Here is a 42707-nt window from a genome sequence, read left to right on the forward strand (position 1 = left end):
CCGCGACGGCTGGCCGGCGTGCGACCCCCACCCTCGCCACCCTCCGCGAAGCCGGCCGCTTCCCGCTGTCCGACTACACCTACTCGTAGCCGGCGCCCCTCGGACCGCGCCTCACCGTCCACGCCCGCACCGGCCCGGACGGTGGGGCCCGGCGTCACCGCCGCGTGTACGCGAGACCCTTCGCACCATCCGTCTCCTCCCGTGCCCGTTGTGGGCACGGCTTTGTCCGCCGCCGGAAACACGTATCCCGCTGGGCCGTTACGGGCATACTGTTCGTGCCGCCCGAGCTGACGGGATGTGGCCTGCCGATCAGACGGCACGTGGCAGGGCGCGCAATCGCACCACTCGATTGTCCGACGCTCCGTTCATCCCGGAGGGGATGCGTTCCCATGGTGCACTCAACGGCCGAGTTATCAGGCACCGCCATCACCCAGGCCATCGACCGGGCGCACACCTGCCTGCGACGGTCCTTCCGGTCCGTCGAGGACGCGGCCGGCTGGTACCACTACCTGGACGATCCGCACCCGGGGGTCACGGCGTCGGCCGTCGGGCTGTTCACCTTCAGCCTCACCGGAGCGACGTTCGAGCGCACCCCGGACGTGCTGCGGTACCTGCTGAGCCAGCAGAAGCGGTCGGCCGACCCCCGCGACGGGGGCTGGTCGGTGCGGACGACCAATGGCTTCCCCATCACGGAGGCCACCGCCTGGGTCGTGCGGGCGATGAGCCGTCCGCGGCTGGGCGCGCTCGGCAGCGACGGATGGGGCGCGGGGTCATGTGGCTCAAGGCCAACCAGAACGTGGACTTCGGGTGGGGGTCGCACGCCGGCCAGCCGTCGCGGGTCTTCCTCACGGCCATCAGCATGCTCGCCCTCCAGGAGTGCTACGGGGACAAGGAGGCGGTCACCAACGCCCAGCGGTGGCTGATCGACGCGCAGAGCCCGCAGCTGCCCGCCTGGGGGCCGCTCCCCGGGGCCGAGCCGACCGTGCTGCACACGAGTGCCGCGCTCATGGCGCTGTCGCGGATCCCCGGCGCGCTGAGCGTCAACACCATGAAGAACACCGCCGAATGGCTGCTGGAGAACATCGAGCCGGGCGTCCACGTCGAACGCAGCACGACGGTCGAGGAATACGACGTCCCGTACGACGACGGCCATTCCACGTTCGTCTTCCAGAATTCTCTGCCGCATTTCGCAGGGCCGATGGCCCTCACTGCCATCCTCTATTCGGGCGTGCGTGATCCGCTCGACAAGAAGATATTCGAGGCGATCGACGGAATCGTGGAGACGCAGCTCGACGGCGGGCACTGGGAGCTTCCGCGCAGCCCGACGCGACCCTCGGTGTGGGCCATCTGGCCGTTCGTCTCCGCCCTGTCCCTGGCCCGCAGAGCGATTCTCTCCTCGCCCCGTTCCAGAGCCACCCTGCTCTTTCCCGGATGCGCGATCATGCAGGACGCCGGGGCCGGGCGGAATGTCACCAGGAGCCTGCTGATCAGGAACGCCGTCACGGACTGGGCCAGGACCCGGTGGGTCGCCCTGGTGCTGTGGCTGATCTCGCTCGTCACCGCAGGCATTCCGGGCGCCTTCCTGATCACGGGCCATCTTTCCGTGATCGAATTCCTGATGGCACTGATCATTCCCGTACTGCTCATGCTCTTCCAGTACCTGTGGGACCGGAAATCTGCTACAACACCCGGAGGGGGGTCTCCATGACGGCGGACATCATGTCCAGGGATGTCCCGTGCGAATTGTGCGAGGAGGTGGATTCCCACGGATATGCGATCACGGGTTCCGGCAGTCCGGCGCCGGGCACGGCACCGGGCGAGGCCTTCTCCCGGCTCATCCTGCGCACCTCGGTCGCGGATGTGCTGGCCGGTCTGGGAGCGCTCACTCCCGGATATGCCCTCGTCATTCCGCACGAGCATGTCGCCAGCCTCGGCGAACTCGGTCCCCGCGACATGTCCCGCGTCTTCGATCTCGCCTGGCGCGTCGCCGAGCGCGTGCGACGGAGGCTGGGGCTCGCGTCCGTGCTCGTGGAGCACGGCTCGTCCGGAGTCGCGTCAGGGCGGCGCGGCTCCTGCATCGTCCACGCGCACGTCCATGTGTTTCCCCTCCCCCGCACGGCCGCTCAAGCCTCATTCACCCCGCCGGGCAGCAGGAGGATCACCTCGCTGACCTCCTTGAGGGAGCTCGCCCGGCGGCACCGGAACTACTACCTGAGCGCCACGGCGCCCCAGGAGGGATTCATCGTGGCTGACCCCCAACTGCCGTCACAGTACGCACGCCGTCAGTGGGCGGCCGAGCTGGGCGAACCGGACCTGTGGGACTGGGGAGCCTTCCCCTTCATCGAGAACGCCCGCGCCACGGCCGAGGTGCTGCGGGTCGACGACGAGGAGGAGGACGAGTGTCTCATCCGCGAGACGGTGCTCGCCTACAGCGGAGCCAGCGCGGTCTACGCGGCCCGCACCCGTGACTTCCCCCTGGTCTCGACCCTTCCCGTGGAGATCAAGGAGCTGTCCCGCGCCACCCGGGGAACGATCCTGGACGCCGGGGCCGGCGCGGGGCGCGACGCGGCCTCGTTCGCCGCCGGCGGCCGGGAGGTCATCGCGCTCGACGCCTGCCTGCCGCTGCTCCGGGCGGCGCCCCCGCGGGCCGGGGTACGCAGGGTCGCGGGCGATGTCCGGGACCTGCCGCTCGCCGACGCGTCCGTCGGCGCGATCTGGTGCTCGGCCGTGCTCCTGCACCTGCCGCCGCACCAGCTGATCCGCGCGCTGGGAGAGTTCGCCCGGGTCCTCACCGACGACGGGCTGGCCCAGGTCTCGGTCAAGGAGGGCAGCGGCCGGTCGGCCGAACCCTTCGCTGGCGGGCTGCCGTTCCGCCGCCACTTCTTCTACTACCAGCGCGACGAACTCCTCGACCACACCCGCCGGGCCGGGGTCGACGTCGTACGGACCTGGGCCGAGGACGCGCCCGATTCGGGGGACAGGCAGCAGCGCTGGCTCAAGCTCCTGCTACGGAAGCGGGTATGACACCACGCGCCCGCCTCCCCCGCCTTCCTCATCTCCACCTCCACCTGGAGCCGGAGCAGCGCAAGCGACGACTGCTCGGCGTGCCCGGGCGAGCGCCGCGGTCGAAGGAGGAGTTCTTCGCGGCACACCGGGTGGGCGGCGGCGACCGCCTCGCGGTGACGCCGGCCGATGTGCGGCGCTTCCTGCTCGACCTGCACGCCGAGCAGCGCGCCGAGGGCGCCGACTACGTCGAGGTCCGCGTCTCCCCGCGGCGCCTCCTGACGGACGGCGCGTCCTGGGCGGACGTCTGCCGCACCGTCCACGCGACGCTGGCCGGACTCGAACGGCCCGCGGTCCGGGCGATTCTGCTGATCAACCGGGACAGTCCCCAGGACTTCACCGAGGAGTTCGCCGACGCCGCCCGCGCGCTGCCGCCGGCATTCGTCGGCCTGGACCTGGCCGGTGACGAGCTGACCCATCCCGATGTCGCCCCCTTCAAGGCGCTGTTCGCCGCGGCCGGGGCGGCCGGGCTGCCCGCGTCCGTCCACGCCGGTGAGTTCGGCACGGCCGACGACGTCTGGCGCGCGCTGGACGATCTGGGCGCCCGCCGCATCGGGCACGGCCTGGCCGCCGTGACCAGCCGCGCCCTGACGGCCCGCCTGGCGGCGGAGGGCGTCCTGGTGGAGGTGTCGCTCACCTCCAACCTGGCCCTGGGCGCGGTGGACTCGCTCGCCGCCCACCCCGTGCGCGAGCTGGTGGAGCGCGGCGTGCCGGTGTCGTTCAACACCGATGTCCCCCTGCACACCGGCGGCACGCTCCCCGGCGAGCTGGCGCGGGCCGCGACCCTGCTGGGCGAGGACACGGTCCGGGCTCTCCAGTCCCGCGCCGCGGCCTTCCGCTTCGGCTGAGCGCCCGCCCGGGGGCCCGGGGCCTGTGCCGATCGTGGCACCATGGACAACACGGGTCCGGGGCGCGGTCGTTGCGTCGCGGGCCCGCGTCCGGCAGCCGGTTCCACGAAGGAGACGTGATGAGCGGTCCCAACAAGGGCCTCGCCAAGACCACCGTGTCGCTCAAGTGGGATGCCAGCCCGATCGGCGAGCCGGACCACGACCTGGACATCATCGCCGCGACCTACCTGGCGGACGCCCCGCACGGCGACCCCGCCTATCTGGTGTACTTCGACAGCCGCTCCCCGGACGGCACGATCACCCTCAGCCGGGACAGCCACACCGGCCAGGGCCTCGGCTTCGACGAGGTGATGGTCTTCGAGTTCCAGCGGCTGGACCCGCGCTACGCGCGCGTGGTCGTGGGCGTGGCCATCCAGCAGCGCGACGGGCACAAGACGTTCGGGCAGATCCCGCGCACGCTGGTGCGGATCGCGGAGGGCTACGACGAGCTGGGCCAGGACGACTTCGCGTCCGTGTCCTGGGCGACGGCGGCGACCGTCGCGGAGTTCACCCGCGACGAGACGGGCGCGTGGACGTTCCGGAAGTCGGTGCGCGGCTTCGACGACGCCGACCCCCGGACGTTCGCCGCGCTGATGGGACGCCCCGCCGCCTGACGTTTACGTGCCAGTAATCTGTCGGCATGGCTGAGGACCGCGCGTATGACATCGTCCTGTTCGGGGCCACCGGCTTCACCGGTGGGCTCACCGCCGAGTATCTGGCGCGGCACGCGCCGGCCGGGGCCCGCTGGGCGCTCGCCGGGCGGAACGCGGAGAAGCTGGCCGCCGTCCGGGCGCGGCTGGCCGCCGCCGATCCGGCGCTGGGCGAGCTGGACCTGCTGACGGCGGACGTCACCGATCCGGCGTCGCTGCGGGCGGTCGCGGAGTCCGCGCGGGTGGTGGTCACCACGGTCGGCCCGTACCTGGTCCACGGCGACCCGCTGGTGGCGGCGTGCGCGGCGGCCGGGACGGACTACGTGGACCTGACCGGGGAGCCGGAGTTCGTCGACCGGACCTATCTGCGCCACCACGCGACGGCGGTGGCCAGCGGCGCGCGGCTGGTGCACGCCTGCGGGTTCGACTCGATTCCCTACGACCTGGGCGTGCTGTACACGGTCAACCGGCTCCCGGCGGCGGTGCCGCTGACCGTGGAGGGCTTCGTCCGGGCGTCCGGCACGTTCTCCGCGGGCACCTACCACTCGGCGATCACCGCGTTCTCGCGGCTGCGGCAGAGCGCGCGGACCGCGCGGGAGCGCCGGGCGGCCGAGGTCAGGCCCGAGGGGCGTGTGGTGCGGGGGCTGCCCGGCAAGCCGCGCTTCGACCGGCGGGTCGGCGCCTGGGCGCTGCCGGCGCCGACGATCGACCCGCAGGTGGTGCTGCGCTCGGCCCGCGCGCTGGAGCGGTACGGCCCGGAGTTCTCCTACGGGCACAACATCGCGGTCCGCACGCTGCCGGTGGCGCTGGGTCTCGTGGGCGGGACGCTGGGGCTGGTGGGGCTGTCCCAGCTGCCGCCCGCCCGCGACTGGCTGCTGGGCCTGAAGGCGTCCGGCGAGGGCCCGACGGAGCGGCAGCGGGCGAAGGCGTGGTTCAAGGTGTTCCTGCTCGGCGAGGGCGGCGGCCGGCGCGTGATCACCGAGGTGTCGGGCGGTGACCCGGGGTACGGCGAGACCGCCAAGATGCTGGCGGAGTCGGCGCTGTGCCTGGCCTTCGACGACCTGCCCGCGACCGCCGGACAGGTCACCACGGCCGCCGCCATGGGCGACGCCCTGACGTGGCGGCTGATGGCGGCGGGCATCACGTTCCGCGTCCGCGAGAACGCCGCCGCCTGACCCGCACGCGACGGGGCCGGCCCCGGTGCGGGGCCGGCCCCAGGGCTCGCGGAACGAACCGTGGATCGGGGGGACTAGGCGGACTCGGAGGCGAGCAGTTCCTGCAGCTCACCGACCGCCGTGCGCAACTGCTCGGCGAAGGTGAACATCTGCTCGGCCACCGGCAGCGGCGTGCTGAGGTAGAGGTTGAACCGGTCGGGCAGCAGCACGTACGCGACGCCGATGCACTTGCTGCTGGTCGAACCGAAGCCGAAATACTGGATGTTGACGGACGGCGCCGAGCTGGTGCTCAGGTAGTCGTCGCGCATGACGGTCCAGCCGGGGGTGTCGTAGAGCGCGAGCGGCTCGGTGACGCCCAGTTCGGCGCCGCGCCGCTTCTGGATGAGCTGGAGCTCCCACAGGTGCTGCTCGGGCGCCTCGCCGGCCTGGCACTCCTTGGCGCGCGCCACGTGCTTCTCGGCGGCGGCGCGGAACGCGGCCCGCCGCGCGGCGGTGTCCGCCGCCGGGTCCTCCATGGCGGCCACGAAGTCCAGCACCTCGGGCGTGACGACGCGCATGGCCTCGGTGCGCCCGCGCCGCCAGTGGCGGGTGGCGATGGACTCGTAGGTGGCGCCGGTGATGCCCTTGGCCCGCTTGTGGGCCAACTGGTAGGCCATCTGCACGAAGGCGTCCGGCGATATCTTCAGCTGCTTGGCCCGCGCCTGTCCGAAGTCCTCGAACGACACGGTGGCGGTGGCGGTCGCGGCGCCGTAGGCGGCGAACGCGTCGGCGGCGCCCTGGATGTCCGCGCGCAGCGCGTCGTCCAGGACGAACTCGATGGGCTCGACGGCGGGCAGGCCCTGGGACCGGGCGCCGGAGGCCCGGGACTGCTCCTCGGCGGGCGTGCCCAGCAGGGCGTCCACGAAGCTGAGGATGGTGGTGCCGTCGAGGCCGCAGTGCTCGATGTTGATGCCGGCCCGGCCGTCCTCGAAGACGATCAGGGACACGGCCTTGTCGAACCACCGGTTGCCGCTGTCGCCGTGCAGCAGGTGGTCGCACGCCTCCAGGGTGTCCTGCGGCGCGAAGTCCTCCAGGCAGACGCAGAACAGCGCGGTCTCGACGTCGTCCAGCCGGGCCGCGTTGGCCGGGTCGGCGGCGAGCAGCGCCTGCCGGCTGGCCGCCCATTCGGCGCGGGCCTTGGTGGTCAGGTGCCCGACGGAGGTGTCGGTCGCGGCGCGCTCGGCACCGGACTTGACGACGGCGCGCAGGCCCGCGGTGAGGTCCTCCAGCGAGTGGGGGACGCCGTCCGGGCCGAGCACGTCCAGGCGGAACATGTTCCCCCGGAAGAAGACGACGATGTGGCGGGCCTGCGACGGGCCGGGCCACTCGTCGGTGTAGGGCACGCGGACGGTGTCCTGCTCGGCGCCGGGGATGCGGGTGGCCGAGAACAGGTACTTGTTCTGCTCCATGGACAGGGGCTGGCCGCGCTGCACGAGGGGCGGGACGCGCTCCTCGTCCAGCTGGAGCTTGAAGTGGACGGCCGCCGCCACGAGGCCGGCCGCCCGGTCGATCTGCCCCTGGTCGGAGTCCTTGAAGAGGAAGAAGAAGTTGGCGTTGAGCGCGATGCGGTCGCGGCGGCCGAGGTAGCGGGACGGCCAGAAGGTGTCCAGCCAGCTGTGCACGCCCTCGGTGGCGTCGTACCGCTCCAGCGCGGCCTGCAGGGTGCGCGCCGGGCTGTCGGGCCGGAGGAACGAGGCGACCGCGCTCTCGGTCTCCGCCAGCTCGTCCGGGGTCAGCAGCGGCGAGCACCATTCGATGAACCGCTCACAGCTTTCCTCCAGCGTCGGCAGGGGCACCCGCGGCAGACTGTCCTCATTGCCGAAGGTGCGGGCGGACGGCTCTTGACTACTGTTCAATTTCAGCCTCGTTGTGGGTGGTGTGAGGGACCTGGTCGATCGCTCGGCGGCGGCGAGGTCGAAGACCTCGTTACCGTTCGTGCCCCGTGGCCGGGAGATGTAGAGCTGAGCGTAGAGCCAGCCGTCGGTTTCCAGTTCCCGGGGATCGACTCCGACGGTCGACAGCGTGTCCAGGACGAGCGCCTGCTCGTCGGGGGAGGCGAACCTCCGCTGTTTGAATACGCGTTCGAGCCGTACGGTCTCGTATCCGGCCTCGGCCAGGGTCTCGCCGATCGGTTCGAATGGGAACATCCGCAGGACGAAGTGCGCCATCCAGGGCTTGCGCTCGCCCTGGGCGCTGACGATCCGGGAGATGGTCTTGTCGGTGACATAGCCGATGCAGCCGGTGGAGAGGATGAGATCGGCCTCGGCGAACTGTTCGCGCTGGCGGTCGGTCGGCTCGTCCGCTTCGAGGTCGGCGTGGACGGCGGCGTCGAGGAAACCGGCGGACAGCGCGTAGGACAGGGCGGGGAGCGAGGTGTCCAGGCCCGTGAACCGGGCGTACGCGGGGCGTTCGCGGGTCCTGATCAGCTCCAGGTCACGGCCGAGCAGCGCGCTGCGGGTGCGCTCGGCGGCCTCGGGGGTGCCGTAGCGCTCGTAGAGCTCGTCCATGGTGGCGTCGCATTTCAGCAGCGCCGCGTTGATGCCGTAGGAACAGCCGACGTCCAGGACGGCGGGGGTCGTCACTCCCGTGGATTCCCGGTAGCGTTCGATGAGATCCGAGAAATACGGCTTGGCGAGCTGGGGAATGCAATAGTCGAGCGTCTTCAGGGTCGAGAAGTAGGCGCGGGGGTCGGGCTGCGTGTAGATGTGGTCGAGCTGTATTTTTCCGGTCGCGTCGAAATCCACGGGTCGTGCTCCTCCTGGAACAGAGAGTGGGGGGTCGAGGGCGGCCTTTCAGGGGGTCGCCCGATCGGTTCTCTAATCCAGTAGCTGATCGACTCGTACGGCCTTTTTCTCGGCGGCGAGGTGTTCGGGGAGAACGCGGCCGAAAAGCTGTTTGGTGCGCGCGACGCTGCCGATGACGCCGGGGCGCTCGCTGTACGCGAAAATGGCGGTGTGCCGGGCCCGTTCGCCTTTCACCGTGCTGACGCGGTGGAGCGCGTAACGGCCCTTGAAGAGCTGGAGGTCCCCCGGGCGCAGCGTGAGGCGGCGGACGAGGTGGTCGCCGGCGCCGGTGAGGACGGCGCGGACGTCGTCGAAGTTCTCCGCGTGGGCGGACCGGATGTTCGGACAGTACTCGAAGACCCCGCCGTCCTCCGGTTCCTGGGTGAGCATGCTCACCGTGAACTCGTTGGTGTCGAAGTGCCACGGGTGTTCCATGCCGGGCCGGACGACGTTGAGGACCAGGCCGGACAGGGGGTCGGCCAGCTCGTGGAGGGCGGGCAGCTCGAAGCAGTCGGCGATGAAGCGCTTGAACAGGGCGCTGGTGTAGAGCTGGTGGATGATCGCGTCGGCCGGGACGCGGTCGCGGGCGACGAAGGCGTTGCCGCGCCGGGTGGTGAGGCGGCCGGGGTGGTCCTCGGGGAGCGGGGTGTCGATGTCGATGTTGTAGGCGTTGACCGTTTCGACATCGTCATGTGCGTCGGGGGCGATTTCCGCACATTCCCGCCGCAATGCCTCCTGGCGGGCGGGGCGAATGAAGTCGGGCAGAACGCTGCATCCGGAGCTTCGCAGTTCGTGCCGGGCGCGGGAAACCACGGACTTCCACTCGGCGCTTTCCGGCTCGGACAGGGGATATCGGTCGGTGTCGACCGCCAGTTCCGCCGTCCGGGCTTCCGCTGTGCTCATCAGGATCCTCTCCACGTGCCGGCTCACCGGACCGGGCCGGGGCGTCCCAGCCGACTCGGCGATCCCAGTCTTCCGCGCCGATGCGGGGCAAGCGGCGAAGCTGAAAGGGATTTAGCACATTTATGGCCCTCATCTCAGCGCCGTTAAGCCATTTGTGACACACGCCACTGAGGGGCACACGCGGATGCCGAGGACCCCGGCCGGGTCAGGGCGGGACCGGCCGGGGAGTCTTCTCGGTCAGGCCACGCGCTCGGGAACGCACACGTTGCTCAGCTCCCCGATGCCCTCGACGACGGTGCGGAGGGTCTGGCCGGGCTTCAGGTAGACCTTGGGGTCGCGGCCGTCGCCGACGCCGCCGGGGGTGCCGGTGCAGACGAGGTCGCCGGGGCGCAGGGTGATGATGTCGCTGACGTAGGAGAGGATGTCCGCGATCCCGAACAGCAGGTCGGAGGTGCGGGATCGCTGCATCACCTCGCCGTCGACCTCGCAGCGGATCTCCAGGTCCGGCTCTCCGGGGCCGAGTTCGTCGGGGGTGACCAGGACCGGGCCGACCGGGGTGGTGGCCTCGAAGGTCTTGCCGGAGAGGAACTCCCGGGTCCGGCGCTGGTAGTCGCGGACCGTCACGTCGTTGACGACGGTGTAGCCGGCGACGTGGTCGAGGGCCTCCTCCTTGGGCACGTGGCGGGCCGGGCGGCCGACGACGAAGCCCAGCTCGGCCTCCCAGTCCACGCGGTCGCTGACCACGGGCAGGGCGATCGGGTCGGTCGCGCCGATCAGCGAGCCGTCGTACTTGGCGAACAGCGTCGGGTACCGCGGGGTGTCGCGGCCCATCTCCTTGATGTGGGACGCGTAGTTGAGCCCGAGGCAGATGATCTTGTTCGGGTGCGGGACCAGGGTCGCGTGCACGGCCTCGCCCACCGGGACGGGCCGCGCGCCCTGCGCCGGCGCCACCGTCCGCCATCCCTCCCCCACGGCCAGCAGGGCGCCCAGGTCGCGGTACGGCAGCGGCACGTACTCCTCCCCCTCCAGACGCGCCGCACAGGTACCGCCCGGGACGCGCAGCGTCGCAAGTCGCATGGAACACGCACCTCTTCTCTCATGGCCGCCCGCTCATTGACTGCTGTCGCGGCCGATCGTACCCTTGTGTCGTTATACAGGATAGACGTCCTGCTTATCGAGACACAACCGAGCCGCCAAGGAGAGCCACATGGCGATCACCGGACTGGGCCACACCGGCCTGTGGGTGTACGACCTGCCGACGATGAGGGACTTCTACGAGCGCCTCCTCGGCCTGACGGTCACCGACGAGGACGAGGAGCTGGGCATCGTCTTCTTCAGCGCCCGCCCGGAGGAGGAGCACCACGAGTTCGTGCTCCAGAAGGGCCGCACGGCCGCGATCGGTGACAAGCAGCAGCACCAGATCTCCTGGCGGGTGGCCTCGCTGGACGACCTCCGCGCCTTCCACCGGACGTTCGAGGAGGAGGGCGTGAAGGTCCAGCAGGAGGTCACCCACGGCAACGCCTTCGGCATCTACTTCTTCGACCCCGAGGGCAACCGCAACGAGGTCTATCTGCGCGTCGAGCGGGACGTGCGCCAGCCCTTCCGCAAGTCCCTCGACTTCGGCAAGTCCCCCGAGGAGATCTACGCCGAGGCCGAGCGCCTGCTCACCGACGGCGGCTCCGCCTACCAGCCCGTTCAGTAGTCCCGGCACGGGCCGGGAGCGACGCCCGCACCCCTGGTATCTTTCTCGCATGTCAGGAGCGACAGCCCGGTATTCGGGAACGAACCAGGGGTATCGCGGGCGCAACTCCACCGCCGACCGCGCCCTGGACATCCTCCTGCTCTTCGCCGACGACCGGCCGGTGCTCACCGCCACCGAGGTCGCCGCGCACCTCGGCGTCGCCCGCTCCACGACCTACCGCTATCTCCAGAGCCTCACCGTGGGCGGCTTCCTGACGGAGAACGAGGACGGCGCGCCCGGCTTCCGGCTCGGCCCGCGCGTTCTCGACCTCGCCCGCCTCGCCCGCAAGGGCGTCGGCCTCTCCGCACCCGCCCGGCCCGTCATGCGCGACCTCGTGCGGCGCACCGGGCATCCCGTGCTGCTCACCCGCCGCGCCGGGCCCGACATCGTGTGCCTGGAGCGCGAGGAGGCCGGCCACACCCTGCGCCTGAGCTACGAGCGCGGCCAGGTGCTGCCCGTCAACGCCGGTGCCGCCGCCCTCGTCCTGCTGGCCTGGGCCCCCGCCGGTGAACTGGACGCGTTGCTCGCCGGGCCGCTCCCCCGCTTCACCGGCGCCACCCTCACCGACCCCGGCGAGCTGCGGGAGCGGCTGGCCGGCATCCGCGAGCAGGGCCACGCGGTCGGCCGCGGCGAGCTGGACCCCGACGTCATCGGCGTCGCGGCGCCGGTGCGCGGCGAGGAGGGCCGCGTCGTCGCCGCGCTCAGCGTCGCCGCCCTCGCCCACCGGGTCCCCGACGAGGAGCTGCCCGGCTTCGTGACCGCGGTGCGCGAGGCGGCGGCCGAGCTGTCGGAGCGGCTGCGCGACGCCGCCCGCGCGGCCGGCTGAGCCCGTCCCCGGCCGCACGGGAGCACCGTCAGTCCCGGGTCAGCCGGGCCCGCAGGGCGGCGCCCACCGTCGCGAGTTCGTCCGGGCCCATGACGGCGGCGATGTAGCGGTCGGGCTTGACGAGGACGAACCGGTTCCTGGCGGCGCCCAGTGCCTCCTCCAGCCTGCCGTCCGCGTCGGCCACGGCGTGCCGGCCGGCGGCGGGGCGGGGCAGCCGGTCCCCGAGGCACACGTCGACCTTGCGGATCGGCCAGGTCGCGTCGCGCCAGGGGTCCGCGCCGAGCCGCCGCCACGCCGCGTCCGGGACGTCGACGCCGAGCAGCACCAGCCCGTGGCCGAGCACGTCGTCCAGCCGCCGGGGCCGCAGGCTGGGCGGCACCAGGACGCGCGGCTGCGGGAGCTGCGTGCCCGTCAGGGGGTGGTCGCCGAAGACCAGTCCGGCCGTGTGCCGGGCGTGCGGCCGGAACCGCATCTCCGTGAGGTAGCGGCGGCCCGGCGGGGTCAGGAGCAGGGCGCGGGCGGCCAGGTCACGGGCCAGGGCCCGGTGCCGCCTAGTCGTCATCACGATGTCCCCGAGCCGCTCGGAGAAGCGGACCATGGCGGTGGCGTGCGGACGGCGCTCGGCCTCGTAGGTGTCCAGGAGCCGGTCCCCGGCGCGGCCGTGCCACACCTCGTCGATCTTCCAGGCGAGGTTCGCGGCGTCCCGGACACCGGAGTTGAGTCCCTGCCCGGCGAACGGCGGCATCATGTGGGCGGCGTCGCCCAGCAGCAGGCAGCGCCCGTCGCGCCAGCGGTCCGCGATCACCGCGTTGAACGTGTAGGTGGTGCAGCGCTCGATCTGCTCCTCGGTGAGGGACCGGTAGGGCGCCACCAGGCGGCGGACGGTCTCGAAGCCGGGCCGGACGCCCTTCTCGCCCTCGCCGGGGTGCAGCAGGAACTCGTACCGGCAGCGGCCACCCCGGCCCGGCACGATGACCGTGGGCCGGTCGGGGGTGCCGCGGTGCATGCCGTAGCGCTCGTCGTGGTGGTCGCCGGTGGTGTCCGCGACCAGCCACACCACCTGGTGGCTGGTACCGGTCATGTCTATGCCGCGCAGCTCGCGGACGGTGGAGCGGCCCCCGTCGCAGGCCAGCACCCACGAGACGCGCAGCTCCTCGACCGTGTCGCCGCCGGTGGGGCGCAGCCCGGCGGTCGCGCCGTCGCCGTCCTCGGCGACCGAGACCAGCTCGGTGGAGAAGCGGACATCGGCCCCGGGCCGTGACTTCAGCGAGTCCAGCAGGACCCGCTCCAGCTCCGGCTGGGCGAACTGGTTCTTGAACGGGTAGCCCAGCCGGTACGGTTCGGGGCCCTGGGCGTGGAAGAGGACCCGGCCGCGCCGGTCGTAGTAGCGGGTGCCGGTGCCGGGGACGACGATCTCCAGCACCTTGTCCGCGAGGTCGGCGGCCTGGAGGGTGCGCAGCGACTCGTCGTCCAGGCTGATGGCCTTGGCCTCGTCGCTGGTGGCGGCATTGCGCTCCACGAGGACGACCCGCACGCCCCGCGCGGCCAGCAGGTTGGCGACGGTCAGCCCGACCGGGCCGCCGCCCACCACGAGCACCGGCTCGGCGGCCCCGGTTCTGCCGGTCATGGGTTCACCACCGCCATCCAGATGGGCTCGGTGCGGCTCTGCATCGCGGCCACGGCCCGGTCGGCGGCGGCCAGCGGGAAGCGGTGGGTGATCAGCTCGTCCACGGCGAGCGCGCCGCGCTCCAGCAGGCTCAGGACCTCCAGCGCGTCGGTGCGGGTGCAGCAGCGGGTGCCCACCACCCGCCAGCAGTTGACCATCAGGGCGATCAGCGGGAACGGCAGCGGCGCCCGGTTGCCGCCCATGTGGACCAGCGTGCCGCCGGTGGCGAGCGCGGCCATCGCCTGGTAGGTGGCGGGCCCGTCCGGCACGAAGTCCAGGACGGCGTCCGCCCCTTCGGGAACGAACCGGCGCAGCGCCCGCGTCAGGCCCTGGTCCTGTTCCCAGCCGGTGGGCAGCTCCTCCAGGGCGACGGTCTCGGTGGGCACGTCCCCGGCCAGGTGCCGCACGGCGGCCAGGCGTTCGGCGCTGCGTCCGACGAGAATCAGCCGGGCGACGCCGTAGTGGGCGGCCAGCTTGGCGGTGGCGGTGCCCATGGTGCCGGTGGCGGCGGTGACGATCAGGGTCGAACCCAGCGGCAGCTCCGCGCACTTCAGCGCCCGGACCGCGTTCGCCAGGTCGTGGACCTTGGCGCCCACGTCGAAGCCGACGTTCGCCGGGAGCGGGTCGATCAGCCAGTGCGGGACGCGCACGTACTCGGCCAGCCCGCCGTCGTGGTAGGCGTCGTAGAGCGGCATCGCCACGTCGCTGAACGCGGCGTGGCCCATCATCGCCTGCTGCGCGCACATCATCTCGCGGTCGGTGCGGCAGTAACGGCAGGACCGGCAGGTGAGGTTGGGGTGCACCCGTACCCGGTCGCCGACGGCGAGGCCGGTCACGCCCGAGCCGACCGCGGTGACGGTGCCGGCGGCCTCGTGGCCGAGCGTGGTGGGCAGGTGCTTGAAGGCGCCCTGGGCGAGGAGCCGCATCATGCCGGGCGCGAGTCCGGCGGACGCGACCTTGACCAGCACGTCCAGGGGTCCCGGCTCGGGCACCGGAATTTTCGTCAAGTGCAGCTCGGCGGAGCCGTGTTCGGCTCGGGCGGCCAGCATGGCGGTCATAGGGCGTCGCCTTCTCGTGTCGGAACGCTTCGAAAGGTGGTGGTACGGCTCGGGGTCAGCCGCGCAGGGCGGCGAGCAGCCGCGGCGTGCACGGCTCGGCGGTGCGGGAGGTCTGCGCGACCTGCGGCAGCTCGCGGTCGGACAGCAGCACGATGTGCTCGCTCTCCTCCGCGCAGACGCTGGTGTGGGCCAGGCCGAGCGGGACGCGGACGAAGTCGCCGGGCTCCAGCCGGACGGCGCCGCGCTGCGAGACGAGGGTGCGGCTGCCGCTGACCTGGTACTGGATCTCGTCCGCGTCCAGGGTGCGGCGGTAGACGCGGCCGTCGGACGCGGCCAGCCGCACGGTGCCCAGCCGCAGCGCGCCGGAGCGGTACAGCCAGGTGGTGCCGGGCGCGCTCCCGCCGCGCAGCACCCGCAGCCGCTCCTTCCCGGCGTGCGCCCGCTCCAGCAGGCGGCGCTCGTCGACCGGGAAGACGGTGATGTCGTGGCCGGGGGTGCCCATGCACTGGGTCACCGCCTCGTTGACCGGGCCGGGCTCCCAGCCGGGGAAGGGCGGGAGGACGGGCTCGGACAGCCGCTCCGGCTCGCGCTCCTCGGCCACCGGGGCGGGGGTGTAGAAGAGGAGGTGGCTCTCCCGCCGCCCGTAGTTGTCGTGCGCGACGCCGCGCGGCAGGCGGGAGAACTCGCCGGGCCGGTGCTCCACGACGCCGAGTTCGGTCATCAGGGTGCGCTCGCCGGCGACCTGGTAGGAGATCTCGTCCACGTCGCTGTTGCGGTGGTAGAACGGCTGCCGGTTGTCCATGGTCTGCCACTCGACGCGGACCCGGTCGTTCTCGTACACACCGCGCGGCGGGGCGAACGGCCGGGCCTCGAACCGCTGGGAGAAGTGCACGACGGTGAGCGGCTCGTGGTCGCGCCAGAGCCTGACGGGGAACGGGCTGGGGTGCGGCGCGGCGAGCAGCAGGTCCTCGTCCCGTTCGACGGTGTGCAGGGGCTGGTCGGCGCCCATCACCGCGATGACTTCGGAGACGGTGCCCATGGGAACTCCCTTCAGGCGGCGGCGGGCAGGTGGCGGTCGAGGAACGCCCACGTGCGCTGCCAGGCCGTCCTCGCCTGCTCCTCGCGGTACATGTGGGGGCGGGCGTCGCAGGCGAACGCGTGCCCGGCCCCGGCGTACACGTGCTGCTCGAAGTCGGCACCGGCACCGGTCAGCGCGGCGTCGATCGCCTCGACCTGCTCGCCGGGGATGGTCGGGTCGTCGGCGCCGACGTGCAGCAGGACGGGCGCGTCGAGGGACTTGGCCCGGTCCAGCACGGCGTGCGGTCCGGCCGCGATGCCGGGGCCGTAGAAGACCACGGTGGCGGCGAGGCCGGGGAGGGCGGTGGCGGCGGTGAACGCGGCCCGGCCGCCGAAGCAGAAGCCGGTGATCGCGGTGCGCCCCGCCCCGATGCCCTCGGCGGCGGCCAGGTGGTCGAGGACGGCGCGGACGTCGGTGACGATGGCGTCGGGCCCGATGGCGCCGATCAGCGGCATGGCCTCGGCGTGCTGCTCGTAGCCGAGGGTCCCGACGCCGTTGCGGTGGAACAGGTCGGGCGCCAGGGCCAGGTAGCCGCGGCCGGCGAAGCGGCGGGCGATGTCCTGGATGTGGTCGTTGACCCCGAACGCCTCCTGGAGGACGATCACGGCCCGGTCCGCGGTGCCCCGGGGCCGGGCGGCGTAGACGCGCATCGGCCCGTCGGCGGTGGGGACAGTGACCCAGTCGGCCGAAGGGGCGGCAGTCTGCTGGTCGTTCATCTCGGTGTCTTCCTCGTCTTCCTCATCGGTCCTCATCGGTCCTCATCGCTGGTGCGGGGTGCGGGCGGCGGCGCGCCGGACCAGGTAGTGCCAGCCCGCCTCGAGCTGGCTCTCGGGCCAGCACTCGGCACGCTTGGCGCGGGCCTCGGCGGCGCCGGACCACACCCGTGCCGGCCCGGCGGCCAGGGTGGTGAGCTGGGTGCGGCAGGCCCGGTCCAGCAGCACGGCGTGCATGACGGCGGCGGGGACGCTCGCCCCGGCGGCGACCAGGCCGTGCTTGGGCATCAGGGCGGCCGGGGCGTCGCCGAGCGCGCCGGCCAGGGCGCGGCCGAGGGCGGGGGTGCTGACCAGGGCGCCGGTGTCGCGGAAGCGCGGCACGTCCTCGCCGCCGAAGAGCGCGCCCTCGTGGGAGAGCGGCAGCAGGGTGGTGTCGAGGGCGGCGAACGCCACGGCGGCCTGGGCGTGGGTGTGCGCGGAGCACACCAGCCCGGGCCGGGCGCGCAGGATCTCCAGGTGGATGTGGCACTCCTTGTGGGGCGTGCCCTCCCCGGCCAGGACGGTGGCGTCGAAGGAGACGAGCTGGAGCCGGTCCTCGGTGACCTCCTCCAGTCCCCAGCCGGGCGCCTTGATCCAGATGCCGCGCCCCTCGGGGTCGCGGACCGCGACGTGCCCCCACACCATGTCCCCCTGGCCGGCGGCGGCCAGGGCGTGGGACGCGCTGACGGCCAGCGACCTGGCCTCCGCCGCGTTCACGGCCGCGGGAGGGCGTCGTAGTAGCGGGCCGCGCCGGGATGCAGCGGGACGGGGGCGCGGCCCATCGTCACCGGGTCCAGCGGGTAGGTGACCGGGCTGCGCCCGGCCGGGATGTGCCGGTACTGGCGCTCCAGCACGTCCCGGGTCTCGCCCAGCACCCAGGCGATCGCGTAGGCCACGTCGTCGGCCAGGTCGGCACGGGTGAGGACCAGGAAGTCGGAGAAGTCCAGCGTGCGGAACGCGGGGGCGCCGGGGAAGTGTCCCTCGGCCACGTCGGCGGCCGGCCAGGAGAAGTCCCGCCACAGGCCGTCCAGCACCTCCGGCTCGACGGGCAGGAAGTGCAGGTCGCCGCCGAACTCCTGCCAGGCGGGCAGCATGTACGCCTCGTGGACCACGGCGTCCGCGCGGCCCGCCCGCATGTGGTCGAAGGTCTCGAAGGGCCGCTCGTCCTCCAGCAGTTCGCCGCCCCAGCCGAGGACGTCGACGCCGGAGCGGGTGAGGATCTCGTGGGCGGCGAGCCCCACGTAGTTCTCCCCGTCGTGGACCGAGGTGGCCAGCCGCAGGGCGGGCTTGGCGTCCCGCAGCTCCGCGAAGGTGGTGATGCCGAACGTCTTGCGCACCCCCACCACGAGGCGGTCGCGCTGCGGCACGACGCCCAGCGCGCGCAGCTCGGGGAAGCTCTCGCCCGCGAAGACGCCCCGCCCGTCGAGGGCGGCGGTGGTGAACGCGGCGGGGGTGGTCATGGCGACGTGCACCTCGCCCCGGCCCACGGCGCGGACGGCGTCCGAGAACCCCCGGCTGTTCCAGATGGCGACCCGGGTGTGCGGGCCGCAGCGGTCGGTCAGCTCCTGGGAGATCCAGCCGCAGACGCGATGCAGGTTGGCCGAGCCCCAGTCGCCCCGCAGATGCAGGGTGAGCGACCGCTCGATCCTCGGCTCCGGCGGACGGTGCGTCATCGCGCCTCCTCGTGACGTCCTGCTGATGTCTTGCCATGCCCCGACCGGCGCCCTTGTCCTGAAATAAAGGACGCATGTCTTGTTATATGAAACAGCCTAGGTGTCGAGCGCCGCCCGCGCAAGCGCCGGCGGCCCGCGCCTAGGCCAGGTGGCCCGCCTCGCGGTAGTACGCCTCGGCGCCCGGGTGGAGCGGGACCGGGACGTCGGCCGCCGCGCGGCGCATGTCCAGGGGGCTGGTCATCGCCGGGGTGGGGCCGGTGAAGCGGCCGGAGATCGTCTCCCGCTGCTCCTCGATGGCGCGCACGGTGAGGTACGCCAGCTCGTCCGGCATGGACTCCGCGCAGTACAGGACCCACCCGGAGAAGTCGATCGTCGGCACGTCGGCGTCGATGCCGCGCAGCCGCCCCCGCTCCAGGACGCCCGGCGGCATGCCCAGGGCCGCGCAGTGCGCGAGCACGTCGGGATCCAGCGGCAGGAAGCGCATGGCGTACTCGGTGGTGATCCGCCGCCAGCGCATCGTCATGACCGCCTCGTCGAACACGGCGTCGAACGTCGGGTCGACCGGCACTCCGCCCGGCGCGTTCTGGTTGCGGGGCCGGTCCCTCAGCACCGCGCCGCCCCAGCCCTCGACGTCCTCGGGCAGGAAGCCGTACCGGGCGAGGATCTCGTCCAGCACCCAGGTGACCGGATGGCCCTGCTCGCGCGGCGGCACGGACAGCCGCAGCGGCAGCTTCCGTTCCGCGATGTCGCGCAGGCTCTCGACGCCGGTCTCCCGGCGCACGGCGAACGCGAGCCGGTCGTCGTGGGGGAACACGGCCAGGGCCCGCAGCGGCAGCGGCTCGGCGTAGGGGCCCCTGCCCTCGCGGGCCATGGTCAGGTTCCACGCCGGGGTGGTGATCGCCATGTCGTACCAGCCGTCCGCGACCAGGCGCGGGCCGTCCATGCCGAGCGCGGCGGGCGGGCAGCCGGTGACGGCCGCCACCGTGGAGCCCTCCGGCAGGCGGCTGTAGTAGCCGTTGAGCCCGTTGGCGATCAGGCTGCCGATCGCCATCCAGTTCTGGCCGGGGCAGAGGATGCGCACATCGATCGGGTCGGTGAGCATGCGTCTCTCGTCTCTCGTCTCTGGTGCGTGGGGGCGCGGGCTCAGTCCCGGCCGGGGATGAGGGACAGGGACTCGGCCGGCAGCTCCAGCCACGCCCGGTCGCCGGTGGCGGCGGCCAGATGGGCCTCCTGCCGGGTGACCCACACGTCGTCCCCGACCCGGACGTGGCAGTCGACGCGCTCGCCGACGAACATGACCTGCTCGACCTCGCCGGTGATGACGTTGGCCGCCGGGCCCGGCTCGGACAGGTGGAGCCGGACGGCCTCGGGCCGCACGGCCAGCAGCACCTCGTCGCCCGGGTTCGCGCCGTGCCCGCCGGGCCCGACCAGCTCGCCGACAGCCGTCCCGATGCGGGTGCCGTCGCCCCCGGCGCGGGCGACCGTGCCCGCCAGGAAGTTGGTGGTGCCGACGAAGTCGGCCACGAAGCGGGTGGCCGGCCGCTGGTAGATGTCGCGCGGGGCGCCCTCCTGGACGATCCGCCCGGCGGACATCACGGCGATGCGGCTGGACATGCTCAGCGCCTCGTCCTGGTCGTGGGTGACGTAGAGGGTGGTGATGCCGAGCTGCCGCTGCAGCGCGGACAGCTCCGCGCGCATCGCCTGCCGCAGCTTGGCGTCCAGGTTGGACAGCGGCTCGTCCAGCAGCAGCAGCTTGGGGCGGCGCACCAGGGCGCGGGCCAGTGCCAGCCGCTGCTGCTGGCCGCCGGAGAGCTGGGTGGCCATCCGCCCGGCGAACCTGTCGAGCTGCACCGCGGCCAGCGCGCTGCCGACCCGCTCGGCCATCTCCCGCTTGGACGTCTTGGTCCTGGCCACCTGGAGCGGGAACGCGGCGTTGTCGAAGACGGTCATGTGCGGCCAGATGCCGTAGCTCTGGAAGACCATGCCGATGCCGCGCTTGTTGGGCGGGACGAACGTGCCTGCGGCGGGGTCCGCGACGACGGCGCCGTCGATGACGACGCGCCCGCCGTCCGGCCGTTCCAGCCCGGCGACCGAGCGCAGGGTCGAGGTCTTGCCGCAGCCGGAGGGCCCGAGCAGCGTGTAGAGCTCGCCCTCCTTCAGCTCGAAGCTGACGTCGTCCACGGCCATGACCGTGGTGTCCCGGTCGGCGAAACCCTTGCGCAGTCCCTCGACGGCGAGGGGGCGGCTAGCGGTGCCGGTCATGAGTGGTCCTCCTTTTCGAGGGGGGCGGCTGGCTGGGACGGAAGAGACGTGGCCCCGGCACCCGACCGCCCGCGCGTGAGGACGAGGAACAGCACGACGACCGGGGTCATGAAGAGGATCATCAGCAGCGTGACCGCCGAGGAGGCGCCGACCTGGCCGGTGTTGTAGAGCATCCAGGAGGCCACGGAGAGGGTGAGGGTGTCCTGCGAGCCGAGCAGGGTCGGCACCGTCAGGTCGCGCAGGGTCAGCAGCGCCAGCCACAGCCAGGTGTAGGTGGCCACCGGCCGCAGCAGCGGCAGGGTGACGCGGCGCACGGTGGCCCAGGTGGAGGCGCCGGACATGGCCGCCGCCTCCTCCAGCTCGGTGTGGATCTGCACCAGGCCGGCGTTGAACATGCGGGTGCCGAAGGCGACCTGGATCAGGGCCATGACGATGACGAGGATCGCCAGCGTGCCGTAGAGGCCGTACCAGCCGTCCGTCCAGTACAGCGCGGCGATCATGGCGCTGAAGGCGAAGATGGTGTGCGGCACGGCCTGCGGCAGGAACGCGGTGAAGTCGTACAGGTAGCGGAAGCGCAGGCGCGAGCGGACCACGATCCAGGAGAAGGCCAGGCTCAGCAGCACGGCCAGGGTGGGCGCGAGCAGCATCAGCTTGCCGGTGGTCTCCAGGCCCCGCAGGACGTAGTCCCAGTCGAGGTTCCGGTAGTTGTCCAGGGAGACGTGCTCCAGCGCCTCGGCGGACGGCTTCTGCACGTAGGGCAGCAGCGAGGTCCACACCACCATCAGGAACGGCAGGACCGCGGACCACAGGAAGTAGCCGCCGACGAACAGCCGGGCCGCCCAGCGCCAGCGGCCCAGCGGCAGGCGCGCCGGCCGGTAGCCCTTGCCGGTGACCACCTGGTACTTGCGGGCCGACTTCAGCGTGCGCAGGTACCAGAGGCTGAAGCCGATGGCGAGCAGGATCATCACGCCGCTGAACGCCGCCGGGACGCCGTACTCGGTGACGCCGACCGACGGGTTGGTCGCCACGTACAGGTAGCTGCTGAAGACGTGGATGCCGTTGGACAGGCCCATGATCAGCGGGATGTCCAGCGAGGAGATGGCGATGGTGGCCGTGAAGATGCCGGCGCCGAGCATGCTGGGGTAGATCAGCGGCAGTGTCACCCGGCGCAGCACCTGCCAGGGGCCGGCGCCCGAGGCGCGGGCGGCCTCCTCCAGCGAGCCGTCGACCGTGCGCAGGCTGCTGGAGACCATGACGAAGACCAGGGCGGACAGGCCGAGGCCCTCGACGAAGCCCATGCCGACGAGCGAGGTGATGTTGACCGGCCCCTCGGACAGGCCGAACCACTCCATCAGCCACTGGTTGACGGCCCCGACGCGCGGGTGGAACAGGAAGATCCAGCCCATCGCGGTGAAGAAGCCGGGGATGAGGATGCGCAGCACCATCGCGGTGTTGATGGTGCGCTCCCAGCCGAAGTCGGTGCGCTCCACCAGCAGCGCGAGCGCGGTGCCGAGGAGAAGCGCGACGACCTGGGTGACGGCGACGTAGAGCAGGGTGTTGAGCACCACCTGCCACACCTCGGAGTCGCCGAAGAGGGAGGTGTAGTTGTCGAGGGTGAGGGCGCCGTCGGGCGATCCGTTCTCCCGGAAGCCCAGGTAGGTCACGAGGATCAGCAGGGCGACGACGCACAGGGCGGGCACGGCGATGAGGGCCGCGAGGACGCCGGTGGCGGTGGGCCGCCGGCGGCGGCGCGGGCCGCGGCGGGGCGCGGGCGGGGCGGCCCGGCCGGCCGGGGGCGGTACCGCCCCCGTGCCGGCCCGGTTCTCCCGGGTGTTCTGGAGGTCCTGGATGCTGGTCATTTGGTCGTCAGCAGCCCGATCAGCTCGTCCTTGAACTCGGTGTTGTACAGCTCGGGGTGGGAGGCGGTGAACTCGTAGTCGACCTCGGTGAACGTCACGCCGTCCGCCTCGTACGCGGCGATCTCCTCGGCGGTCCTGCTGCCCTCGACCCGGCGGTTGTCGGCGAACTCGTGCTCGTAGAGCATCTCCTGCGCCTCCGGGGTGACCAGCCAGGTGGCGAACAGCGTCGCGGCGCTGGGGTGCTGGGCGTTCGCGGGGATGCCCATGTACCAGCTCGACACGCTGGCGGCGTCCTGGAGCACGGCCGTCTCCAGCGGGGCGCCCTCGGCGGCGACGACCTCCGCGAGGTTCTTGCCACAGGAGATCCACAGGGCGGCGAACTCGCCGGACGCGACGCGGTTCAGCTCCCCGCAGCCGAAGTAGCCCTCGGGCTCGAACGCGCGGACGTAGTCCCGCACGCCGTCCACGCCCATCGCCTCCTCGGCGCCGAGCACGTTGAACTGCGCGGCGTACGGGGTGCTGGCGATGGCCTCGTCCATCTCCAGCACGTCCGCGGCGGTGCGCGGCACGTCCTCCTCGCTGAGCAGGGTGGTGTTGTAGGTGAAGCCGGGGATCTGGTCCAGCAGGCTGAGCGCCATGTTGTCGTCGCTGGCCAGGCCCTCGGTCCAGGGCGCGACCGCCGCCCAGTCGGTCTCGGCGAGGGCGCCCGCCTGGGCCGCGTTGCGGATCAGCTCGGGGTTGCCGAGGAGCGCGTCGGTGGAGGACGGGGAGCCCGCGTTGTGCTCCTGGATGAGCTTGGCGGTGTTGCCCGGCATGTTCTGGTCGGGTGTGAGGGTGACGTCCAGGTCCAGGCCGTAGGCCGCCTGGAACGCGTCGACCAGGGAGTCCAGCGCGCCCTGGCCGTGCAGGCCCCAGTTGAGGTTGAGGGCGCCCTCCTCCTCGGCGGCGGCGACCAGGTCGGCCAGCGCGGGGTTGTCCGCGAGGCGCTGCTGCGCGGCGTCGGCGGCCGAGGGGCCGTCGTCCGCGCCGGAGGAGTCGCCGGAGTCGGAACCGCAGCCGGCGGTCAGGGCGATCGCCACGGTGGCGGCGGTCGCGGCGGTGGCGTATCTCCAGTGGTGGTGCGAACGGCGTCTCATGGTTCTCTCTCTTCTGTCGCGGCTCACATCGGGCATGACATATGCGATTTCATTCGAATTGGCGTTCGACAACAGGGGGTGCCGGAGCCGGGCCGGGGCCCGGGGACGGCGCCCGCACGGTGGCGGGACCGGGGAAACCGGGGAAGGGGAATGAAGGGGGGAGAAGGAAGGTCAGGGGTCAGGCGTCAGGGGGTCATGGGGTGACGACCCCCATCCACATGGGCTCGTGGCGGCCGAGCATCAGGGCGACGGCCTCGTTCACCTCGTGGAGCCCGAAGCGGTGGGTGATCAGCTCGTCGGCGCGCAGGGCGCCGGAGCCCAGGAGGTCGAGGACGGCGGCGGTGTCGACCCGGGTGCAGGCACGGGTGCCGATGAAGCGCCAGCAGGCGTGCATGATGTCGCGCGGCGGGAACGGGAACGGCGCGCGGTTGCCGCCCATGTGCACCAGCGTCCCGCCGGTCGCCAGCGCGGCGGCGGTCTGCCCGGTGCCCGCGCCGTCCGGCAGGAAGTCGACCGCCGCGTCCGCGCCCCGGGGCACCAGCTCGTGCAGCCGCCGGGTCAGCGCCCCGGTGGTCTCCCAGTCCTCGCCCAGGTCGGCGAGGGCGACGGTGTCGGCGGGCAGGTCACCGGCGAGGGCCCGGACATCGGCCAGCCGTTCCGCCGAGCGGCCCACCAGGATCAGCCGGGCGGCGCCGAAGAGGCGGGCCAGCTTGATGGTGGCGGCGCCCATGGTGCCGGTGGCGGCGGTGACGACGAGGGTGCCGCCGAGCGGCAGCGCGGCGCACTTCAGCGCGCGGACCGCGTTGGCCAGGTCGTGCACCTTGGCGCCGACCTCGAAGCCGACGGCGTCGGGCAGCGGGTCGACCAGCCAGTCCGGCACCCGGACGTACTCGGCGAGCCCGCCGTCGTGGTATTCGGCGTACAGCCGCAGCGGGCCGGTACCGAAGGCGGCGTGCCCGATCATCGCGGTCTCGGCGCACATCTGCTCGCGGTCGGTGCGGCAGTAGACGCACGACCGGCACGACAGCATCGGGTGCACCCGGACCCGGCGGCCGACCAGTGAGCCGTCGGCCGCGGCGCCCGCCTCCACGACGGTGCCGGCGATCTCGTGGCCCGGCGTGGTCGGCAGGTGCGTGAACGCGCCGCGTGCCAGCAGCTTCATCATGCTCGGCGCCAGGCCGGCGGCGGCGACCTTGACGAGCACGTCCCCGGGACCCGGCGCGGGCACCGGGATCTTCTCCAGCCGCAGCTCCCTCTCGCCCCGGTGGGCGCGGACGGCGGTCATGAGGGTCATGGCGCGGCTCCTTCCCGGCTCACGCGTCAGGCCGCGCGGAGGCGGTCGACATCGGCCGCGGTGATCGGCTCGCCCTTCTTGCTGCCGTCGGCGACCTGCGGCACCTCACGGGCGGAGAGAAGCGCGATGTGGGCGCTGGGCCCGGCGTGGACGCTGGTGAACGCGACACCGACGGGGACCCGGACGAAGTCGCCCGGTTCGAGGTCGAGGGCGCCACGCTGGGTCACGAGCGTACGCCTGCCGCTGATCTGGTACTGGATCTCCGTGGCGTTGCGGTGCCGGACGTACGCGCGGCCGTCCGAGGCGGGCACGACGGTGCGGCCGATGTGCACGTCCGCCGAGCGGTAGAGCCAGGTGGTGCCGGGCGCGTCGTCGTCGGGGCGCTGGATCCGGATGCGGTCCTGCACGGTCCTGGCGTGCCCGAGCAGCAGGCGCTCGTCGGTGGGGTACATCGCGATGTCGTGGCCGGGCCCGCCGAGGCACTCGGTGATCAGCTCGTTGACGGTGGCCGGCTCCCAGCCGGGGAACGGCACGTCCAGCGCCTCGGCGGTGCGGGCGGCGGGCTGGGCCTCCTCGACCGGAGCGGGGATGTAGAAGAGCAGGTGGATGTCCTCGCGCCCGTAGTTGTCGTGCGCGACGGCGACGGGGATGCGGGAGAAGTCGCCGCGCCGCAGCTCGACCGTGCCCAGCTCGGTCATCAGGGTCCGCTCGCCCCACACCTGGTAGGACATCTCGTCCACGTCGCAGTTGCGGTGGTAGAAGGGCTGGCGGTTGTTCATCGTCTGCCACTCGACCCGCAGGTGGTCGCTCTCGTAGACACCGCGCGGGTGCCCGAACTCGACGGGCACGTACGCGGGCGTGAAGTGCACCGCCTCGACGGGGGCCTGGTCCCGGAGCTGCTTCCGGCTGGGCAGCGGCTCGGAGAGCAGCAGCTCCTCGTCGCGCGCGAGGCGGATGGGCCCTTTGTCGAACGGGAACGCGTCGATGACTTCGTGCACGAGGCCCATGGTCGATCCTCCTTGATCGGCGCCGGTGCGTCAGGCGGGGCGACCGGCGTCGATGGCCTCGACCCTCCGGCGGCTTGTCCTGCTATTTAGGATCACTGTCCTTCGAAACGGGACCCTGCCACAGGCTGTGGGCGCGGTCAATACACCTGCGGAGAAGATCAAAAACTTGCGGCGCTAGTTTCCACCCCGGACGGCCGGGCGTGATCCGCCGACGGCCCCCGTGGCCGGCCGCCCGGAACCGGGCGGGCCCGGTCGCCCCGCTCTGCCCGGACACCGCGGAGTGCCCGATCGCCGCCGACGGCGTGGTCGTACCCGGGCACCCGCCGCTCAGGCCCGGCGGGGCCGCCTGGCCCCTGCGCGGCAGCGGGACGGAGCTGCTCCCCCGCCACGCGGCTCCACCGGAGCCGCGGGCGTCTCCGTGGTCACCCCGGGACCGGGCGTGCCCGGGACCGAGGGCGCCCGGAGAACCGCGCGGCCACCGCCGGTCCGGAGCCCACGTACGCCGGCCGTGTCACCGGCGTCTTCCCCACCGGCGGCACGACCGGACGGCCCACGGCGCGGTGCTCAGCCGCATCGGCCTGACGAACGCCTCCGGCGCGTCGAGGTCCGGTCGACGGAAGGCATCGCGCTGGGCGCGCTGCCGCTCTGCCGGGCCGGCGGGCGGGGGTGCGGCCGGTCCTGCTGTCCCGGTCAGGCTCATGACCACCCAGGGCGTCACCACCTTCACGGCGTGCCGACGACGCGCCGCGGGCTCACCGAGGCCGCCCGGGCCGGGCCGTGTCCGGGTTCCGCCCGGCCTGCTCCGGGCCCGGGGAGCGTCGCGGGGCGGGTCGGCCGCCTCGGGACGGCGCCACAGCGCGTCGCGGAAGCCGGGAGAGGCACCCTTCCGGCGGTTCCGCGACGCGCTTCAGGTGCCGACGTCCAGGTCGAGCCGGGCCAGGCGGCGGGAGACCTCGTCGGCGGCCTCGCGGATCGCCTCCGTCGTGGGCGGGATCTCCTCGTCCGGGACCCGGTGGGCGAGCGCGGCGACGCTGAGGGCGGCGACCACGCCGCCGCCCGAGGCGCGCACGGGGGCGGCGATGCCCAGCACGTCGGGGTCGATCTCGCCGCGCGTCAGCGCGTAGCCCTGGTCCCGGATCGTCGCCAGCCGCTTCCGCAGCTCGGCCGGGTCGGTGATGGTGGACTCGGTGAAGCGCTCCAGCGGCTGGGCGAGGATCCGGTCCAGTTCCTCGTCCGGCGCCCAGGCGAGCAGCGCGAGGGCGGCGGCGCCCGCGTTGACCGGCAGGACCTGGCCGCGCTCGTAGGACAGCCGCAGCGACTGGCCGGCCTCCACGCGCTCCAGGCAGACCACGGAGGCGCCGGTGCGGCGGGTGAGGAGCAGCGGCTGCTTGATCCGGCCGACCAGCTCCCGCATCACCGGGCGGGCGACGTCGGAGAGGCCGACGCCCTTGCGGGCCAGCCGGGCCAGGTCGAGCACGCGGGGCCCGATGCGGAAGCCGGAGCCCGCGTCGTTCTCCTCCAGGAAGCCGTTGGCGGTCAGGCTCTGCAGGTAGCGGTACGCGGTGGAACGGGCCACGCCCAGGTGGGTGGCCACCTCGGTGGCGGAGAGCACCAGGCGCTCGTCGGAGAAGAGCAGCAGGATGTCCAGCGCTCGGTCGGCCGTGGAATTGCGTCCACGGTAGCCCGAGGAGGGCGCTATCTCTCGCGGCTCGGTCCCTGGCATGGAGGCAATCTAACAGGCCGTGGGACCCCCGGGTCGGCCGCCGCCGTGCAGGTGGATCAGGCGCAGCGCCTCGTCGCGGTCCCGCCGGTCGAGGGCGTCGACCAGGTCGGCGTGGAGGCGGTGGCGGTCCCCGATGTGGGCGGCGAGGGGGCGCTCGCCGTGCGGGTGGACCGCGAGCGTGTGCCCCTCGATCAGGTCGAGCAGGCTGGTGTAGAGCGAGCGCAGCAGCGCGTTGGGACTCACCGCGGCTATCCGGGCGTGCAGGCGCCAGTTGGCCCGGACGAACGCGTCCGGGTCGCCGGCCGCCACCGCCGCCTCCATCGTCGCCAGGTGCCGCCGCAGGTCCGCGATGTCCGCCGGGGACGCGTGCCACAGCGCGTCCTCCACCAGCAGCGGGTCGAGGGCGTCGCGGATGCGCACGGCGTCGGCGACGTCCGCGGTGGCGGCGTCCAGGGCCAGCACCGAGTTCCCCAGGCGGACCATGGGCGACTGCTCGGCGGCGAACAGCCCGCCGCCGGGGCCCGGGCGGACGGTGACCAGGCCGCGCGCCTGGAGCAGCCGCAGGGTCTCGTTGAACGTGCCGACGGAGACGCCGCACCGCTGCCGCAGCTCCTCCTTGGTGCCGAGCCGGGCGCCGGGCTCGGCACCGGCCACCAGGGCGGCGATCCGCTCGGCGGCCATCTCGGCCCGGGTGCCCGCGGTCCGGTCCCAGTCCCCGCGCCGCAGCGCCGGCTGCTCCCCCGCCGCCCGCGCGCCGGAGGTGTCGGGCGCGCGCCCCGCCGCGTTCCTGTCCCGAGCCGCCACGCGTCTCCCTCACCGTCCGCAGGAATTGATGATGACGAATAGCTTCGCACTCTTGACGGGCCCCGTAAACGGCGGGCAATCTCGCCGTAATCATCATGAGGAATTCGGTTCCCGGGAGGCCGCCGTGGTGGGTGCGCATGGTCGGTGAGCAGGAATTCCGCGACCTGATGGCCGGGGTCTGCGCCCCGGTCACGGTGGTGACCGGGGCCGAGGACGGCGTGCCGTGCGGCGCGACCGTCAGCGCGTTCGCCTCGCTGTCGCTGCGCCCGCCGATGGTGACGGTGGCACTGGACGGGCGGTCGTCGGTGCTCGCCCGGATCGTGGCCACCGGCCGCTTCGGGGTCAACGTGCTGGGCCGTGCCCAGGCCGGGGTGGCGCTGGCGTTCGCCCGGCCGGGCGTGGACCGCTTCGCGGGCGCCGACTGGGCCTTCGACCACGGGCTGCCGCGTCTGGCGCGGGCCCCCGGCTGGCTGGTGTGCGAGGTGGCCCGGGTGGTGGAGGGCGGCGACCACCGGCTGCTGCTGGGCGCGGTGGCGCACGCCGCGACCCGTGCGGCGGCGCCGCTGGTGTACGCCCACCGCACGTTCGGCACCCACTCGGGACTGGTCCGCCGCCCGCGCCACTCCATCGCCGACCATGTCGAGGCGTGCGCCCGGTGACCGGTGCCGCCGGTGCGGCCGGTCCCGCCGCACGCCCCCATTCCCCAGGAGAGGACGAGGGAGACACCATGACGACGACCCACGACGATCTCGTCGCCCGGGCCGTGGCGCTCCAGCCGCTGCTGCGCGAGCACGCCGCGCGGACCGAGGCCGACCGGCGGGTGCCGGACGAGGTGATCGAGGCGCTGAGCGGGGCCGGGATGTTCGCGCTGGCGACGCCGAAGCGGTACGGCGGCCACCAGACCGACCTGCGGACCATGCTGGACGTCTCCGCCGCCCTGGCCGAGGGCGACGGCTCCACCGCCTGGGTGGTCACCCTCGTCAACGTCTGCACCTGGCTGGCCAGCCTCTTCCCGGCCCGGGCCCAGGACGACGTGTTCGGCGACCGGCCGGACGCCCGCGTCACCGGCGTGCTCAGCCCCACCTCCACCGCCCGCCGGGTCGCGGGTGGCTGGCGGATCACGGGCCGCTGGTACTACAACTCCGGCTCCTGGCACTCGGACTGGGCCGTGCTGGGCGCGCCGCTCACCGACGCGACGGGCGAGGTCGTGGACCAGGGCCTGGCGCTGGTGCCCCGGCGGGACCTGGAGCTGGAGGAGACCTGGTTCGTCACGGGCATGCGCGGCACCGCGAGCAACTGCCTGATCGCGGAGGACGTGTTCGTCCCGGAGCACCGGGTGATGTCGGTCCCGGCCGCGATCGAGGGCGACTACCCGACGGAGCGGAAGGAGGAGGTCCTCCCCCGGTCCGCGTTCGTGCCGGTGCTCGCCCTCGTCCTGGCCGGGCCGCAGCTCGGTCTCGGCCGGGCCGCGCTGCGGTACGTCACCGAGAAGGCCGCCACCAAGCCGATCTCCTACACCTTCTACGAGACGCAGGCCGAGTCGGTCGCGGCGCAGATCCAGGTCGCGGAGGCCGCGATGAAGGTGGACACCGCCTGGCTGCACGCGCACCGCGCCGCCGCCGACATCGACGCGGCGGCCCGGCGCGGCGAGTACCTCGACTTCCTCGCCCGCGCCCGGGTGCGCGCCGACACGGGCTGGGCCATCCGCAACACGCTGGAGGCCATCCAGACGCTGGTCGACGTGCACGGCGCGGGCACGTTCGCCGAGGTCAACCCGCTCCAGCGGATCTGGCGCGACGCCAACACCGCCGGGCGGCACGCCGTGGCCGCGCCGATGGTGGGCATCGAGGTGTACGGCAAGGCGCTGCTGGGCGTGGAGGAGCGGATCACCCCGCTGGTCTGAGCGGCGCGCGCCGCGCCGGGGGCGGTGGCGCGGGGGTCAGCCGAGCAGGCCCAGCAGCGGCAGCAGCCCGCGCTCCCCGGTGCGCGGCTCGCCCGGCAGGATGTAGGCGCGCAGACCGCACGCCGTGGCGCCGCCGTCCCGGGCCGGGTTGTCCCCGACCATCAGGGCCGCCCGGGGGTCGGCGCCGAGCGCGGCGCACGCCGTGCGGAACAGCTCGGGGTCCGGCTTCTCGCGGCCCAGCTCGAACGACAGGACGCAGGTCTCGACCAGGTCGTCCAGCCCCTGGTGCTTGAGGTGGACGCGCAGGTCCCACGCGAAGTCGCTGACGATGCCCACGCGCAGGCCGCGGTCCCGCAGCGCCCGCAGCACCGGGCCGGTGTCCGGGTAGGGCAGCCACATGTCGGGCGCGCGCAGCACGTCGTACGCCGTCTCCTCGGCGCCGCGCAGGAAGTCGACGTGTTCCCACCAGGCGCGCATGGCGCGCCAGTGCCGGTCGGCGGAGAGGTCGCGGCCCGTCTGGAGGGCGGCGACGCCGGGGCGCGCGAACGCCTCGCGGACCTGCCGGGCGACCGCGGCCACGGCGCCCTCGCCGTCGAGGAGGGCGGAGCGGCCGGTGGCGGCGCCGACGCGGCGGAGCCAGGTCTCCAGGTCGGCCATCCGGAAGAGGGTGTTGCTGAAGTCGAACAGGACGGCCGTCACCGGCGGGACCGGCGCGGCCATCTGGCGCTCGGTGGGCCGGTAGGCGCTGGGTATGTCGAAGAGGCTCTGGATCACGGACGGTCCTTCGGGACGGTGACGGTCTGCACGGCGACGCCGAGGCCGTCGAGGGCGGCGATCTCCTCGGCGGGCGTGGCGGCGTCGGTGATGACCGCCTCGTAGAGGGCGGCCGTGCCGTACGCGTGGGTGGCGGTCTTGCCGAACTTGGAGTGGTCGGCGAGCAGCAGGGCGCGGGCGGCGGAGGCGAGCATGGCCTCCTTCACCTCCACGAACTCGCGCATCGGGTGGTACAGCCGCCCCTGGAGCACGGCCGTGGCGGACATCAGGGCGAGGTCGGCGCGGATGCGGGCCAGACCCCGGACCACCTCGGGTCCGGTGCAGCAGTTGTACTCGCCGCGGTACCGCCCGCCGAGCAGCGCGACCTCCACGCCGGGCGCGGCGGTCGCCATGCGCTGGGCCACGCCGACGGAGTTGGTGACGACGGTGAGCTGGTCGATTTCGGCCAGGGCGGCGGCGAGCGGGTAGAGGGTGGTGGAGTCGTCCACCAGGACCGTGTCGCCGGGTGCGATCCGGGTGGCCGCCGCCGCGCACAGGGCGGCCTTGTCCGCGAGGTTGGCGTCCACACGGAACCGGGTGGCGGTCTCCATGGTGAGCGCCGGGTAGGCGACGGCCCGGCCGCGTTCCTTGCGCAGGAGGTGGCGGGCGGCCAGGTCGTCCAGGTCCCGGTGCATCGTCATCAGGCTCACGCCGAAGCGGGCGGCCAGGGCGCCGATGCCCACCTCGCCCTCCGCCACGACATGCCGGAGGACGGCCTGCCGGCGTTCCTCGACGGCGGCCTGGGACAGCCGTGCCTTGGTGGGCACGCGGCGCCTCCTTCATGCTTGCCGCGCGCGTGCTGCCGCGCGGTTCCGCTCGGTCAGGTCCCGGTCAGGAGCTGCGGGTTGACCAGGGACTTGATGGCCTTCGGGTCCCGGGCCGGCGCCGTGAGCGCCTGTTCGGTCTCGTCCAGACCGTACCGGTGGGTGATCAGCGGCTCCAGGGCCACCTCCCCGGAGGCGGCCAGGGCGATGGCGGTGGGCCAGGTGTTGGCGTACCGGAAGGTGCCGGTGACCTGGATCTCGAAGTTCTGCACGTGGGCGAGCGGCAGCGGGATCGAGTCGCCGCCCATGCCGACGAGCACGGCGTGCCCGGCACGGCCGACGACGCGGATCGCCTCGTCGGCGACGGCCGGGACGCCGGAACACTCCAGCAGCACGTCCGGTTCGTACCCGGTGTCGGCGAGCCGGGTGGCGCGGACGTCGACGGCGTCGGTGGCGCCCAGCCGCCGGGCGGTGTCCAGGCGGTGCGGCTCGACGTCGGTCACCACGACCTCGGCAGCGCCGAAGGCGCGGGCGGTCTGGGCGGCGACCAGGCCGATGGGCCCGGCGCCGGTGACCAGGACCCGGGAACCGGCCGTGACCCGCCCCTTGCGGCAGGCCCAGACGCCGACCGACAGGGGTTCGAGGAGAGCGGCGGTCTCGGCGGTCAGGCTGCCGGGGACGCGGTGCGCGAAGTCCTCGTCCACGGCGACGTACTCGCACAGGGCGCCGTCGACCGGGGGTGTGGCGTAGAAGGAGACCTCCGGGCACAGGTTGTACCGGCCGTGGCGGCACTGGGCGCAGCGTCCGCACGGCACGCCGGGCTCGATGGACACCAGGTCGCCCGGCCGGTGGCGCCGGGCGCCGGGGCCGAGGGCGACGACGGTGCCGCCGGGCTCGTGGCCGAGCACCATGGGGGCGCGGACGACGAAGTCCCCGATGCGCCCGTGCTGGTAGTAGTGCACGTCCGAGCCGCAGATGCCGACGGCCTCGACGCGGACGAGGACCTGCCCGGGGCCCGGGGCGGGCACGGGCCGTTCCTCGATCACCAGGTCGCCGGGGGCGCGCAGCAGCGCGGCGCGCATGGTGGCGGGCGGGCGCGGCGGGTGGGGGTCGGTGGTCATTCTCCGGTCACTGCTCCCATGGTGAGGCCGGTCACCAGCCAGCGGCGCACGGCGAGTCCGACGAGGACCATCGGTACCACCACGACGGTGCCGATGGCGGTGAGCTGTCCCCAGTCGACGCCGGTCTGGGTGACGAGCTGGCTGGCGGCGATGGGCAGGGTCTGGGTGTCGGGGCCGGTGAGCACGAGCGCGAAGGCGTAGTCGTTCCAGGCGAAGACCAGGCACAGCACGAACGTGGTGACCAGCCCCGGCCGGGTCAGCGGCAGGACGACCCGGGTGAACGCCTGCCACGGGGTGCAGCCGGCGACCTGCGCCGACTCCTCCAGCGAGGGCGGCAGTTCGGCGAAGAACGCGCTCAGCAGCCAGATCGCGAACGGCAGGTTGAAGCTGAGGTAGGCCAGGATCAGCCCGGGGAGGGTGTCGATCAGGCCGAGGAACCGGAAGATGAGGAAGACCGGCAGGGCCACGGCGGCGATGGGCGCCATCCGGGTGGAGATGATCCAGAACGACAGGTGGTGCTTGCCGCGCATGCGGCTGCGGGCCAGGCCGTAGCCGGCCAGCGCCCCGAGGCCGGTGGCGAGCAGCGCGGAGACGCCGGCGGCGACGACGCTGTTGCGCAGGTAGGGCCAGAGGCTGTTGGCGCCGGTGAAGAGGTTCTCGTAGTTGTCGAGGGTGGGCGCGAACCACAGGTCGGGGGCGCCGGCGGTGATGTCGGCGTTCGGCTTGAGGGAGGACAGCAGCATCCAGCCGAGCGGGACCAGCGTCCACAGCAGGGCGGCGGCCAGCACGGCGCGCCCGGTCCAGCGGGCGGCACGGCCGGGGGTCAGCGGTCCGGGGGTGGTGGGGGCGGGGGCGGGGGCGGTGCTCATCGGGGCGTCCCGTTCCGGTCGAGGAGGCGGACGAAGTAGCGGGCCACGACGGTGGTGACGGCCAGCATCAGCAGGCCGGTGACGGCGGCGTAGCCGAAGTCGAAGAAGCGGAACGCCGTTTCGTAGAGCCGGATCGACGCCGTCTTGGTGGCGTCGGCGGGGCCGCCGCCGGTGGTGTTCCAGATGATGTCGAAGTAGCGCAGCGCGTCCATCGAGCGGATCAGCAGCGCCACCAGGAGCACGGGGGCGATGGCGGGCAGCACGATGTGGCGCAGGGTGCGCACGGTGCCGGCGCCGTCGAGGGCGGCGGCCTCCAGCACGCTCGCCGGCACGGAGGTGAGCCCGGCCAGGGCGATGAGCGTGACCAGCGGGGTCCACTCCCAGACGTCCATCAGGGTGACGGCGGCGAAGGCCGTGGTCTTGTCGGCCATCAGGTCGCCGCTGTAGCCGGCCTGTTCGAGGAGCCAGGCGTAGAGGCCGAAGGTGGAGTCGGTCAGGAAGCGGCCGAGGAGGCCGACGATGACCGGGGCGACGAACATGGGGAGCAGCAGCAGGCTGAGCGCGGTGTTGCGGCCGTGCCGCAGCCGCCACAGGAAGACGGCCAGCACGGTGCCGAGCACCATCTCGGTGCCGACGGTGAGGGCGAAGTACCCGGCGGTGCGGGCCCAGACCCAGGCCATGTCGGGGTCGTCGAGCAGGCGGGACCAGTTGTCGGCGCCGATGGCCTCCAGGCGCAGCCCGCCCAGCAGGTGCACGCGGGAGAAGCTCATCGCCACCACGGCGGCGAACGGCAGGATCGACAGGGCGGCGAGCAGGAGCAGGCCGGGGGCCATCATGCGGCCGGTGAAGCCGGGCAGCGGCAGGCGGGCGCGCCGCCCGCGGGCGGGTCCGGTGCCGCGCGCGGTGCCGGCCGGGGTGGGCGTCGTGGTGGTGGTCAGCGGGGAGTCCATCTCAGTTCACCCACCCTCGGGCGACGATGCGGTCGATGCGGTCGGCGGCGGAGCGCATGGCGTCGGCGGGCGAGGCGTCGCCGGCGACCAGGCGGGAGAGCTGGGTGTAGAGCGCGGTGTCGCACTCGTTCCACATGGGGATCTTGGGCCGCAGGCCGATGTTCTCCTCGGCCCACGCGTCGCGCACCGCGCGGGCGGAGAGCATGTTGGGCATGGCGGAGGGGCGTTCCTCGGCGGCGACGACGTCCGGCATCGCGTAGACGGAGGTGCGGGTCGGGGTGCCGCCGCCGACCTCGCTGGCGAGGTTGGCCCGCTGGGTGTCGGGGGCGGTGGCCCAGTTGAGGAAGAGCCAGGCGGCCTCGCGGCGGCGGCGCGGCACGGCGCTGGATATGGCGATGCCGGTGCCGCCGTACATGCCGGCCGAGCGGGCCGGTCCCTTCGGCAGCCGGGCATAGCCGACCTTGCCGGGCAGGACCTGCTCGTTGGAGGCGGCGAACTCGTGCCAGTTGGGGCACATCGCGAAGCGGCCGGCGCGGAATCCGGCGCCGACGCCGTCCCAGTCCCAGGTGCGGGAGCCGGGGTCCGCGATGTCCAGCAGCCGCTGGTAGAACGCGGCGGCGGCCTCGGCCTCGGGAGCGCGCAGCAGGCTGCCGCCGGGGTCGGTGGTGCCGAGGCGGCCGACGCGGGTGTCGTCCGGGAAGTACCGGCCGCCGTACGCCCACAGCACGTTCGAGAAGTCGCACATCAGGGCGTCGTGCTGCTTGGCCTGGTGGCCGGTGCCGTACTCGACGTCGTCGGTCTTGTCGTTGAACCACCGGGCGATGGCGTAGTACTGCTCCCAGGTGGTGTCGTCCGAGGGCATCGGGTCGAACCCGAGGTCGTCGGCCATCCGGTCGCGGTGCTTGGCGAACAGGTCGGCGCGGTACTGCCAGACCATGGTCGGGGAGTCGTAGGGCAGCGCGAGGATCTTCTCGGCGTCCGGGCCCTCGCCGAAGCGGCCGGCCGCGTCGAGGTGGGTGGGGATGAAGTCCGCGAAGCCGCCGGGCAGCCGGGGCAGCGCGGGGTCCTCCTGGAACTCCCGCAGGTCGGCGAAGGCGGGGGCGTAGGGGGCGAGGACCATGTACGGGTCCGCGTAGACGACGTCGTACTCGCCGTTCCCCGAGGCCAGGTCGAGGGCGACGCGCTGGGCGAGGGCGGACAGCTCCAGCGTGACGATGGTGACGCGGATGCCGGTCAGGTCGGTGAACGGGCGCAGGTCGGCCGCGATGGCGGCGGTCGGGGCGGTGTTCTCGGAGACGAAGTTCAAGGTGGTGCCGGCGTAGCGGCGCCAGGGCTCGGCGTCGGCGTCGTACGCCGCGTCGGACCGGCCGCCGCAGGCGGACAGCAGGCCGAGGGCCCCGGTGGCGGCGGCGCCGCGCAGCAGGGCGCGGCGGCCGAGCGGCTCGGCCGGGGGTCTCGCGGTGAGGGGTGGGGACATCGCGGCTCGTCCTTGGGTCGCGTGACAGGGACGAGCGACATTGTTAGCAGAAGATGCCGACGTTGTTAATACATCTTGTGAGATATTCGGGCTGTTCTTATCGTTCCTATCGCGGGTCCGGCTCCTCCCGGCCGAACAGCTCCTGGAGGACCGCGACGTTCGCCTCGGTGACCGCCCACAGCTCCCGCTGCCGGTCGTGCACGTCCGCGACCGCCGCCGGATGGTCCGCCAGCAGGGACACGGCCCGCTCGGTCAGCCGGGCCGCCAGCTCGCGGTCGTGCACGGCGACACCCCACTCCGGGCGGCCGATGTCGGCCAGGAAGTACGCCAGCTTGGGGTGCGAGACCAGGCTGACGATGGGAGTGCCGCAGCCGAACGGGATCATCCCGGCGTGCCCGCGCATCCCGATGACCAGCTTCGCGCGGCGGAAGACGTCCCGGATCTCGTCGTTGGTCCGCGCGTACAGCGGCTCGACGGGGAGCGTGAGCCCGTGCTCGCGGCGCAGGTCGTGCACGAACCGCTCGTCGGTCGGCATGTGCGCCGCGTACCGCACGTCGGCGTGCCCGCGCAGGGCGCGCAGCGCGACGGCCATCTGGGCGAGGAAGTGCCCGTAGTCGTGGCCGAAGCGCAGCCCGGCCCGGTCGTAGGCGCAGTTGACCAGGACGGTGTCGTCGCGCCGCTCCGGGTCCCGCCAGCCGGGGATCAGCCGCCGGGCGACGGTGGTGGGGCACGGCTGGTACAGCACCCGGTCGCGCAGCTCCTCGGGCAGCAGCTCCCTGACCCGCTCCACGGAGCCGCGGTTGCGCAGCCCGAAGAACGCGGAGTGCTCGACCAGCACGCGCAGGCTCTCCGCGAAGCGGCGGCGCCGGTAGGTCTGGCCGTCGAAGACGTTGTAGCCGACGGCGAAGACCGCCAGCGGCACGGTGATCCGGGACAGGATCGCGTCCGGCACGTTCCACTGCCAGGTGCTGTTGCCGTTCGGCGCGGTGTCCGGGAGGAACAGCCCGCCGCCGCCGACCACGACGCCGCGCCGGGCGTTGACCCGCTCCAGCGCCGCCTCGTCGAAGAGACGGTGCACATGGACGGGGTGCCAGCGGCGCGGCCCGGTGTCGGGGCCGAAGCACATCCGGACCGCCTCGGGCAGCACCTTGTCGCCCGCGTTCTCGTCCCCGTCGGCGAAGAGCGCGACGTGCGCGAGCTGCTGCCCGGCCGGGCCCTCCGCGCCGCCGCCGCCCGCGGGCGGCGCGGGCCGCGTCCGCTCGTACCAGGCGCGGCAGGTGCCGTCCGCCGGGTCCGCGTCCAGGCCCTGCCGCGCGTAGGCGCGGGCCGCGTCGTCCGCGCCGCGCAGCCATGCCAGGCGGGCGAGCTGCGCGAAGACGCGGGCGGCCAGGTCGGGCGCGGCGGCGGCCAGCAGCAGGTGCGTCTCGGCCTCGTCGTAGCGGGACAGCGCCATCAGCGCCATGCCCAGCGTCTGGTGGCACCGGGGCCGGTCCACGGCGGTCCCGACGAGGGGCGCGAGGACGTCCACGGCCTCCTCGTAACGGCCCTGCTGCCGGTGCACCTCCGCGACCGCGCGGGCCAGGTCCACGCTGGGCCGGTCGCGCAGCAGCGGCCCGGCGCAGTGCAGCAGCAGATCGGGGTGCTTGGCGCCGGGCAGCGCGCAGTACGCGGCGCGGAACGCGTCGTCGTCCAGCTCGAACCGGCTCCTGGCCGCCTCGGCGGGGGCGAATCCGGGCCGGTCCCGTGCGTCGTCGGCGAAGCGGAGGACGACCACGGTCTCCGGCACGGGCGTGTCGTCGAACAGGCGGCTCGCCAGGAAGTCGTACCGCCCGTCGATCCGCTCCAGCACCCCCTCCAGGGCATCGTCCAGGCCGTCGGCGCGCAGCCGGGCGCGGAGCCCGTCGTCGACGGCGTCGCGCTGGATCACCAGCAGTCCGTCGTCCAGCACGACGCGCCGCCCCTTGGCCGGGTTGTCGGGCAGCGGCTGCGGGACCGCGCCGACGCCGTGCCGCAGCCGCAGCAGCGGCCCGATGTCGCCGAGCACCACCATGCCGGGGTCCAGCGCGATGACCGTGTCGTAGTCCGGCAGCGAGAAGACCTCCGCCCGGCCACGCGCCCCGGCGCGGCGCTCCACCACGCGCGGGTGGAGGCGACGGGCGGCGTCGAGGGCGGCGTCCGGCAGGCCGGGGTGGAGGACGACGAAGTCCTCGCACACCTCGGGGTTGGTCAGGGCCAGGCTGCGCAGCAGCGTCAGCAGTCCGGGCAGCCGCTCCTCGTCGGTGTGGCAGGCGAACGCGACGCGCCGCTTGCCGGTCACCGCTCGTCTGTCGTCCGGCGCGTGTGTCATCGAAGCGCGATCCTCGTCCCGGTGCCGCAGTTGACGTTCCTCGCGTGGGCCATGACCCACGCCCGCTCCTCGGGGCGCAGCTCCCCCGGCCGGTGGAGGCCGAAGAGGTCGATGCGGGGGCTGACGTCGAGGAAGTCCAGCAGCCGGATCACGGCGAACGCGGTGCTGCCGCCGTCCTCGGGGCCGCTCTCCCCGAGGAGGGCCGGGTCCCGTACGGGCCGGCGCAGCGTGGCGTCCCCGAAGTGGCGCTGCGCGCCGGGCACGAGGCGGCGGCGCAGCGCCTTCCGCCAGGCGTCGGCGGACTCGCCGAAGACCAGCCGGACGCCGGTGGGGTGCCGCCAGGCCGGGCCCTCCCACGGGTCGCGGCCACGCACGGTCACCGCGTGCACGTCGGTGCGGCCCTCGGACGCGCCGTCGTACCGGACGACGAGGTCGTAGGGGTCGAGCCCGGCGGTCGGCTCGGCGCCCGCGGCGACCACGCAGGCGGTGCGGCCGGCGATGAGGTGACGGAAGCCGGCGACGCCGATCGGCTCGGCCCCGCCGAGCAGCGGATCGGGCATCCGGCCCTCGGCGGTCATCCGGCGGTAGGACGCGTAGCGGGCGGCCAGCCGCCGTGCCTCCGGGTCGGCCGCGCCGTGCTCCGCGACGCGGGCCTCGACGCGGGCGGCGAAGGCGGTCCTGGCCTCGGCGGCGGGCCGGCCGAAGGCGTCGGCGAGGCCCGCCTCCGCCAGGCAGTCCCGGATGTCCGTGAGCACGCTCAGCCGCCGCTCGATGTCGTGGCCGCCCGCCGCGCCCTTGTCCTTGCGCAGGGCGAGGTGCTGTTCGTAGGCGGCGACGGCCTCCTCGTTCCGGCCGAGCGCCTCGGCGGCCAGGCCGCGCAGCCGCCAGGCGCCCTGGGACCGGGCGCGCAGGGCGGTCGCGGTGTCCGCGAGGTCCAGCGCGAGCCGCAGCTCGCGCTCGCCGCCCGCTTCGAGGGCGCGGTTGCCGGTGGCGAGCAGCGCGTCGAACGCGTCGTCCGGCCCGGCCGTGAGCAGGGCCCCGATCGCGGCGGCGAGCCGTTCGTCGCGCAGCCCCGCGAGATAGTCGGCGCACCCGCGCACCGCCCGGGCCGTCAGCTCCTCCTGCCGCGCGGCATCCCGCCGCCGCGCCCCGAGCAGCCCGGACAACGCCGTTGTCGCCTTCGCCATGCCGCCTTCGCTCCACCGTGTCTGGACAGGAAGCCGACTGTGCCCCACGGGGTGCCCAGTTGAGCGACATCGAGGTGTATGACAGGTGAACTGTGTCCCGCTACGAGACCGTACGGTCACCGCTCGTGCATCTGGCGGAGAAGACCTGGGCGGCGGCGCTCGCGAGGCTCTTGAGGCCGGCGGTGGCGCGGTCGGGATTCGGGTCGGCCTCGAAGGGGAGGGCGCTGAGCGCGTCTCCCGCCAGCGGGCCGCTGGTGATGACGGCGCTCAGGGTGAGGGTCCCCTCCGCCGGGTCGGTGACGATCGTCCCGTCGGACTCGCTGTCCTGGCCGGTGTTCCCCTCGAAGACGCCGGTGCCGCTCGCGTGCCCGACGCCGGACTGGAGGGCGGGGTACCGGCCGTTCGGGGAGAGGCGGTTGACGAATCCCGCGGGCGACTCGATGTCGGCGGTGGTCTGCTGAGCGGTCAGCGGCGGGGAGAAGTTGCCCTGGAAGTTGGCGGTGCAGACCAGGTCGCCGAGGGCCGCGTGGGCCGGGGCACCGCCGGGAGCCCCCAGCCACGTTCCCGTCAGCGCCGTCAGCGCCACCAGCGCGCCGGCGGGGCGGCCGGCCCGGCGGCGCGGTCGTACCGTCTCCGATGTCCTCATGGGCGCAACCTCCTGTCACAGGGCCGTTGCCGGGGCCACGGGCCGCTTCGGGCACGGTGGCGACGGCGGCCCGTCCGGCCCCGCCCGGGGCGGGGCGCACCGGGGCAGCGGGGGCACGCGGAGGGCGCTGAGCGGGCGGCGGTTCAGCCGGGGGTGAGACCGGCCGCGTCGCGGGCGGCGCGGAGGACGTCGAGCAGCATGTCGGGGGTGAGCCGGCCGGTGAAGGTGTTGCGCTGGCTGACGTGGTAGCACCCGAACAGCCGCAGCCGTCCGAGGTCGAGCCGGGTGCCGTGCCCGAACGCGGGCCGTGGCCGGGGCACGTCCCACCCGGCCTCGGCCAGCGCGGGCAGCGCGGCCTGCCAGCCGAACGCGCCGAGGACGACGACGGAGCGCAGGTGGGGCCGGAGCAGCCGCAGTTCGTTGAGCAGCCAGGGCCGGCAGGTGTCGCGTTCGGCGGGGGTCGGCCGGTTGGCGGGCGGCGCGCAGTGGACGGGCGCGGTCACGCGGACGCCGCGCAGCACGAGTCCGTCGTCGCGGTGGGTGGCGGTCGGCTTGCTGGCGAGGCCGACGGCGTGCAGGGCGGCGTAGAGCACGTCCCCCGACCGGTCCCCGGTGAACATCCGCCCGGTGCGGTTGCCCCCGTGCGCGGCCGGGGCCAGGCCGACGACGAGCATCCGCGCGTCGGCGGGCCCGAACCCGGGCACCGGCCTGCCCCAGTACTCCCAGGAGGCGAACGCGGGCCGCCGCACCCGCGCGACCTCCTCCCGCCACGCGACGAGCCGCGGACAGGCCCGGCACCCGGTCACGGCACCGTCCAGCTCCGCCACGCCGCGCGCGGCGGCCCCGTCCCGGACCGGATCCGTCTCGTTCATCCGCACCATGGTGCCGCAGGGCCACACGACACCGCCGGGCCGCTGTCAGCGGCGGGCCGTACGGTCGCGCCATGACCGCACGCATCGACCTGACCCTGGACTGCGCGAACGCCTCGCTCCTCGCGGCGTTCTGGAAGACGGCCCTCGGGTACGCCGACGAGCCGCCGCCTCCGCCGTTCGCGACCCGCGAGGAGTGGCTCGCGTCGTTCGGCCCGCCGGAGGACGGTTCCGAGGACGACGGCGCCTGGCTCTGCGACCCGGACGGCGCCGGGCCCCGGCTGTCCGTCCTCAGGGTCCCCGAGCCGAAGACGGCGAAGAACCGGCTGCACATCGACATCCGGGTCCCCGGCCACGGCACGCCCGCCGAGCGGTGGCACCGGATCAGGGCCGAGGCCGAGCGCCTGGTGGTGGCGGGCGGCACGGTCCTGGCGGAGTCCGACGGACACCACATCGTCATGGCGGACCCCGAGGACAACGAATTCCGCATAGCCGCCAACCCGGCGGCCTGAGCGGTCCCGCCGTCCCGTCCCGCCCATAAATCTGCCCTTATCGATCCCGCTGGATGTGCTATCGGCAGCCGGCTGACACCGCGCTTCCGGGCATGCCAGCATGCGGGGGAAACACCACGTGAGAGGCGATGCCGCGATTCCGCCGATGCGCCGGGTGCCGCCTTGGGCCGAAAAACCGGCCGGTGTCCATGATGGCGGTGCGACGCGTTCGGCTCGTCGCGATCTCACACAACAGGGAGGGGCCCGTCGTGAAGTTCAGAAACCCACTCAAGAGGCTGAAGCGGCGCCGTTTCACGGTGCCCGCGGCCGTCGCCGGCGCACTGGCCATGACCGTGTACGCCGCATCTCCCGCCTCGGCGATGTACATCGATTACAGCCCCGGAGAGATCGGATCCGGATGGGACTTCAACGATTCCTGTCGCCCCGGCAACGTCTGCGTCTGGGAGTCGCTGATCGTGGTCGGCCCCAGGCAGCCCGATGACATCTTTTCCGATTTCGGCACGTACATCATCGGCGTCAACCATGGCGATCACACCATATGGAACAACCAGCTCGGTGACGCGCGCGTGCAGTTCTGCACTGACATGTTCGGCATGGACTGCCCCGTCACGCTCTATCCGGGTCAGGCGGCCCACGGATCGATCGCCGAGTACCGGTCGATGAACCTGGTCCCGTAGGCGATTCGCTTTCGCACCAAAAGCCGGTGGACCGGCCTGTGCCGCAGGCCGGTCCACTGACGCCGCGGGGTCCGGCGGCGGGGTTCAGGTGGTCGTTTCGGTGAGGTAGGCGTCTGCCGCGGCCAGGTCCTGATCTTCCTGCTCGCCGGGCACGAGACGACCGCCGTCTCCCTCACCTTCGCGCTGCACCTGC

Annotated in this window: 38 protein-coding genes; 11 read left to right on the plus strand and 27 right to left on the minus strand. The window is 73.4% G+C overall.

The genetic code is table 11. From position 1 onward, the window contains the following. The first annotated feature begins 772 nt into the window (after positions 1-772). The 5 genes from ACSNOC_RS10450 to ACSNOC_RS10470 all read left to right on the plus strand — a co-directional run bounded on the left by ACSNOC_RS10450 (position 773) and on the right by ACSNOC_RS10470 (position 5775). Positions 773-1708, plus strand: a complete 936-nt coding sequence (locus ACSNOC_RS10450) for a prenyltransferase/squalene oxidase repeat-containing protein (protein ID WP_436747043.1) — start codon at positions 773-775, stop codon at positions 1706-1708. Beyond that, complete coding sequence (locus ACSNOC_RS10455) at positions 1705-3024, plus strand: methyltransferase domain-containing protein (protein ID WP_436747044.1); 1320 nt, start codon at positions 1705-1707, stop codon at positions 3022-3024. The genes ACSNOC_RS10450 and ACSNOC_RS10455 overlap by 4 nt, the downstream gene beginning before the upstream one ends. Then, positions 3021-3911, plus strand: a complete 891-nt coding sequence (locus ACSNOC_RS10460) for a hypothetical protein (protein WP_436747045.1) — start codon at positions 3021-3023, stop codon at positions 3909-3911. The genes ACSNOC_RS10455 and ACSNOC_RS10460 overlap by 4 nt, the downstream gene beginning before the upstream one ends. Positions 3912-4030: 119 nt before the next feature. Further along, positions 4031-4564, plus strand: coding sequence for a TerD family protein (locus tag ACSNOC_RS10465; protein WP_436747046.1), 534 nt, complete (start codon positions 4031-4033; stop codon positions 4562-4564). Between the two features lie 26 nt (positions 4565-4590). Next, complete coding sequence (locus ACSNOC_RS10470) at positions 4591-5775, plus strand: saccharopine dehydrogenase family protein (protein WP_436747047.1); 1185 nt, start codon at positions 4591-4593, stop codon at positions 5773-5775. A gap of 74 nt (positions 5776-5849) precedes the next feature. Here ACSNOC_RS10470 and ACSNOC_RS10475 read toward each other — a convergent pair whose 3' ends face one another. From ACSNOC_RS10475 to ACSNOC_RS10485, 3 genes are all read right to left on the minus strand, one after another. Beyond that, positions 5850-8558, minus strand: a complete 2709-nt coding sequence (locus tag ACSNOC_RS10475) for a choline/carnitine O-acyltransferase (protein ID WP_436747048.1) — start codon at positions 8556-8558, stop codon at positions 5850-5852. A gap of 72 nt (positions 8559-8630) precedes the next feature. Then, complete coding sequence (locus ACSNOC_RS10480; protein WP_436747049.1) at positions 8631-9500, minus strand: HalD/BesD family halogenase; 870 nt, start codon at positions 9498-9500, stop codon at positions 8631-8633. Between the two features lie 237 nt (positions 9501-9737). Beyond that, on the minus strand, positions 9738-10577 hold the full coding sequence (locus tag ACSNOC_RS10485) for a fumarylacetoacetate hydrolase family protein (protein ID WP_436747050.1): 840 nt from the start codon (positions 10575-10577) through the stop codon (positions 9738-9740). A 130-nt stretch (positions 10578-10707) separates the two neighbouring features. On the opposite strand from ACSNOC_RS10485, the gene ACSNOC_RS10490 reads away from it, so the two are divergent. Further along, positions 10708-11202, plus strand: a complete 495-nt coding sequence (locus ACSNOC_RS10490) for a VOC family protein (RefSeq protein WP_436747051.1) — start codon at positions 10708-10710, stop codon at positions 11200-11202. Positions 11203-11251: 49 nt separating this feature from the next. Beyond that, on the plus strand, positions 11252-12067 hold the full coding sequence (locus tag ACSNOC_RS10495; RefSeq protein WP_436747052.1) for an IclR family transcriptional regulator: 816 nt from the start codon (positions 11252-11254) through the stop codon (positions 12065-12067). Positions 12068-12095: 28 nt separating this feature from the next. Here ACSNOC_RS10495 and ACSNOC_RS10500 read toward each other — a convergent pair whose 3' ends face one another. From ACSNOC_RS10500 to ACSNOC_RS10565, 14 genes are all read right to left on the minus strand, one after another. Next, positions 12096-13694, minus strand: a complete 1599-nt coding sequence (locus tag ACSNOC_RS10500) for a bifunctional 3-(3-hydroxy-phenyl)propionate/3-hydroxycinnamic acid hydroxylase (RefSeq protein ID WP_436747053.1) — start codon at positions 13692-13694, stop codon at positions 12096-12098. After that, the gene (locus ACSNOC_RS10505) at positions 13691-14791 is read right to left on the minus strand and encodes an alcohol dehydrogenase catalytic domain-containing protein (RefSeq protein WP_436747054.1); all 1101 of its coding nucleotides are present in this window, start codon (positions 14789-14791) and stop codon (positions 13691-13693) included. The genes ACSNOC_RS10500 and ACSNOC_RS10505 overlap by 4 nt, the downstream gene beginning before the upstream one ends. A gap of 55 nt (positions 14792-14846) precedes the next feature. Next, the gene (locus ACSNOC_RS10510) at positions 14847-15830 is read right to left on the minus strand and encodes a hypothetical protein (protein ID WP_436747055.1); all 984 of its coding nucleotides are present in this window, start codon (positions 15828-15830) and stop codon (positions 14847-14849) included. A gap of 11 nt (positions 15831-15841) precedes the next feature. Further along, a complete protein-coding gene (locus ACSNOC_RS10515; protein WP_436747056.1) occupies positions 15842-16621 on the minus strand; it encodes a dienelactone hydrolase family protein in 780 nt (259 codons plus the stop codon). A 6-nt stretch (positions 16622-16627) separates the two neighbouring features. After that, positions 16628-17338, minus strand: a complete 711-nt coding sequence (locus tag ACSNOC_RS10520) for a class II aldolase/adducin family protein (protein ID WP_436747057.1) — start codon at positions 17336-17338, stop codon at positions 16628-16630. Then, on the minus strand, positions 17335-18294 hold the full coding sequence (locus tag ACSNOC_RS10525) for a TAXI family TRAP transporter solute-binding subunit (RefSeq protein WP_436747058.1): 960 nt from the start codon (positions 18292-18294) through the stop codon (positions 17335-17337). The genes ACSNOC_RS10520 and ACSNOC_RS10525 overlap by 4 nt, the downstream gene beginning before the upstream one ends. Before the next feature lie 139 nt (positions 18295-18433). Further along, the gene (locus ACSNOC_RS10530; RefSeq protein ID WP_436747059.1) at positions 18434-19396 is read right to left on the minus strand and encodes a TAXI family TRAP transporter solute-binding subunit; all 963 of its coding nucleotides are present in this window, start codon (positions 19394-19396) and stop codon (positions 18434-18436) included. 41 nt (positions 19397-19437) lie between these two features. Beyond that, a complete protein-coding gene (locus ACSNOC_RS10535; RefSeq protein ID WP_436747060.1) occupies positions 19438-20556 on the minus strand; it encodes an ABC transporter ATP-binding protein in 1119 nt (372 codons plus the stop codon). Next, complete coding sequence (locus ACSNOC_RS10540) at positions 20553-22415, minus strand: ABC transporter permease (protein ID WP_436747061.1); 1863 nt, start codon at positions 22413-22415, stop codon at positions 20553-20555. Before ACSNOC_RS10540 ends, ACSNOC_RS10535 begins: the two co-directional genes overlap by 4 nt. Further along, the gene (locus tag ACSNOC_RS10545; protein ID WP_436747062.1) at positions 22412-23551 is read right to left on the minus strand and encodes an ABC transporter substrate-binding protein; all 1140 of its coding nucleotides are present in this window, start codon (positions 23549-23551) and stop codon (positions 22412-22414) included. The genes ACSNOC_RS10540 and ACSNOC_RS10545 overlap by 4 nt, the downstream gene beginning before the upstream one ends. Before the next feature lie 193 nt (positions 23552-23744). Beyond that, positions 23745-24845, minus strand: a complete 1101-nt coding sequence (locus ACSNOC_RS10550) for an alcohol dehydrogenase catalytic domain-containing protein (protein WP_436747063.1) — start codon at positions 24843-24845, stop codon at positions 23745-23747. Positions 24846-24871: 26 nt separating this feature from the next. Further along, positions 24872-25852, minus strand: coding sequence for a hypothetical protein (locus tag ACSNOC_RS10555; protein ID WP_436747064.1), 981 nt, complete (start codon positions 25850-25852; stop codon positions 24872-24874). A 907-nt stretch (positions 25853-26759) separates the two neighbouring features. Continuing rightward, a complete protein-coding gene (locus ACSNOC_RS10560) occupies positions 26760-27575 on the minus strand; it encodes an IclR family transcriptional regulator (RefSeq protein WP_436747065.1) in 816 nt (271 codons plus the stop codon). Between the two features lie 9 nt (positions 27576-27584). Beyond that, positions 27585-28379, minus strand: a complete 795-nt coding sequence (locus tag ACSNOC_RS10565) for a FadR/GntR family transcriptional regulator (protein WP_436747066.1) — start codon at positions 28377-28379, stop codon at positions 27585-27587. Between the two features lie 137 nt (positions 28380-28516). On the opposite strand from ACSNOC_RS10565, the gene ACSNOC_RS10570 reads away from it, so the two are divergent. Together ACSNOC_RS10570 and ACSNOC_RS10575 are read left to right on the plus strand one after the other, a co-directional pair. After that, on the plus strand, positions 28517-29038 hold the full coding sequence (locus tag ACSNOC_RS10570) for a flavin reductase family protein (protein WP_436747067.1): 522 nt from the start codon (positions 28517-28519) through the stop codon (positions 29036-29038). 68 nt (positions 29039-29106) lie between these two features. Next, positions 29107-30282, plus strand: a complete 1176-nt coding sequence (locus tag ACSNOC_RS10575; protein WP_436747068.1) for an acyl-CoA dehydrogenase family protein — start codon at positions 29107-29109, stop codon at positions 30280-30282. Positions 30283-30318: 36 nt separating this feature from the next. Here ACSNOC_RS10575 and ACSNOC_RS10580 read toward each other — a convergent pair whose 3' ends face one another. From ACSNOC_RS10580 to ACSNOC_RS10625, 10 genes are all read right to left on the minus strand, one after another. Then, complete coding sequence (locus tag ACSNOC_RS10580) at positions 30319-31056, minus strand: HAD family hydrolase (RefSeq protein WP_436747069.1); 738 nt, start codon at positions 31054-31056, stop codon at positions 30319-30321. Next, a complete protein-coding gene (locus ACSNOC_RS10585; protein WP_436747070.1) occupies positions 31053-31862 on the minus strand; it encodes a DeoR/GlpR family DNA-binding transcription regulator in 810 nt (269 codons plus the stop codon). The genes ACSNOC_RS10580 and ACSNOC_RS10585 overlap by 4 nt, the downstream gene beginning before the upstream one ends. 53 nt (positions 31863-31915) lie before the next feature. After that, positions 31916-32980 (minus strand): NAD(P)-dependent alcohol dehydrogenase, encoded by a 1065-nt coding sequence (locus ACSNOC_RS10590; RefSeq protein ID WP_436747071.1) that lies wholly within the window; start codon positions 32978-32980, stop codon positions 31916-31918. Further along, on the minus strand, positions 32977-33849 hold the full coding sequence (locus tag ACSNOC_RS10595; RefSeq protein WP_436747072.1) for a carbohydrate ABC transporter permease: 873 nt from the start codon (positions 33847-33849) through the stop codon (positions 32977-32979). The genes ACSNOC_RS10590 and ACSNOC_RS10595 overlap by 4 nt, the downstream gene beginning before the upstream one ends. Continuing rightward, a complete protein-coding gene (locus ACSNOC_RS10600) occupies positions 33846-34799 on the minus strand; it encodes a carbohydrate ABC transporter permease (protein ID WP_436747073.1) in 954 nt (317 codons plus the stop codon). Before ACSNOC_RS10600 ends, ACSNOC_RS10595 begins: the two co-directional genes overlap by 4 nt. A gap of 1 nt (position 34800) precedes the next feature. Beyond that, the gene (locus ACSNOC_RS10605) at positions 34801-36276 is read right to left on the minus strand and encodes an extracellular solute-binding protein (RefSeq protein ID WP_436747074.1); all 1476 of its coding nucleotides are present in this window, start codon (positions 36274-36276) and stop codon (positions 34801-34803) included. Positions 36277-36382: 106 nt separating this feature from the next. Further along, the gene (locus ACSNOC_RS10610) at positions 36383-38623 is read right to left on the minus strand and encodes a polysaccharide pyruvyl transferase family protein (protein WP_436747075.1); all 2241 of its coding nucleotides are present in this window, start codon (positions 38621-38623) and stop codon (positions 36383-36385) included. Then, positions 38620-39810 carry a hypothetical protein gene (locus ACSNOC_RS10615; protein WP_436747076.1) on the minus strand — a complete coding sequence of 397 codons (1191 nt, stop codon included), beginning with the start codon at positions 39808-39810 and terminating at the stop codon, positions 38620-38622. Before ACSNOC_RS10615 ends, ACSNOC_RS10610 begins: the two co-directional genes overlap by 4 nt. Positions 39811-39910: 100 nt before the next feature. Then, complete coding sequence (locus tag ACSNOC_RS10620) at positions 39911-40456, minus strand: hypothetical protein (RefSeq protein WP_436747077.1); 546 nt, start codon at positions 40454-40456, stop codon at positions 39911-39913. Between the two features lie 143 nt (positions 40457-40599). Then, on the minus strand, positions 40600-41328 hold the full coding sequence (locus ACSNOC_RS10625; RefSeq protein ID WP_436747078.1) for a uracil-DNA glycosylase: 729 nt from the start codon (positions 41326-41328) through the stop codon (positions 40600-40602). Between the two features lie 71 nt (positions 41329-41399). On the opposite strand from ACSNOC_RS10625, the gene ACSNOC_RS10630 reads away from it, so the two are divergent. Beyond that, positions 41400-41837, plus strand: coding sequence for a VOC family protein (locus ACSNOC_RS10630; protein WP_436747079.1), 438 nt, complete (start codon positions 41400-41402; stop codon positions 41835-41837). Between the two features lie 248 nt (positions 41838-42085). Beyond that, a complete protein-coding gene (locus ACSNOC_RS10635; protein ID WP_436747080.1) occupies positions 42086-42514 on the plus strand; it encodes a hypothetical protein in 429 nt (142 codons plus the stop codon). Positions 42515-42707: the final 193 nt, after the last annotated feature.

The organism is Streptomyces sp. URMC 129 (assembly GCF_051386415.1).
Taxonomy (GTDB): Bacteria; Actinomycetota; Actinomycetes; order Streptomycetales; family Streptomycetaceae; genus Streptomyces.

Bases quoted from the DNA above. Each gene is read 5' to 3' on its own strand.
- ACSNOC_RS10450 (WP_436747043.1), top strand. From the start codon at position 773: ATGTGGCTCAAGGCCAACCAGAACGTGGACTTCGGGTGGGGGTCGCAC.
- ACSNOC_RS10455 (WP_436747044.1), top strand. From the start codon at position 1,705: ATGACGGCGGACATCATGTCCAGGGATGTCCCGTGCGAATTGTGCGAG.
- ACSNOC_RS10460 (WP_436747045.1), top strand. From the start codon at position 3,021: ATGACACCACGCGCCCGCCTCCCCCGCCTTCCTCATCTCCACCTCCAC.
- ACSNOC_RS10465 (WP_436747046.1), top strand. From the start codon at position 4,031: ATGAGCGGTCCCAACAAGGGCCTCGCCAAGACCACCGTGTCGCTCAAG.
- ACSNOC_RS10470 (WP_436747047.1), top strand. From the start codon at position 4,591: ATGGCTGAGGACCGCGCGTATGACATCGTCCTGTTCGGGGCCACCGGC.
- ACSNOC_RS10480 (WP_436747049.1), bottom strand. From the start codon at position 9,500: ATGAGCACAGCGGAAGCCCGGACGGCGGAACTGGCGGTCGACACCGAC.
- ACSNOC_RS10485 (WP_436747050.1), bottom strand. From the start codon at position 10,577: ATGCGACTTGCGACGCTGCGCGTCCCGGGCGGTACCTGTGCGGCGCGT.
- ACSNOC_RS10490 (WP_436747051.1), top strand. From the start codon at position 10,708: ATGGCGATCACCGGACTGGGCCACACCGGCCTGTGGGTGTACGACCTG.
- ACSNOC_RS10495 (WP_436747052.1), top strand. From the start codon at position 11,252: ATGTCAGGAGCGACAGCCCGGTATTCGGGAACGAACCAGGGGTATCGC.
- ACSNOC_RS10500 (WP_436747053.1), bottom strand. From the start codon at position 13,694: ATGACCGGCAGAACCGGGGCCGCCGAGCCGGTGCTCGTGGTGGGCGGC.
- ACSNOC_RS10505 (WP_436747054.1), bottom strand. From the start codon at position 14,791: ATGACCGCCATGCTGGCCGCCCGAGCCGAACACGGCTCCGCCGAGCTG.
- ACSNOC_RS10510 (WP_436747055.1), bottom strand. From the start codon at position 15,830: ATGGGCACCGTCTCCGAAGTCATCGCGGTGATGGGCGCCGACCAGCCC.
- ACSNOC_RS10515 (WP_436747056.1), bottom strand. From the start codon at position 16,621: ATGAGGACCGATGAGGAAGACGAGGAAGACACCGAGATGAACGACCAG.
- ACSNOC_RS10525 (WP_436747058.1), bottom strand. From the start codon at position 18,294: ATGACGCACCGTCCGCCGGAGCCGAGGATCGAGCGGTCGCTCACCCTG.
- ACSNOC_RS10530 (WP_436747059.1), bottom strand. From the start codon at position 19,396: ATGCTCACCGACCCGATCGATGTGCGCATCCTCTGCCCCGGCCAGAAC.
- ACSNOC_RS10535 (WP_436747060.1), bottom strand. From the start codon at position 20,556: ATGACCGGCACCGCTAGCCGCCCCCTCGCCGTCGAGGGACTGCGCAAG.
- ACSNOC_RS10540 (WP_436747061.1), bottom strand. From the start codon at position 22,415: ATGACCAGCATCCAGGACCTCCAGAACACCCGGGAGAACCGGGCCGGC.
- ACSNOC_RS10545 (WP_436747062.1), bottom strand. From the start codon at position 23,551: ATGAGACGCCGTTCGCACCACCACTGGAGATACGCCACCGCCGCGACC.
- ACSNOC_RS10550 (WP_436747063.1), bottom strand. From the start codon at position 24,845: ATGACCCTCATGACCGCCGTCCGCGCCCACCGGGGCGAGAGGGAGCTG.
- ACSNOC_RS10555 (WP_436747064.1), bottom strand. From the start codon at position 25,852: ATGGGCCTCGTGCACGAAGTCATCGACGCGTTCCCGTTCGACAAAGGG.
- ACSNOC_RS10560 (WP_436747065.1), bottom strand. From the start codon at position 27,575: ATGCCAGGGACCGAGCCGCGAGAGATAGCGCCCTCCTCGGGCTACCGT.
- ACSNOC_RS10570 (WP_436747067.1), top strand. From the start codon at position 28,517: ATGGTCGGTGAGCAGGAATTCCGCGACCTGATGGCCGGGGTCTGCGCC.
- ACSNOC_RS10575 (WP_436747068.1), top strand. From the start codon at position 29,107: ATGACGACGACCCACGACGATCTCGTCGCCCGGGCCGTGGCGCTCCAG.
- ACSNOC_RS10590 (WP_436747071.1), bottom strand. From the start codon at position 32,980: ATGACCACCGACCCCCACCCGCCGCGCCCGCCCGCCACCATGCGCGCC.
- ACSNOC_RS10595 (WP_436747072.1), bottom strand. From the start codon at position 33,849: ATGAGCACCGCCCCCGCCCCCGCCCCCACCACCCCCGGACCGCTGACC.
- ACSNOC_RS10600 (WP_436747073.1), bottom strand. From the start codon at position 34,799: ATGGACTCCCCGCTGACCACCACCACGACGCCCACCCCGGCCGGCACC.
- ACSNOC_RS10605 (WP_436747074.1), bottom strand. From the start codon at position 36,276: ATGTCCCCACCCCTCACCGCGAGACCCCCGGCCGAGCCGCTCGGCCGC.
- ACSNOC_RS10610 (WP_436747075.1), bottom strand. From the start codon at position 38,623: ATGACACACGCGCCGGACGACAGACGAGCGGTGACCGGCAAGCGGCGC.
- ACSNOC_RS10615 (WP_436747076.1), bottom strand. From the start codon at position 39,810: ATGGCGAAGGCGACAACGGCGTTGTCCGGGCTGCTCGGGGCGCGGCGG.
- ACSNOC_RS10620 (WP_436747077.1), bottom strand. From the start codon at position 40,456: ATGAGGACATCGGAGACGGTACGACCGCGCCGCCGGGCCGGCCGCCCC.
- ACSNOC_RS10625 (WP_436747078.1), bottom strand. From the start codon at position 41,328: ATGAACGAGACGGATCCGGTCCGGGACGGGGCCGCCGCGCGCGGCGTG.
- ACSNOC_RS10630 (WP_436747079.1), top strand. From the start codon at position 41,400: ATGACCGCACGCATCGACCTGACCCTGGACTGCGCGAACGCCTCGCTC.